Origin of the sequence: Rhodococcus sp. NPDC127593 (genome assembly GCF_042671975.1) — a bacterium.
Classification (GTDB): domain Bacteria; phylum Actinomycetota; class Actinomycetes; order Mycobacteriales; family Mycobacteriaceae; genus Rhodococcus_F.
Genome location: NZ_JBHXWI010000033.1, coordinates 1 through 57,671, shown reverse-complemented (window position 1 = coordinate 57,671; position 57,671 = coordinate 1). Strand labels below are relative to the sequence as shown.

Below are 57,671 nucleotides of genomic sequence, written 5' to 3'. Positions count from 1 at the left end.
TCTCGGCAAGCCCGAGGCGACGGCGGAGGCCATCAGCGCCGACGGGTGGTTGCGCAGCGGCGACATGGGACGCGCGGACGCCGACGGCTTCGTGTTCATCGAGGACCGGCTGAAGGACATGATCATCACCGGCGGTGAGAACGTCTACTCCCCCGAGATCGAACGGGTGCTCGTCGAGCATCCGGCGGTGGCGGAGGTGGCGGTGATCGGCGTGCCCGACGACCACTGGGGTGAGACGGTCAAAGCCGTCGTCGTGCCGGTGACCGGAACCAGGATCGAACCGGACGAGCTGATCCACTACACCCGCCAGCGTCTGGCGAAGTTCAAGTGCCCGACGACGGTCGACGTCGTCGACCTGCTGCCCCGCAACCCCACCGGCAAGATCCTCAAGCGGGAACTCCGCGCGCCGTACTGGAAGGACCGCACCCACAAGCTCGTGTGACCGCCGTCCATACTGGGACCGTGACCGTTCGATGCCCCTGCCTGCTCGGTGAACCGTACGACGAGTGCTGCGGGAGGTATCACCGCGGCGAGGCGAAGGCGCCCACGGCCGAGCGCCTCATGCGATCACGGTTCAGCGCGTTCGCCGTCCTGGATGCCGACTACCTCCTCGCGACGTGGCATCCGAGCACGCGGCCCGGGAGTCTGGATCTCGATCCGGAGCAGCGCTGGACCCGCCTCGACATCCTGGGCACGAGCGGCGGTGGATTGCTCGACTCCACCGGCACCGTCGAGTTCCGCGCGCACTACGTACTGGACGGCCACCGCGAATCGCTGCACGAGAACAGCCGATTCGTCCGCGAGGACGGCAATTGGCTGTACCTGGACGCGATCGCGACGCCACGCCCGGGGCTCCCCCGCGTCTGATCGGCTCCGGCTTACGATCGGATCATGATCAACCACCGGATCGGTCCCTTCGCCGCGTTCGCCGCCTGTGCTCTGGCCCTGACGCTCACCGGATGCTCGGAGTCGAACTCCGCCAGCAGTATGGCGGCGACGTCACCCGCCGCGGCGGCCACCACCAGCAGCGCCCTCGAACCCGAGTCGGCGCCGATCCCGACCGACGCGTCGCCGAAATCGTCAGCGGCGTCCGAGTCCGCGAAGCTCACGGTCACCGATGTCCGCGTCGGCGAGCACGAGGGCTTCGACCGCGTGGTGTACGAACTCGGCGGCAAGGGCACGCCGGGCTGGCGGGTCGGTTACGTGAACGAGGCGGTGCAGGACGGCAGCGGCAAGACGATCCCGGTGTCGGGCAACGGCATCCTGCAGGTGCAGATCGACGGCTCGGCGTACCCGTTCGACAGCGATGTGGAGGGATACTCGGGCCCCAACCCGGTGCCCGGTGTTCCCGGCGGCACGGTGACCGAGGTCAACGGTGCGCTCGTGTTCGAAGGCGTCACGCAGTCGTTCATCGGCGTGACACAACCGGACCGCCCCTTTACGGTCTCGACTCTGTCCGACCCGACGCGAGTGGTCGTGGACGTCGCGGAGTAACGCTTCCACGCTCACAGCTTGACCTCGAGTAAAGTTGAGGTTCTACCGTCATGTCATACCCCGGCTCTACCGTGGGGGGATAGCGACAGGAGGCCGCTGGCATGAGCATGGAAGTCACGGCGTGGAACGCGATGTACAACGCGATGCACGCCCAAGAGGATCGTCGACCCTTCTCCCGCACGACGTTGCGGCGGATAGCCCGATTCGCCCTGCCGCACCGCCGCAGCCTGGGGTGGTATCTGCTGCTCAGCGTCGTCACGGCCGCACTGGCGGTGGCCACCCCGGTGCTGGCGGGCCGTGTCGTCAACGCCATCGTCGGCGGCGACGCGGTGTCCGTCGTCGTGCGCCTCGCGGCACTCATCGCGGTCATCGCCGTACTCGAATCCGCACTCGCCCTGTGGACGCGGTGGCTGTCCGCGAGCATCGGCGAGAACCTGATCCTCGACCTGCGGACCGCCGTGTTCGACCACGTGCAGCGGATGCCGATCGCCTTCTTCACCCGCACTCGCACCGGCGCGCTGGTCAGCCGCCTCAACAACGACGTGATCGGTGCGCAGCGCGCGTTCAGCGACACGCTGTCGGGCGTGGTGTCGAACCTCGTCACGCTCGGCATCACGCTCATCGTGATGATCGGGATCTCCTGGCAGATCACGCTGTGCGCGCTGCTGCTGTTGCCGATCTTCGTCCTGCCCGCCCGCAGGATGGGTGCGCGGCTGGCGCAGCTCAATCGTGAGGCGGCCAACCACAATTCGGTGATGAGCACTCAGATGACGGAGCGGTTCTCGGCGCCGGGTGCCACACTCGTCAAGCTGTTCGGCCGTCCGTCCGAGGAGTCCGCGGAGTTCGCGGTCCGGGCCAGACGGGTGCGGAATATCGGCGTCCGCACGGCGATGCTGCAGTCGGTGTTCGTCACCGCGCTCACTCTCGTGTCGGCTCTCGCGCTGGCGCTCGTCTACGGACTGGGCGGGTTCTACGCACTGCGCGGACAACTCGACGCGGGTGCCGTCGTCGCGATGGCGATGCTGCTGACCCGGTTGTACTCACCCCTCACCGCACTGGCCAGCGCACGCATGGACGTGATGAGCGCGCTGGTGAGTTTCGAGCGCGTCTTCGAGGTCCTCGACCTGAAGCCGTTGATCGCGGAGAAGCCCGACGCGGTCGCGGTGCCCGAGGGCCCGGTGTCGGTGGAGTTCGACTCCGTAGAGTTCGCGTATCCCTCGGCCGACAAGGTGTCGCTGGCCTCGCTCGAGGAGGTCGCGACCCTCGACACCCGCGGCGGCGTCGAGGTGCTGCACCGGCTGTCGTTCCGCGCCGAACCCGGGCAGATGGTCGCGCTGGTGGGATCGTCCGGAGCCGGCAAGTCCACCATCGCCCAACTGGTTCCCCGGCTCTACGACGCGGACGCGGGCTCGGTGAAACTCGGCGGGGTGGACGTGCGCGACCTGACCGCCGACTCCGTGCGGGCCACCGTCGGCATGGTGACTCAGGACGGGCACCTCTTCCACGACACCGTGCGGGCCAACCTCCTGCTCGCCCGCCCGGGCGCCACGCCGGCCGAACTCGCGGAGGTGCTGGACCGGGCGCGGCTCACCGACCTCGTCGCCGCACTGCCCGACGGCCTCGACACGGTGGTCGGCGAACGCGGCTACCGGCTGTCGGGAGGCGAACGCCAGCGGCTGACCATCGCGCGCCTGCTGCTCGCGCATCCGCGGGTGGTCATCCTCGACGAGGCGACGGCACACCTCGACTCCACGTCCGAGGCCGCCGTCCAGGAGGCGCTGGGCGAGGCCCTCGCCGGCCGGACCGCGGTGGTGATCGCGCACCGGTTGTCGACCGTCCGCGCGGCCGATCTGATCCTCGTGGTCGAGGCCGGGCGCATCGTCGAACGCGGCACCCATTCCGAACTGCTCGCCGCGGGCGGCCGGTACGAAGAGCTGTACCGCACACAGTTCGACACGGGCACGGTCTCGTCCCCGGCCCTCACCGAGGTGCTGAGGTGAGTCTGCGAATGGCGGAGAGGGGCAGGCCGATCCAATTCGGGCGGTTCCTCGCCTCGTACACGGTCTCGTACACCGCCTTGTCGAGTTCGTAGGCCCGGAGCAGCGCCGCCGCCTTGCGTGGGTCGGTGCCCGACACGGAGGCATACCCCTCGCAGAACGCGTCGGCGTTGCGCTGAGCCCACTCCCTCGCGCGGAAGTCCCGCTGCGACGCCGCCCCCATCGCTCCCATCGGCACCGAATCGGCCAGCAGATGGTGAGCGGCGTAGTCGAAGGACCGCAGCATTCCCGCAACGTCCCGCAACGGACTGTCCCGTTCCCGGCGCTCGTCGAGGGTCTTGGCGGGTTCGCCCTCGAAGTCGATGAGCAGCCACCGCTCCGGTGTCCGCAGCACCTGACCGAGGTGGAGGTCGCCGTGAATCCGCTGGACGGTGGTGGCGCCCAGAGCTTCCGCCTCGGCGAACTTTCCCCGCACCGCAGCGGCCACCTCCCCCAGTTCGGGAACAATCGAGGTGGCGGCGTCCAGTCTGCGCGTCATCGCCTCCACGGTCGTCGACGCCACCTGACGTTCCTCCGCACCGAGCGCACGCGCCAGTGTCGCGTGCACCTCGGCGACCGCGGCGCCCATCCGGTAGGACTCACCGGCGAAGTCCGTCCCCAACTCCGCGGCGTGGAGATCCGCTTCGATCAGGAGGTCACGGACACTGCCGAGTGCCATACTCCACCCGTCCGCCGAGTTGGCCTCGAAATCCTGCACCATCGCGAGGGTGGTCAGAATCCCGGCCACGTCCGTCTCCATCCACGCCCGCAGCGTCGCCACGTATTCGCTGCCCGCTTCGGCGAGCGCGAGGTGGAGTTCGACGTCGGGGTTCACCCCCGGCGTGACCAGACGGAAGATCTTCATCAGGAGCTTCTCCCCCAGCACCACCGAGGTGTTCGACTGCTCCGCACCGAGTGTCCGCCCGCGGAGCCCCGGTTCGATCACCGTGCCCGGCACGGTCTTCAACTGCACCGGCCCGGACCCCTCGGCCTCCGACAGCAGGTTGGCGTACAGCGTGATGATCTCGGCATCGTGCAGGCCGTCGTACGCGATCATGATGTTCCCGTCGGCGTCCGGCAGCGCCCACGGCTCGAGGTCCTCGGGCAGATGACTGCGGAACCCCAGAGGTATCTGGTACACCTGCGACGGCCCTGCCTCGAACTCCACCGAGACCAGGAGATGCTCGGCGGAGAACCCGAAGGCCGACGTCAGCTCGTGGCGCAGCAGGATCCGCACCGCCGAGATGGTGGTGCCCTTGGCGGCGAACCACCGCCGGTCCGGCAACCACCGGACGAGTTGCCGCTCCAGGGTCTCGTCGGGAATGCGTTCACTGCTGGGTTCGTTCACTGCTGCACCGCCTGTTCCGCTTCGCTGCTGACCGGGTGTCCGCTCACCGCGCCGTCGGACTTCGGATCCGGTTGCAGCGCAAACCAGAAGAATCCGTGCCCGGGGAGCGTGATCATGTACCCGTCGTCCCCGATGGAGGGGAAGGGAACGGAACCGGTGAGCTCCACGGGGATTCGGCCGGCGAACTGGGTGAGGTCCAGGATCACCGCCTGCGGGAACCTGGACAGGTTGTTGACGCACAGAATGACGTCGCTGTACGGCCGGTCCTGGCTCGGCGGCGTCTCCCGAACATACGACAGGACGGCCGGGTTCGCACTGCCGAGTTCGGTGAACGACGCCGTTCCGAACGCCGGGTGCTGTTTGCGGACCTGGAGCAGGCGCCGAGTCCAGTGCAGCAGCGAGTTGGTCGAGTTCATCTGCGCCTCGACGTTCACCGACTGGTAGCCGTACGTGGGATCCATGATGACGGGCAAGTACATTCGGGCCGGGTCGGCACGGGAGAATCCGGCGTTGCGGTCGGGAGTCCACTGCATCGGCGTCCGCACCGAGTCCCGATCACCGAGCCAGATGTTGTCGCCCATGCCGATCTCGTCGCCGTAGTAGAGGACGGGCGAACCCGGCAGGCTCAGCAGCAGCGCGGTGAACAGCTCGAGCTGGTTGCGGTCGTTCTCGAGCAACGGCGCGAGCCGTCGCCGGATGCCGATGTTCGCCTTCATCCGCGGGTCCTGCGCGTACTCGGAATACATGTAGTCACGCTCCTCGTCAGACACCATTTCGAGCGTCAGCTCGTCGTGGTTCCGGAGAAAGATTCCCCATTGGCACGAGCTCGGAATCGGCGGGGTCTGCGCGAGAATCTCGGAGATCGGGAACCGGTTCTGCCGCCGCACCGCCATGAAGATGCGGGGCATCAGCGGGAAGTGGAACGCCATGTGGCACTCGTCGCCCACGTCCGGCTCCCCGAAGTACTCCACGACGTCCGACGGCCACTGGTTCGCTTCGGCGAGCAGCGCCCGCCCCGGGTACTCGGCGTCCATGACGGCCCTGCACTTCTTGAGAAATGCATGGGTCTCGGGCAGGTTCTCGCAGTTGGTGCCCTCCCGCTCGAAAAGATAGGGCACGGCGTCCAGCCGGAAGCCGTCGATTCCGAGGTCCAGCCAGAATCGCAGCACGTCGATCATCGCGTCCTGGACATCGGGATTGTCGTAGTTCAGGTCCGGCTGATGGGAGAAGAAGCGATGCCAGTAGTACTGCTTGCGCACCGGATCCCACGTCCAGTTGGACGTCTCGGTGTCGACGAAGATGATGCGGGCGTCCGGATACCCCGCGTCGCGGTCCGACCACACGTAGAAGTCGCCGTACGGGCCCTCGGGGTCGGTGCGCGACTCCTGGAACCATGCGTGCGTATCGGAGGTGTGGTTCATGACCAGGTCCGTGATGACTCTGATCCCGCGGCGGTGCGCCTGATCGAAGAGCTGGACGAAATCCTCGACCGTCCCGAACTCCGGCAGCACGGCGCGGAAGTCGCGGATGTCGTATCCGCCGTCGCGTAGCGGTGAATCGTAGAACGGCGGCAGCCACAGGCAGTCGACGCCGAGCCAGGACAGGTAGTCGAGTTTGGACGTCAGCCCCTGGAGATCGCCCGTTCCGTCTCCGGAGGAATCGAAGAACGCGCGGACCAGAACCTCGTAGAACACCGCGGTCTTGAACCACTCGTTGTCCACTTGCAGTTCTCGGGCGTGGAAAAAATCCTCGGACCGGGCCTCGATGATGTGGCCTTCGAGGTCGTGCTCCGGTGGGGTCGCGCCCTCCCGGGACTGGTCGGCGAAGGCCGACGACGAATCTTCCAGGGGCATAAGCACCTCGGTTCGCGACTCGATCACAGGACCAGGGGCGTTCCCCGGACACGTGCCTCGATCGTAGGTCGGTCCTGCCCGAACTGCTGGGAACGCGCGCAGCCGCCCCCGGTTTCGGTGAGCGGGGCCGAGCCCTGTTCGCGCGGTCCAATCCCCCGCGGTGCGCCGCAGCCTGCGACTATTCTGAATTTCGGCAGGCGCCGTCGGGCGTTCCGATGTGAACCAGCGGAATGAGTAGCCATGGTGGATCGTACGGGCGGGCGTCGCGGGGTTCTTCCGATTCCCGATCGGCAGCATCTCGGCCTGACAACCTACGACGCGAAAGATCCGGACACGTCGTTCCCGCCCATCGAGCCGTTGCTGCCACCCGAGGGCGCCCCGAATGTGCTCGTGGTGCTCCTGGACGACGTGGGATTCGGCGCCAGCAGCGCATTCGGCGGGCCCGCGCAGACGCCGACCGCGGAGCGCCTGCAGGCCGGTGGGCTCACGTACACCCGATTCCACACGACCGCGCTGTGCGCACCGACCCGTGCGGCTCTGCTCAGCGGTCGCAATCATCACTCGGTCGGAATGGGCATGATCACCGAGACCGCGACGTCGGCTCCCGGTTCGTCCGGGCTCCGTCCGAACACCAAGGCCGCGTTGCCGATGACGTTGAAACTCAACGGCTATTCGACGGCCCAGTTCGGCAAGTGCCATGAGGTGCCGCCGTGGCAGACCTCGCCGGTCGGACCGTTCGACGCCTGGCCGTCCGGCGGCGGCGGGTTCGAGCACTTCTACGGGTTCATCGGGGGCGAGAACAACCAGTACTACCCGGCGCTCTACGAGGGTTTCGCCCCCGTCGAGCCCGACAAGACACCCGAGGAGGGCTACCACCTCACCGAGGACCTCGCCGACCACGCCATCGACTGGGTGCGCACCCAGAAGGCGCTCGCCCCGGACAAGCCGTTCTTCGTCTACTTCGCCCCCGGCGCCACCCACGCACCGCACCACGTGCCGCCGGAGTGGGCGGATAAATACGCCGGCCGGTTCGCCGGCGGCTGGGACGCGCAGCGTGAGTCGATCCTCGAACAGCAGAAGCAGCGCGGGGTCGTGCCCGCCGACGCCGGGCTGACCGCGCGCCCGGATGCGATCCCGGCGTGGGACGAGATGGACGACGCGCTGAAGCCGGTGCTGGAACGTCAGATGGAGGTGTATGCGGGTTTCCTCGAGCACACCGATTTCCACGTCGGCCGCGTGATCGACGCGATCGATGCGATCGGCGCCCTCGAGAACACGCTGGTGTACTACATCATCGGCGACAACGGTGCCTCCGCCGAAGGAACGCTCAACGGTGCGTTCAACGAGATGGCGAACTTCAACGGCCTCGCCGCGATCGAGACGCCGGAGTTCATGGCGGAGGTGAAGGACAAGCTCGGGACCACGGAGGCCTACAACCACTATTCGGTGGGCTGGGCGTGGGCGATGTGCGCACCGTTCCAGTGGACGAAGCAGGTCGCCTCGCACTGGGGCGGCACCCGCAACGGGACGATCGTGCACTGGCCTGCCGGCATCAGCAGCCGAGGCGAGACCCGGTCCCAGTTCACCCATGTCATCGACGTCGCCGCGACGGTGCTCGAGGCCGCCGGACTGCCGGAGCCCACGTTCGTCAACGGGGTGCAGCAGGCACCGATCGAGGGCACGAGCATGGTGTACAGCTTCGACGAGGCGGACGCGCCGGAGCGCCACGACCTGCAGTACTTCGAGATGGCAGGCAACCGCGGCATCTACTACAAGGGCTGGAGCGCCGTCACCCGGCACAGCACCCCGTGGCTGCCGGACGAGGTGCTGCCCGCGCTCGACGACGACGTGTGGGAACTGTACGACGGAACCACCGACTGGACGCAAGCGCACGACCTGGCCGCGGAGATGCCCGAGAAACTCGCTGCGTTGCAGCGACTGTGGCTGATCGAGGCGGTGAAATACAACGTGCTGCCCATCGACGACCGCCGGTTCGAACGCCTGAACCCGACGATCGCCGGCCGGCCCCAACTGGTGTCCGGCAGTAGGCAGGTGCTGTTTCCAGGGATGAAACGGCTCACCGAGCACAGCGTCATCGACATCAAGAACCGCTCGTTCTCGGTGACAGCAGCCGTCGAGACGGCGAAGAACGCCGCCACCAACGGTGTCGTCATCGCCCAGGGCGGCCGCTTCGGCGGGTGGGCCCTCTATGTCAAGGAGGGGCGGGCTGCGTTCGTCTACAACCTCCTCGGCATGAAGGAGTTCACGACCGAGGCCACCGAAGACCTGCCCGCAGGCAGTCTGCAGATTCGAGCGGACTTCGCCTACGACGGCGGCGGTCTCGCGAAGGGCGGCGACGTCACTCTCTTTTACGACGGCCGCAGCGTCGGGTCCGGCCGAGTCGAACAGACGCAGCCGATGATCTTCTCCGCGGACGAGACGACAGACATCGGCGACGACTACGGGATGCCGGTCAGCGCCCACTACGGTGGAGAAACCAGGTTCAACGGGCGAATCGACGTCGTGCAGATCGACGTCGGCGACGACGACCACTCCCATTTGATCGACCCGGCGGAGGTGGCGAGGGTCGCGACGTCCCGCCAATGATCCCGAAAGTCGCTGATCGAGGACAGTAGGTGTCCGCTATCCGCGCCACACTGAACGCATGATCGAGACACCCAGCACCCAGCACATCATCTCCGACGAGCGCGGACTCCTTCTCCTCATGCTGGACAACCAGCGAACCGCCTTCCGCAACGCGGTGTCCGGGCTGACCGAGGAGCAGGCCCGCAGCGTGCCCAGCGCCAGCGAGATGAGCCTGGCTTCCCTCCTCAAACACGTGATCGACGGTGAAGAGGCGATGACCTCCCGCATCACCGGGGCTCCGCGCGGTGTCGGCGACGATCCGGTGGCAGCGTGGATGGCCGCATGGAACGTCACCGAGGACGAAACCGTCGACGTCCTCCTCGCCCGCTTCGACGATGCACAGCGCGCCACCGAGGCCGCAGTCTCCGCCGAAACCGACCTGGATCGCGACCTCGACCTGCCCGCCGACGTGGCGCAGTGGATGGCGTCGGGAGTCACCTTCACGGTCCGCTACATGCTGCTGCACCAGATCGAGGAACTCGCCCGGCACGCCGGTCACGCCGACATCATCCGGCAGTCCCTCGACGGCGCGCGCGCCGATACGCTGGCCGGCGGCGGCAGCTGGTCCTGACTGTTTCCACTCTCTCGGGTAAATTCTCCGCACGGGCGGCGCTGCAGAGCTGCCCGGACGAGACAACGAGGAGTTCAGGTGGACGGTATGAGCGTGATGCGACGCACGATCGCGGCGGCAACGGTCGGTATCGCGGCGACTTTCAGCCTCTCGGGCACGGCAGCGGCGGAACCGGCCACCCCGGACGTCCCCGGACTCGCCGAACTGCGCACCCAGGCCGACAAGCCCGAGGAGAAGGCCGCGGTCGAGGCGCTGGCCACGTCGACCGTGCTGCATGACGTCGCGGGCGCGTCCACGCCATTCCTCTACACCGCACCGACCGTGGGTTGCGGCACCGTCGCACCGGTCACGCTGACGCTGGCGTCGGGCACCACCGGGCCCACGGCGGAGGTCAAGGCGAACGAGATCAGCTTCCAGGCCCTCTCCGCGTACCCCGGTGTCGTGAAGTCGTCGGGACTCAACGTCGCGTGGATCAACACCAACACCGGCGCCAGCGGAATCCTGCCCCTCGACGGCGTCACCGAAGGCGGCTACCCGGCACTGAACAAGGTCGTGGCGACGGGGGCGGGCACCGTCGTGGCATCGATCTTCGGCACCGTCGGCTACACCGACGCGACCTGCTACGTGCTGCCGACAGTCGGTTCGTTCTTCGTTCCCGAGGAGGGCCCGCTGCCCGCCCAGGCGGCACAGCCGGCCCCGGCTCCCGCTCCCCCGGCGTAACCGCCGGGGATCCCTTTCGGGAGGGCCGCGCGAGGACTACTCGCGCGGCTGTTTCCCGCTGTCCCGGTCGCGCTGGAACTTTCCGCCGGCCCGATCGTCGCGACCCCCGCGCGGTCGGCCCGACGGCGGACCCGAATCGGGCTGCAGCTGAATCAGCACACCGGAGATCCTGGTACGGCGCAGGGCCTCGAGGGTCTCGGGAGCCAGGTCGGCGGGCAACTCCACCAGGCTGTGGTCCGGGCGGATGCTGATGTGCCCGAAATCGCTGCGCCGCAGCCCGCCCTCGTTCGCGATGGCACCGACGATCGCACCCGGCACCACGCGGTGCCGCTTGCCGACCGCAATGCGGTACGTCGCGAGCTCCTGGCCCTCCGGTCCACGCGACCGCGTGGGCGGGCCGTCGTCGAACCGGCGCGCCGGGCGTTCGCGGGGCTCACGCTCACGGCGGGGCGCCGGCGGCGGCTCGGGCGCCATGAGGAACGCCTCACCGTCGCGCGACTGCACCGCGAGCGCGGCGGCGATGTCGGCGAGCGGCACGTCGTGCTCCTGCTCGTAGTCCTCGATCATCTTGCGGAACAACGCCAGATTGTCGGACGTGAGGCTCTCGGTGATCGAGTCGCCGAACTTTGACACACGCTGCGCATTGACGTCGTCGACGCTGGGCAGCTGCATCTCGGCCAGCGGCTGACGGGTCGCCTTCTCGATGGCCTTGAGCAGGTGGCGTTCGCGCGGTGCCACGAACAGCAGCGCCTCGCCCGCGCGCCCGGCGCGGCCGGTACGGCCGATCCGGTGGACGTACGACTCCGTGTCGTGCGGGATGTCGTAGTTGACGACGTGGGAGATGCGCTCGACGTCGAGGCCACGCGCGGCCACGTCGGTGGCCACGAGAATGTCGAGGGCGCCGCTCTTGAGCTGGCCGATGGTCCGCTCACGCTGCGCCTGCACGATGTCGCCGTTGATGGCCGCGGCCGAGAATCCGCGCGAGCGCAGTCGTTCCGCGAGGTCTTCGGTGGCCTGCTTGGTGCGCACGAAGATGATCATGGCTTCGAAGGCCTCGACCTCGAGGACACGCGTCAGGGCGTCGAGCTTGCGCTGGTGCGCCACCTGGACGTACCGCTGCGAGATATTGGACGCGGTCGACGTCTTCGACTTCATCGTGATCTCGACGGGGTCGTGCATGTACTGCTTCGAGATCTTGCGGATGGCCCCTGGCATCGTGGCCGAGAACAGCGCCACCTGCTTGTACTCCGGAGTGTCGGCGAGGATGCGCTCGACGTCCTCCTGGAAACCCATCTTCAGCATCTCGTCGGCCTCGTCCAGGACGAGGTAGGAGAGCTTGGACAGGTCGAGCGTGCCCTTCTCCAGGTGGTCGATCACGCGACCGGGCGTGCCCACCACCACGTGTGCGCCGCGCCGCAGTCCCGACAACTGGACGCCGTAGCTCTGACCGCCGTAAATGGGCAGGACGTGCAGGCCCGGAATATGGGCGGAGTACTTGCCGAACGCCTCCGCGACCTGCAGGGCCAGCTCCCTCGTCGGCGCGAGGACCAATGCCTGCGGCGACTTCTGCGTCAGGTCGATCTTCGAGAGGATCGGTACCGCGAACGCAGCGGTCTTGCCGGTGCCGGTCTGCGCCAGGCCGACGACGTCGTTGCCGGCGAGGAGGGGCGGAATGGTGGCTGCCTGGATCGGCGAGGGCGACTCGTAGCCCACATCGGACAGTGCCTTCAAGACCCGATCATCGATGTCGAGGTCGGCAAAAGTGGGGGGTTCGGGGTCACGCTCGATATCACTCATTGACCAGCAGTTTAGTGCACGAGTCCACAGTGCATCGCCACGCCGCGGAAATACGCGGCGACCGGGACGGGAGGCACCTGCCGCGGGGTCGTCGCCTAGCGTGGACGGCATGGTCGATGTCGCTGTCATTCAGTTCGCTCCCGGTCAGGACAAGCAGGAGAACCTGCGCACCCTCCGCATGCTCGCCGCCGAGGCCGCGGGCCGTGGCGCGAAGGTGGTGGTGGCGCCCGAGTACGCGATGTTCACGGCGCCGAGAACGGACGAGCGGATCGTCGAGTCCGCCGAGGGCCTCGACGGCGAGTTCGTCGGTGGGCTGGCCGCGACCGCGAGGGAACTCGACGTCCACCTGGTGGCAGGGGTCAACGAGCAGCTGCCCGGGGACGATCACATCTCCAACACCCTCGTCGCGCTCGGACCGGGCGGCGACGTCGTCGCCACCTACCGCAAACTCCACCTGTACGACGCGTTCGGCTACAAGGAGTCCGACGTCATCCGCGCCGGGGACATCGGCGCCCCGGAGACCTTCGCCGTCGACGGCCTCACGTTCGGCATGCAGACCTGCTACGACCTCCGATTCCCCGAGGTCACCCGCCGCATCGTCGATGCGGGCGCCGACGTGCTGCTGCTGCCCGCGCAGTGGGTGCCCGGACCGTTGAAGGAGGACCACTGGTCCACTCTCGTCAGGGCACGCGCCATCGAGAACACCGTGTACGTGGCCGCCGCCGACCAGAGCGCGCGCACCGGTGCCGGGAACAGCATGATCGTCGATCCGATGGGCGTGACCCTCGCGTCGCTCGGTGAGCGGGTGGGCACCGCGGTCGCGGCGGTCAGCGCGGAGCGGATCGCCGAGGTGAGGGAGAAGAACCCCGCCCTCGCCCTGCGCCGATTCACCGTCAGCGAGATCTGAACGGCCCGATCGGGAGTAGCGTCGGAGACGAAGTTCTTCCCGATCACGGAGCGTTCGATGTTGTACACCAGTCGCGCCGACGCCGGTCGCAGACTGGCCGCCGCACTGGAACACCTGCGCGGCACCGATCTGGTGGTGCTCGGTCTGCCGCGCGGCGGCGTCCCCGTCGCGTTCGAGATCGCTGCCGCCCTGTCGGCCCCTCTCGACGTCGTGCTCGTCCGAAAGCTGGGTGTCCCATGGCAGCCGGAACTCGCCATGGGTGCCATCGGTGAGGGCGAATCCCGGGTGATCAACGACGACGTTCTCCGCATCGCCCGAATCAGCAAGACCGCGCTCGCCATGGTCGAGGCGAAGGAGCGCCGCGAGCTCGAACGGCGGGCACGGGTGCTGCGCGGCGGCAAGCCGCGAGCGTCACTGAAGGGCCGCACGGCCGTCCTCGTCGACGACGGCATGGCCACGGGCGCGACCGCGGCGGTGGCCTGCCAATCGGTGAAGAAACTGGGCGCGGCACGCGTGATCGTCGCGGTTCCGGTGGCCGCCCCCGAGGCTGTCGGCCGCCTGCGCGTGACCGCCGACGAGGTGGTCTGCCCGTACATCCCGGCCGATCTCGGCGGCGTCGGCAACGCGTACGACGATTTCCATCAACTCTCGGACACCGAGGTCACAGACCTGCTGGCCCACCGCTGACGGTGGTTCTCGAGGAATCTTCAGCTCCAGTGCAACGTTCCCGGAGGCCCTGTCGATACACCGGACAGAGCACAGAACAGACTGCCTTTGGAGGATCTCGTGACCGTCTCTGCCGATACCGTCGAAACCGTCGTCACCGCCTGCCGCGACCGATTGGGCGACCCGTCGGGCTGGGTCACCTCCGATGCCTATCGGCACAGCCTCGCCCTCTGCATCATCGAATCGGTGCAGTCGAGCGCCGGGCACAGCGAGGTCGCCGTCGTCGACCGCTATCTGGCGTACCGGCGGGCGCACCCCGATCAGCCCCTCACCGACGGCGCCCGCGACCTTCTGCGCACGTTCGAGGAGGCGGGCAGCTCGGATCAGTGGGCGGGCAAGGTCGGCTCGTACAAGCGGCGGTACACCGCGACCGGCGTGCCGATCGAGGCTCGTCACATCCAGCTGGCGGCGGAGCGACTACACCAGCTCCGCATCAACAGCATCGACGACCTTCTCGAGGCCGCCCGGGACGAAGCCGCCCTGGAACAGATCCACGATGCGTGGATCGAGGTGTGCGGGGAGAGCAGCGACGTCACGTGGGCGCATTTCCTGATGCTCGCCGGGATCCCCGGGGTTCGGCCGAATCGGGTGGCGGACGTGTTCATCAGCGGCGCGCTCGGCATTTCGGAAGCCACCGACGACGGCCTTGCCGAGGAGATCCTCGCGGCGACCGCGACCGAACTCGGTGTCGATCCGGACCAGTTGAACTACGCGATCCGGCGCTGGCTGTCGGCCAACTCGCGCCGTCTCGAAGAGGCCGCCTGAGTTATCAGTTTACGCCGAGTTACACTAATCTCCGCTGGTCAGAACAGAAATACACATAACGGACATCGACCCTGATGCGAAACTGGGACAAATGTGATCGAATGCACATCCGTCATGTCGTTTCAGTGGAGGGGTCATAGTGCGTGAATTCTCGGTACCGCAGTCGTTCTCAATTCCGGAGGACGCCTCCATGGCGGACACGGTCTTCCGTCACGCCGAGGAAGATCCGAAGTTCGTCCCGTTCCAGCGCCCGGGCAACGGTGGTTGGGTAGACGTCACCGCCGCCGAGTTCGCGGAGCAGGTCTCCGCCGTCGCGAAGGGCCTCATCGCTTCCGGCGTCGAGCTCGGTGACCGCGTCGCGATCCTCTCGGCGACCCGGTACGAGTGGGTCGTCATCGACTACGCGATCTGGACGGCCGGCGGGTGCACCGTCGCCATCTACGAAACGTCCGCACCCGATCAGGCGAAGTGGATCCTCGAAGACTCCGGCACGTCGCTGCTGGTCGTCGAGAACCCCAAGCAGGCCGAGGCGCTGAAGGTCGTCACCGACGCCGCGCCGGACCTGCGTGAGGTCCTGCAAATCGAGGGCGGGGCGAGCGAAGCGACGGGGAAGACATCCGGCGCGATCGACGAACTGTCGAAGCGCGGCGAGGGCGTCACCGACGAGCAGCTGCACGAGCGTCGTCACCAGGTGCGCGCGTCCTCCCCCGCCACCCTCATCTACACGTCGGGGACCACGGGCCGTCCCAAGGGCGTGCAGTTGACCCACTCGAACTTCTACGCGGAATCGGCGGCCGTGAAGTTGGCGCTCAGCGACGCGATGTACGCCGGCAGGCGCACCCTGATGTTCCTGCCCCTCGCGCACGTCTTCGCCCGCGCCATCTCCTTCGGTGCGTTCGACGCCAAGGTCACCGTCGCGCACACCGCCGACCTCACCACGCTGCTCGACCAGTTCGCCGCGTTCAAGCCGCACTTCATCCTGTCGGTGCCGCGCGTGTTCGAGAAGGTCTACAACTCCGCCAAGCAGAAGGCGTACGACGGCGGCAAGGGCAGCATCTTCGAGAAGGCGTCCGCCACGGCCATCGCGTACAGCGAGGCGCAGGACAACGGCGGCGCCGGGCTCGGCCTCAAGCTCAAGCACGCCCTGTTCGACAAGCTCGTCTACTCGAAGCTCCGCACCGCGCTCGGCGGCGAGTGCGACCGCGCCGTCTCCGGCGGCGCCGCGCTCGGTGCACGCCTCGGTCACTTCTTCCGCGGCATCGGCGTCCCGGTGTACGAGGGCTACGGCCTCACGGAGACGAGCGCCGCCATCTCCGTGAACACCACCCGCGCGCAGAAGGTCGGCACCGTCGGCAAGCCGATCGACGGCCACGCCGCGAAGATCGGCGAGGACGGCGAACTGCTCCTGAAGGGTCCCGTCGTGTTCGGCGGGTACTGGCACAACGAGCAGGCCACTGCGGATTCGATCCGGGACGGCTGGTTCCACACCGGCGACCTCGGCTCGATCGACGAAGAGGGCTACGTCTCGATCACCGGCCGCAAGAAGGAGATCATCGTCACCGCGGGCGGCAAGAACGTCGCGCCTGCGGTCCTCGAGGATGCACTCCGCGCGCACCCGCTGATCAGCCAGTGCCTCGTGGTCGGCGACGGTAAGCCGTTCATCGGCGCGCTCATCACCCTCGACTCCGAAACCCTCCCGGGCTGGAAGGAACGCCACGGGCTGGCCGCCGACACCCCGGTGTCCGAACTGGTCAAGAACCCCGACCTGGTCGCCGAGATCGACGAGGCCGTGGCGGAGGGCAACAAGAAGGTGTCCAACCCCGAGCGGATCAAGAAGTACCGCATCCTCGAGGTCGACTTCACGCAGGAGACCGGTGAGCTCACGCCCACGCTGAAGCTCAAGCGGAACGTTATCCACAAGGAGCACGGCGCGGCCATCGAGGCCATCTACGCGTAAGCGGCTCCGCCGCCCGTGAGTGCCCGAGGAGTGCAGAGACTCCTCGGGCACTCACGGGCGCGCAGCGTCCAGGATGAAGTCGCGGACCACCGCGGTCACCGTGACCTGGACCCTCTCGTGAAGCAGGTCGTGTCCGGCGTCGTCGAACTCCCGGAACTCGAGGCCTCTTATCCCCGCCGCCCAGTCCCGGACGGGGTCGATCGGTGCGATGCGGTCGTCGACACCGTGGACCGCGAGCAGCGGTATCCCGAGTGAGCCCAGCGCGTCCGCCGTCTGCTGCACGGCGGCGGTCTTCGGTGTCCCGCACAGAATCGCGCACCGGAAACCGGGGTCACCGGACGCGAGAAGTTCCATCGAGACCGCGGCACCGAGCGAATGCCCCATGAGCACGAGCGGAACATCCGGCGCGTGCCTGCCGGCGAGGCCGGTGAGAAGCGCGGCGTCCTCCGCCAGGTCCGCGACGGATCCCGGATGATCGCCTTCGGATAATCCGTGACCGGCCTGGTCGATTCCCCACACCCCGATTCCGGCGGGCGTCAGTCCGCGCGCGAACCGGTGGTAATGACCCGTGTGCTGCCCCATTCCGTGGAGAAACACCAGCTGGGCGACGGGTCCACCCACCGCGCTCCAGTGCCGGTAGTGGACTCGTCCGGAGTGGCCGTCGAAGAAGGGCATGGCTGCCATTCTGGGCCTGTCGCACCCCGATGGCACAATCGGCCGGGTGAACTCACCGGCAGAACTGGGGACATAGCTGTGTTCCTCCTCGACGACACCATCGTCTACAGCGCCAGCGACCTCTCCGCGGCCGCCACCTGCGAGTTCGCGTTGCTGCGCCGGTTGGACGCCACGCTCGGGCTCGCCGGGGCCGGTTCCGCCACGTCCGTCGACGACGATCCGATGCTGCGACGGACGTCGAGCCTGGGCGATGCTCACGAACATCGCCGGCTCGAGCAGTTCCGCGCCGAGTACGGCGACGGGGTGGTCACGATGGACCGTCCCGAATACACCGCGGTGGGTCTGTTCGAGGCGAACCTGGCCACCGTGGAAGCGATCCGCGGCGGCGCCGACGTCGTGTACCAGGGGACGTTCTTCGACGGCCGATTCCTGGGTTTCTGCGATTTCCTCGTCCGCGACGGCGACACGTATGCCGTCTACGACACCAAACTGTCACGGCACGCGAAGGTGTCGGCCCTGCTGCAGCTCGCCGCGTACGCGGAAGCGCTGGCCGGCAACGGGATCCCGACGTCTCCGGACGTCCACCTGCTGCTCGGCGACGACAGCGACTCGGCGCACTCGCTCGGCGACATCATTCCCGTGTACTCCGCGCGACGCTCCTCGCTCGAACGAATTCTGGACGAGCACCGCGACGAGCAGTTGCTCGCGGAATGGGGCGACCCCCGGTACACGGCGTGCGGCCGGTGCGACACGTGCACCCCGGAGGTGGAGCAACATCGCGACCTCCTGCTGGTGGCCGGAATGCGCTCGACGCAGCGGAGCCGGCTGATCGCGGCCGGGATCGGCACTCTCGACGCCCTCGCCGCGCATGCGGGCAGCGTCGAGGGCCTGCCCGAGCGCACCCTGGAATCGCTTCGTGCGCAGGCCGCCCTGCAGTTGCGGCAGGAGTCCTCGGGGACCCCCGAGTTCCAGGTGTACGCCCCGCAGGCTCTGGGCGGGCTGCCGGAACCGGACGACGGCGACATCTTCTTCGACTTCGAGGGAGACCCGCTCTGGGCCGAGAACGGTTCCACGGACTGGGGTCTCGAATACCTCTTCGGTGTGGTCGAGGGTCCCGCCGACGCCGCCGTCTTCCGGCCGTTCTGGGCACACGACCGCGCCGAGGAACGGCAGGCACTCGTCGACTTCCTCGACTACGTGACAGCGCGTCGTCAGCAGTACCCGAACATGCACATCTACCACTACGCCGCGTACGAGAAGTCGGCGCTGCTGCGGCTGGCGGGACGGCACGGCGTCGGCGAGGAGACCGTCGACACCCTGCTGCGCGACAACGTCCTCGTCGATCTGTATCCGGTGGTGCGCGGGTGCCTGCGCATCGGCGAACGGTCCTACAGCATCAAGAAACTCGAACCGCTGTACATGCCGGAGCAGCCGCGTGACGGCGACGTCACGAACGCCGCCGCGTCGGTGGTCGCCTACGCCGACTACTGCGATCACCGCGACAACGGCCGCGACGACGAGGCACGAGCGCTGCTGCAGGGCATCGCCGACTACAACGAGTACGACTGCGATTCCACGCTGCGGCTGCGCGACTGGCTGATCGGGCAGGCGGAGACGCACGGCATCGCCCTCCGGCCACCCGGCGACGGGCCCACCCCGGTGACCGAGGAGTGCACCCCCGCGGAGGCGACATTGCGCGAGTTCGCCGGGCACGGACCGAGCGAGCACCGGGGACACGACCAGCAGGCCGCCGCGCTCATGGCGGCGGCGGTCGGCTATCACCGCCGCGAGCGGAAACCGTTCTGGTGGGCGCACTTCGATCGGCTGGTCGTGCCGCACGACGAATTGTCGGACATCCGGGACGTGCTGGTGGTGTCGTCCGCGGTCGTCGAGGAGAACTGGCACAAGAGCAGCCCGCGGCAGCGCAAGCTGCGCCGGCGCCTCCAGCTCACCGGCCGTTTCGGCACCGGGAGCACGGTGGGGCCCAAGACCACGATGTACGCGCTCTACGACACTCCCGCACCCGAGGCGGTCGCGGGCGACAATCCGCAGCAGCGGGGAACGTGCACGGTCAACGTTCTCGACGTCGGGAAGGACGGCCGGCGCCGCGACGTGGTGATCGTCGAGGAACTCCTGAACGGCGAGGAGTACGTGCAACTTCCGACGGCGATCACTCCCGGTCCCCCGATCACCACCGACCGCATCGAATCGTCCATCGCGGTGGCCGCGGACGACATGTGCTCGCCGCTACCGGAGCTCCCGCTGTGCGCGCCGGTGGACATTCTACGGCGGTCCGACCCGCGCACGCGGAGCGGGAACCCGCTCCCACCCGTCGACGGCACGGACTACGCGGGCGCGATCACCGCGGCACTGCTCGACCTCGATGACTCGTACGTCGCGGTGCAGGGGCCTCCCGGCACCGGCAAGACGTACACCGGGGCCCGGGTGATCAAGGCGCTCGTCGAGCGGCACCACTGGCGGATCGGCGTGGTCGCGCAGTCGCATTCGGTGATCGAGAACATGCTCGGCGGTGTCGTGAAGGCCGGGCTCCCCGCCGAACTCGTCGCGAAGAAGGACGGGCGGCACCGCGCCGCGACGTGGACCGACATCAGCTCCAACGACTACCCCGGCTTCATCGCCGAGGCCGAGGGCACGGGCTGCGTGATCGGCGGGACCGCCTGGGATTTCGCAAACACCGACCGGGTGCCGCCCGGCAGCCTCGACCTGCTGGTCATCGACGAGGCCGGGCAGTTCGCTCTCGCCAACACCATCGCGGTGGGCGGAGCGGCCCGCAACCTCCTACTTCTCGGCGACCCTCAGCAGCTTCCGCAGGTCAGCCAGGGCACCCACCCGGAACCGGTGGACGCGTCTGCCCTCGGATGGCTCGCCGAGGGGCACGGGGCGCTGCCCGCGAGCCGGGGCTATTTCCTCGAACGCACGTGGCGCATGCACCCGGAACTGTGCGCACCCGTGTCCACACTGTCCTACGAGGGCAAGCTGCGTTCGCAGGAATCGGCCAGTGCCGCACGACGACTCGACGGCATGGAACCGGGTGTGCATACCGTCTTCGTCGACCACCAGGGCAACGCCACCCAATCCCCTGAGGAATCGCGGGAAGTGGTCAACCGGATCACCAAGCTGCTCGGTTCCGGCTGGACCGACCCCAGCGAGTTCGAGGGCACCCGCCCACTCGACGAGTCCGACATCCTGGTCGTCGCGCCGTACAACGCTCAGGTCGGGTCGATCGAACGCGATCTGGCCGCGGTCGGCCTCGACAAGGTCGAGGTGGGCACGGTCGACAAGTTCCAGGGGCGGGAGGCGGCCGTCGCCATCGTGTCGATGACAGCGTCGGCGATCGAGGACGTGCCGCGCGGCATGTCGTTCCTGCTGTCGCGGAACCGGATGAACGTGGCGGTATCCCGCGGCAAGTGGGCTGCGATCATTATCCGGTCGGAATCGTTGACGCAGTACATGCCGAGCACCCCGGAAGGTCTGACCGAGCTGGGCGCCTTCATGCGGCTCACCGGTCAGCCGAAGCACTGACCTTCGCCGCGGTAGGTGGGCACCACGGTGCGGGAGCCGTCCGACTCGACGAGGTGCACCTCGGTGAACCGCTCGCACAGTTCGCCGGCCTTCGCGTGCCGGAACCACACCCGGTCGCCGATGCCGAGATCCGCTGCCGCCTTTCCGGTCACCGGGGTCTGGACCTCACCGGCACCTTCGTTGCGTAATAGCTTCAGCCCGAGCGGCCACGCCGACTTGGGCACGCGACTGCCCCCGGCGGGACCGGAGGCGATGTAGCCGCCGCCGAACAGCGTCGCGATGCCGGGAGCCGGTCGCCGGACCGCCGACAGGGCGAAGTACAGCGACGGGTGCGGACGGAACGCGCGGTACCTGTCGAAGAGCGTCGGAACGTACAGGCCCGAACCCGCCGTCACCTCCGTGACGACCGGGTCCGCGGAGCTCACCTCGAGCGAGCCGGTGCCCCCGCTATTGACGATCTCGAGCACCCCGACCTCTGACTGGACGGCGTTCACCACGGCACCGCGCCGGGTCGCGAGCTCTTTCGCGGACGCCCGCTTCATCCAGCCGATCGGCGGGCTCGAGTCGGGTAGCCCCGCGATCTGCGCTTCGTAGAACATGACGCCCACGACGGCGAATCCCCGCCCCGCGGCGCGCGTCGCGAACGCGGCGACGGCGGACGGTTCGCGGAGCGGGGAACGCCGGACCCCGATGTGGACGGGTCCGAGTCGCAGCGAGGCGTCCACGTCGATGCACAGCCGGGCCCGGAGCGACGTGGTGCCGGCCGCGGCGAGAACGAAGTCGAGGTGGTCATCGCCGTCGACCATCAACGTGATCCGGTTCAGCAGTTCGGGGTCGGCCGCGAGTTCGGCGAGGGCCCCGCGGTCGGCCGTCGGGTAGCCCATGAGGACGTCGTTCGCGCCGTGCCGGGCGAGCCAGATCGCCTCGCGAAGCGAATACGCCATGATCCCGCGGAACCCGCCGGCCCCGGTGAGATTCTCCCCCAGGGCGACCTGGAGTACCGCGCGGCAGCGGACGGATTTGCTGGCGACGCGGACGGGGGTGCCGCCCGCGCGCAGCACCAGGTCGGCGGCGTTGGCGCGCAGCGTGGTGAGGTCGAGCGCGGCCAACGGCGGGTCGACCTCGGTCGTCGAGGCGATGAGACGGTCGAGCGTGGGCGTCACAGTTCGTCCAATCGTTTTGCATCGATCTGCGACGCCAGTCAACCATCGAGTTGGACGATTGTCCAGATCGAATCGGGCCCGCTCAGGCCTGCTCGACCGCCTTCGACGCGATCACTCGCACCATGTCGTCCAGCGCCGCGATCATCGCCTCGCTGTCGCGGTCCACCAGCCACCGCAGCACGAGCCCGTCGAGGATGGCCAGCCCGAACCGCGCGATCGCCTCAACCGGGGTGCCCCAGCCGACTCCGGCGATGCGGGCGCACTCGGCGAGGAACTCGATCGCTTCCTCGTCCATGGTCCGGTACTGCTGACCAGCGATGTCGCCTGCCCGCTCGCTCCCCGACGCCCGGTGCCGCAACGCCTGCGCGGTGATCTCGTACGTCAGTAACTGGCGGTCCGGGGTGGCCTCGATGATCGGCCACATTCCACTGATCCCGATGTGGAGAAGTTCGCGCAGACCGTCGATCCCGCGCAGATCCGGCGCGTGCCGCACCTGACCGAATGCCAGCCGCATCGACGCGCTGAGCTGCAGAACCAGGCTCTCACCCATCGCCGCGAGGAGCTCCTCCTTGCTCTCGAAGCAGTAGTGCACCACACCGAGCGAGACGCCCGCCTCCTCCGCCACGGCACGCACCGTGACCGACGCGACGCCGCGCTGCTCCGCGATGGCCAGCGCCGACTCGACGAGTTGGGCACGACGTTCATCCGCAGGAAGCCTGTTCAGCATCCTCTGATGGTAGAACCTGCGGGGGCCTCGCCCGTGACCAACACGGACGCCCGACCAACTCGCCATTTGCCTGGACGAGCGTCCAGGTTCATGATGGGCGAATGGCACAGGACACATGGCGCAACTGGGCGGGCACCGAGACGGCGAACCCGCTGCGCTTCGCGACTCCACGCTCGGTGGAGGAACTCAGCGCGCTCGTCTGCGGTGCCGCGGAGCAGGGGCAGCGGGTCAAGGCCGTGGGGTCGGGTCACTCCTTCACCGGGGTCGCCGTCACCGACGGGATCCTCGTCAGCCTCGACGCCCTCACCGGGATCGAATCCGTCACCCTCGACGAACCGGCGGGCGCCCTCGTCACGGTCCTCGCCGGCACGCGGCTGCACGATCTGAGTGAGCAACTCTGGCACCGTGGCCTGGCCATGATCAACCTGGGCGACATCGACGTGCAGTCCATCGCCGGTGCGCTGTCTACCGGAACCCACGGCACCGGAGCGCGTTTCGGAGGTCTCGCCACTCAGGTCCGCGCCCTGCAGGTGGTGCTGGCGGACGGCTCGGTGGCCGACTGCTCCCCTACCGAGAACCCCGAACTGTTCGAGGCGGCACGCCTGGGGCTCGGCGCCGTGGGCATCATCTCGAAGGTCACGATCCAGTGCGTGCCGAACTACGTGATGCACGCAATCGAGAAGCCCGAGTCACTGGACGCCACCCTCGACCTGCTCGATCACGACCGCACCACGATCGACCACTTCGAGTTCTACTGGTTCCCCCACACCCGCCGCGTCCTGACGAAACGCAACACCCGGCGACCCGGCGACACCGCGGTCTCTCCCCTCCACCCGATCCGCGCCTACGTCGACGACGAACTGCTCGCGAACGTCCTGTTCGAGGGCATCAACAGGGTCGCCGGCCTTGCGCCGTCGACGATTCCGAAGATCAACCGGCTGTCGTCCCGCATGCTGAGTGCGCGCGAGTTCACCGACCGCAGCTACCGCGTCTTCGCGTCGGAGCGCCGGGTCAAGTTCCGCGAGATGGAATACGCGGTTCCCACCGAGGCGCTTCCCGACACGCTCGCGGCGATCGACTCGTGGGTGGAGAAGTCCGGTTTCACGGTCGCGTTCCCCGTCGAGGTCCGCTTCGCCGCGGGCGACGACGTATGGCTGTCGACGGCGAACGGACGGGACACGGCGTACATCGCGGTGCACCAGTACCACCGCCGCGATCACGAGCCGTACTTCTCCGCGGTCGAGGCCATCGCCCGGGAAGTGGACGGGCGACCGCACTGGGGCAAGATGCACGGCCGCACCGCCGAGGACTTGCGGCCCGCGTATCCGAACTTCGACGAGTTCGTCGCCGTGCGTGACAAGTACGATCCCGAGCGAATGTTCGGCAACGCGTACCTCCAGCAGGTCCTCGGTCGCTAACGTGGGCTGGGTGGCCCCCAGTCGATCTTTCGACCGTCGCGACTTCCTTCGTGTCGCGGGCACCTCCGGCGCGGCGGCGCTCGGCGCCGTGACGCTCGGCGCGTGCGGGGAACGCCTGCACAATCCGGAGGTTCCGCCGCTTCCCGACGGCCTGTCCGCTCCAGGCGGTGCAGCGGTGTCCGAGTTCGTGCCCGTCGACAAGGCGACGTGGCGCGTGCAGGGGGATCCGCTGGTCGCGCCGACCGGTGACGGGCCCCTCGCCGGCATGCGACTCGCCGTCACCGACCTGTACGCCGTTGCGGGACAGCAGATCGGTGCGGGCAGCGGACGGCGGCTCGCCGAGGCACCCACCGAAACCGGTACCGCCGCAGTGGTGGCGCGCCTCGTCGGTCAGGGCGCCCGCGTCGTCGGCCTGGCGCAGACCGACGACCTCGGGTACGGGCACTCCGGCATCAACCAGCAGTTCGGGACGCCGCCCAACCCCCGCGCCGAGGACCGTCTGCCCGGCGGGGCGACCTCGGGCGCCGCGAGTGCGGTCGCGCAGGGCGCCGCCGACATCGGATTGGGTGTCGACACCACCGGTTCCGTCCGCATCCCCGCCTCGTATCAGGGCCTGTACGGCTTCGCACCGTCCCGGGGTGCCGTCTCCACCGACGGGCTGTTCCCGCTGTCCCCCACATTCGACACGCCGGCGTGGGTCTGCGGCGACCTCGACACCCTCGTCGCGGTCTCCGGCGCGCTCCTCCCGCTCACGGCGGAGACCCCGTTCCGCAGCGCGCTCACCTCGGACGGCATCAACGCCGTCGCCGAGGCGGGGGCGCTCGGTGCGGTGCGGCGCGCCCTCACCGCGTGGGAGAAGAGTTCCCTCCCCCGGCTGACGTGGACCGACACGGACATCGGCCGGCTTCCCGACTGGTACGACGCCGTCGTCTCCGTGCAGGGCTACGAGGCGTGGCGACTGCACGGCAACTGGGTGAGCGGGGCGATGACATCACTCGGCGACGAACCCGGCCGCAATTTCGCCGACGCGAGCCGCATCTGGGAATCCACGTACGGCCGGAAACTGATCATGCTCGCCGAGGCGTCGCAGACGATCACCGCGTATGTAGGCGACAGCCTGCTCCTGCTGCCGGCAACCTCCTCCACGGCCCCCGAGCGGACGAGCTACCCCAACGGGGACCGGTTCCGGAACACGATGCGCGCCACCGGCATGCTCACGTGCCTCGCGACCATCTCCGGACTGCCCAACGCGACCGTGCCGTTGCGCACCGACGACGGAGTTCCCGTCGGCCTCTGCCTGGTCGGCCCGTACGGCCGCGACCGCGACGTCCTGGCCGTCGTCGCGAGTCTCGGCGACACGGGGTTGATCGACTGACGGCCGGAACCGTCAGCCGCGGAGCAGTTGTGCCTTGCGCGCGTCGCTCGCGAACGACGCCGTGATCGAGTTGCGCGCCAATGTTTCCCGCTCGGCATCGGTGAGGCCGAGCTGATCCCGCAGCTGGGCGAAGTTGTCGTCGACGTACCCGCCGAAGTACGCGGGGTCGTCGGAGTTCACGGTGACGAGCAGACCCGCCTCCAGCATGGTCCGCAGCGGGTGCTCGGACAGCGAGTCGACGACGCACAATCGCACGTTCGACAGCGGGCACACGGTCAGCGGCACTTCCTCGTCCACCAGACGCGCCACGAGCGCCGGGTCCTCGAGCGCCCGCACCCCGTGGTCGATGCGCTCTGCGCCGAGGAGATCGAGCGCCTGCCAGATGTACTCCGGCGGGCCTTCCTCGCCTGCGTGGGCGACCACGTGCAGCCCCTCCGACCGGGCGCGGGCGAACACGTCCTCGAACAGCGACGGCGGGTTACCCACCTCGGCCGAGTCCAGCCCGAGCCCGACGATCGGCGTCTGCAACCGGATGATCTCCGAGAACACTTCCTCCGCCTCGTGCACGGGACGGTCCCGCAGGATCGCGGCGATCGCGGCGCTGCTGAGGCCGAACTCCCGCTCACTGGTTCCCACCGCGTCCATGATCCCGTCGAGCACCTCGTGCAGCGGGACACCACGATTGACATGGGCCTGCGGGTTGAAGAAGAACTCCACGTGCGCGACGCCGCCCGCCGACGCCCGCGCGAAGTAGGCGCGGGTGAGGTCCGCGAAGTCCTGCGCCGTCCGCAGCACCTGCATGTTTGCGAAGTACAGGTCGAGGAACGACTGCAGATCGGTGAACTCGTACCGCGAGCGGAGATCGTCGAGGTCCGCGTACGGCAGCTGCACGGAATTCCGTTCGGCCAGCGCGAAGATCAGCTCGGGTTCGAGGGACCCCTCGATGTGCATGTGCAGCTCGGCGACGGGAGAGCTCACGGGTGGATACCTGCCTTTCGCACCACCTAGGCAGCGGTGTCGCGGTCGACGATACGGACGAAGCCGTCGCCGTCGATATTCGCGGTGTCGCCGGTGTGAAACCAGCCACCCGTGAAGGTCTTCGCGGTGACCTCGGGACGGTTCCAGTAGCCGCGGCTGACTCCCGGACCGCGGCACAGCAATTCGCCGACACCGCGGCCGGCGTCGGGTCCGAGGAGGGCCACCTCCATCCCACCGAACGCGACGCCCACACTGCCCGCGTGTGTCAGAGCGCACTCGTCGGGCAGCGCCAGCCCGGCCCCGCACGTCTCGGTCATTCCCCACCCGAGAAAGTGCCGGGCCGCGGGGAACGTCCGGCGGAGGCGTTGCGACTGCTCCAGGGACAGACCGGAACCGCTGTAGTCGATCCAGCGCACCGCGCGCCGGCCGAAACTCGTCACCCGCGAGGTCTCCACGGCCCTCAGGAGGACGGCGGGCGCCGCGGTGAGCACGTCGGCGCCGGTGCCGCGCCACGACGCCGCGTCGGTGCTCCCGGTCAACAGGACCGTTCCGCCCACCACCAGCGTCGAGAGCAGTTCGACGAGCGAGCCCACGGTGTGCAGTTCGGGTTCGACGAGGAGATTCCGCAGCCCCTCGGAACTGAACCCGCGCGCGTGGAGCACGGATTCGATGGTCGAGAGGACGTTCTCGTTGCTCAGCTCCACCCCCTTCGGGGACTCCGAGGGGCCGGGCGTATAGGACAGCAGCACCAGCTCGTCGGGGCTCGCGCCGTCGTCGATGAACGAGATGCCCTCCGGCAGTTCGCCGTCGAGGATCAGCACCGACTCGCTGTCGGCGAGCACCTCACCGGTCTGCGCGTCGTCGAGTGCCGGGCTCACCCCGACCGGCACGCCGCCGGCGAGCAACACCCCGAGGAACGCCTCGACCCAGCGGACCCCCACGGGCTGCCGGACGGCGACGCGGTCGCCGATCTCGACGCCCTTCGACTTCAGACCGCCTGCCACCCGCGCCGCGGACGTCCACAGTTGCGAGAACGTGAGCGACCGGCCACCGTCCTCCTCGACTGCGACCCGGCCGGCGTAGCGGTGCACGGAAATGTCGAGCAGCTCGGTGAGCGACGGGTTGAGCCCGCCGTACCGGAGCAGGCCGTCGCGACCACGGACCACCCGGTCGTCGTGGAAGAAGGGACCACTACTCGGGTACTCGACGAGGGACGACGGCATCTGCACCTCCGCTGACGACACTGCTGCGCGACCGGGACGTTGCCACGACTATATGACGCCCGTCACAGTTGCGGGGAGCGGATCGCCGACGCCTACTGTCCGCGGTACGTCGCCTTGCCCGGTCCGACGTCGAGGAAGCTGCGTACCGCGCCCCGGAGGTCGTCGGTCTCGAACAGCGCACCCGACACGTCGGGCGTGATCGAGTCGGCATGCGCGACCCCGCCCGACCGCCATGCGGAGATGATCTGCTTCGTGGCGTCGTGTGCGCGCGTCGGCCCGTCCGCCAGGCGTGCGGCGAGTGCGCGGGCCTGCGCGTCGACGTCCTCGCGGACGGCGTTGACCACACCCCAGTCGTGCAGCGTCGCGGCGTCGTACAGGTCGCCGGTCATCACCAGTTCCCGGGCGCGGCCTGACCCCGCCCGCTCGGCCAGCCGCTGCGGACCGCCCATCGAGGGGGTCAGCCCCACGACGGTCTCGACCAGTCCGAACTTCGCCTTCGGTGCGGCGAGGATGATGTCGCAGGCGAGCGCGATCTCGAAGGCCGCGGTCAGCGTCAGTCCGTGCGCCGAGTACACGACCGGGCACGGCAGCGCCTCGAGCGGATGGCAGATCTCGGCGAACAACTCCTGCCACAAATCCGCGCCCTGCTCCGCCGTGAGCCCGTCGAACACGTGGACGTCCACCCCCGCGGAGACCACCTTGCCCTCGGCGCGCAGCAGCACCGCGCGCGGCGGATCCTCGGCGAGCGCCGCGACGTCGGCCTGCACGGCGTCGAACATCGCCTGATCGAAGAGGTTCAGTGCGCCGTGAGCGAACGTCAGGATCGCGATCTCGGCGCCGGCGTCGGTACGGACACGCTCGAGTCGGGTGGGATGCGCATCGGCGGCAGGCTCAGTCATGCCGCCAGACTGCCACACGTGTTCCGCCTACGATCGGGGTGTGGACTCGCTGCGCGCGGCGCTGGCCGACGTCGTCGGAGAACGGTTCGTGACCGTGGACGCAGACGTGCTCGCCGCCCGCGCGATCGACCACACCGGGCGCTACAGCGGGCGGGCGAGCGCACTCGTCCGGCCCGCGGACGCCGCGGAAGTCTCGGCTGTGCTGGGCATCTGCCGCCGAGCCGGCGTGAAGGTCACCGTGCAGGGTGGCCGCACCGGACTCGAAGCGGGCACGGTTCCCGAGCACGGCGACGTACTGCTGTCGACGGAACGGCTGACCTCGATCGGCGGCGTCGACCGGGAGAACCTGCGTGTCACCGTCGGCGCCGGGGTAACCCTCTCGACGCTCCGGCGCGCCGCGTCCGACGCCGGACTGCTGTTCGGCGTCGACATCGCGTCCCGCGATTCCGCGACGATCGGCGGCATGGTGTCGACCAATGCCGGTGGGCTGCACACCGTGCGGTACGGCCACATGTCCGCGCAGGTGCTGGGCCTGGAAGTGGTGCTCCCCGACGGGGCGATCGTGCGGCGCAGCATGAGGGTGGGCGCCGAGAACTGCGGATACGACCTGCCGGCGCTGTGGGTCGGCAGCGAGGGCACTCTCGGTGTGGTCACGACCGTCGATCTCGCGCTGCACCCCGTGCCGGAGTTCCGTGTGACCGCCCTCGCGGGCTTCGCGCAACTGCCCGGCCTGATCGATGCGGCTCGCGTCGTCCGGCGGCTCGACGGGGTGGACGCCGTGGAGATGCTCGACGGCCGCGGGCTCGAATTGGCCTCCTCGCGGCTGGGTTTCGCCGTTCCCACGGGTCTGCCGTGGTATCTCCTGGTGGAACTGGCCGGCCGGCGCGACCTCACCGACGAGCTGGCCGAGGCGCTGGAGCAGTGTGCTCCCGACGACGAACCCGCCGTCGGGATCGATCCTGCAGGCCGCGCCCGGGTGTGGGCGGCGCGGGATGCGTTCGCGGAGGTGGTCGGATTGTTCGGACCTCCGCTGAAGTTCGACGCCGCCCTCCCGCTGGACACCCTCGCCGCGTTCGTCGCCGACGCGGTCGCGATGGTGACGAGCCGGGCGCCCGACGCGATTCCGGTGCTGTTCGGGCACGTCGCCGACGGCAACGTCCACCTCAACGTGCTGCGCTGCCCCGACGAGTCCGTGCTGTACCGGCCGGTCACCGAACTGATCCGCGATCACGGCGGCAACATCGCCTCCGAACACGGCGTCGGCGCACACAAACGCAACTACCTGGACCTCGCCCTCAGCCGCGAGGACATCACCGCGATGTGGACGATCAAGCAGGCATTCGATCCCGCGGACTACCTCAACCCTGCAGTGATGTTTCCCGACTGGCTGCGTCGCCCGCACTGACTCCGGGCTTCTCACGCAACGGTCGCGCAAAACACACCGAGGCGATGAAACCGATCAGCAGGACGGCGGCGGGCAGCCAGATCGACTGCGACATCGCCGTCGCGAACGGTTCCTTCACGAACTCCGGCATCTCCCCGACGCCGGCCTCCTGGCTGTCGGCGTTCAGACCCTGGGCGGACAGGCGGGCCGTGATGAGTGCGCCGATCGCGGCGCTGCCGAGGACGGCGCCGACCTGTCGGGTGGTGTTGTAGACGCCGGCTCCGGCGCCCGCCTGATGGGGCGGAAGGTTGTGGGTTGCCGTGGCCGCGAGCGGCGACCAGATACACGCGTTGGCGAGGCCGATCAGTCCGATCGGCAGAAGCAGTTCCCAGATCGCCACGTCGGGCGACATGACCATGGACAGCCAGCCGAGTGCGATCGAGAACAGCAGGAACCCGGCGCCCGCGATGTACCTCGGGTGGGTGCGGTCCACGAGCTTGCCGATGAACGGTGCGAACACGCCGGTAAGGACGGCCATGGGCACGAGTAGCAGGGCCGATCGCGTGGGCGACAGACCACGCACCGCCTGCGTGTAGAACATGAGCGGCAGGACCATCGCGGTGATCGCGAACCCCATCGAGGTGATCGCCACGTTGGCGAGCGAGAAGTTGCGGTCCTTGAACAGGCCCAGCGGCAGGAGCGGCTCGTTCTTGTTCCAGGACTGGTACCAGACGAAGACGCCGAGGAGAACGAGGCCGGCGCCGATCGACGCCAGGACGGTCGCCGACCAGTCGTAGGAGCTGCCCTCCTGTATTCCGAACACGAGGAAGAACATGCCGAGCGCGCTGAGCACGACACCGGGGATGTCGAACTTGTGCTCGTGGGTCTCGAGCGCGGGCACAAGCCGCCAGGCCAGCACGAACGCGATCACGCCGACGGGCACGTTGACGATGAAGATCCACTGCCAGCCGAGGTTGTCCACGAGCACGCCGCCCGCGAGCGGTCCCACCAGGGTGGCGACACCGGCGACGGCGCCCCACAGACCCATCGCGGTGCCGCGGCGGTCCGGCGGGAACGTGCGGGTGATGACGGCCATCGTCTGGGGCGTCATCAGTGCGGCGCCGAGTCCCTGGAACACCCGGGCGACGATGAGCATGGTGATGGTGCCGGACAGGCCGCACCACAGCGACGCCCCGGTGAACAGGACGAGCCCGATCAGGTAGATGTTCTTGGGACCGAACCGATCCCCGAGGCGGCCGGTGACCAGCAGCGGCACCGCGTAGGCCAGCAGGTAGGCGCTGGTGACCCAGACGACCTTGTTGATGTCGGTGTGCAGGTCGTTCATGATCGCCGGGTTGGCCACCGCGACGATGGTGCTGTCGACGAGGATCATGAAGAAGCCGATGACGAGGGCCCACAGGGCCGGCCAGGGATTTCGGTGCTCGGGTGGCGACGTGGGTGGTGCGGTGCGCTCGGTGTCCATCATCAATCCTTTACTGAACCGGATGGGATCCGGCGTGAGTGTGTCAGTCGTTCGAGTAGTTCCGGCGAAAGCCACGGGAGGGCTCCGGAGTCGATGTCGGCCACCAGGGCGCTGAGCCATTCGTGCTCCGCGCGGGCGACAGTGACGAGAAATTCGTTGCCGAGGAGGAAGATCCTGGGGATCTCGGTGGAACAGGCGAGCGCGGCGGCGGTCTCGAGTTCGTCGATCTCGCGGGTGAGGTGATCGAGCCGTTCCCGGAGCAGTTCTGCCACGGTGGGTGCGTCGACGTTGTGCGCCTCCGCCAGCGCGAGGGGAAACTGCGGGTACTCGTGCACCGGGCTGGCCAGCATGTCACTCACCCGTTGGACGAGCGCTTCCCGGCCCGCCTCCGTGACCTCGTACATAGTGCGTTCGGGCCGGTTCCCCGCCCGGTCGGTCCCGGTGGTGCGCACCAGTCCTTCACCTTCGAGCCTGCTCACCGTGTGATACAGCGACCCCGGCCGGATCTTCACGACGCGTCCACGCCGGGCGGCGGCGAGTTGGTACATCTCGTATGGATGCATGGTGCGCTCACACAGCAGACCGAGGATGGTGACACCGAGCGGCGTGAGTGCCACGGTCACCACCTCCCACTACTCCACGTCGAATACTCCACGTGGAATATACCGTCCGGGCCGACGGGGAACAAGCGGTTACCGTGGGTCCCGTGGACTCCCATCACCTCGACATCATTCGACTCGCCTGGTCACGCGAACTGGGATTGCCCGACGACGCACTGTCCACCCGGCCCGGCGCCGACGACCGCGCCGTCCGGGTGGACGACGACACGGACACGATCCGATTCCTGCGCCTGGGCGAGACGTCCGCGCTCGTCGGACCGCGGTGGGCGATCGAGCGTGCCGACGGGCACACGTCGGAGGAACTGACCGAATCCGCGACCCTGCTCGCCCTCACCCAGGATCGGTCCGGACGGTGCGCCGGTCCCGTGGTGCTCGCGTTCGGCACCGACTACCAGGATCCGGCGACCGGGCGGCCACCGCTCGTCTCCCACGAACACGACCACGTCCGGCAGGTCGAAGAGGCGTGTCCCCCGGACGACGTGACGGAGGCCCATCTGGGTGACCGCGACCGATGGTTCACGATTCTCGACGACGCGCAGCAACCGGTCAGTTCCGCCGGGTACGCCGAGTTCCAGGGCTTCCTCGCCGATGTCGGCGTGCTGACGGCGCCGGCGTTCCGGCGCCGCGGACTGGGCGCCACGGTCGCCGGAATCGCCACCGACGACGCGCTCGACAGCGGCCTGATCGCCCAATGCCGGTCACCCCGCGACAATCTGGCCGCTCGCGCGCTCGCCGCCCGCGCCGGGTACCGGGAACTGGGCAGCTATGCCGCGGTCACGATCTCCCGAAGTACGCTCTGAGACGACATCGAAAGACGGGGACGAGTCGACCATGACAGACCGAACGGCAGAACCGCACAGCACGGAAAGCGCCTACGTCGAATCCGGCGCCGAGTTCACACGCGACACCCACTACATCCCCACCCGTATCACGGCCGACGGCCGCGACGGCTATCCCGTCGAACCCGGCCGGTACCGCCTCGTCGCCGCCCGGGCGTGCCCGTGGGCCAACCGCGCGATCATCGTCCGGCGACTGCTCGGGCTCGAGGACGTGTTGTCGATGGGACTGTGCGGCCCCACCCACGACAAGCGCAGCTGGACTTTCGATCTCGATCCGGGCGGCGTCGATCCCGCGCTGAAGATCCCGCGCCTGCAGGACGCGTACTTCGCACGCTTCCCCGACTACTCCCGGGGCATCACCGTGCCCGCGATCGTCGACGTCCCCACCGGGCAGGTGGTCACCAACGACTACCCGCAGATCACCCTGGATCTGTCCTCGGAATGGACGCAGCACCACCGCGACGGCGCTCCCGACCTCTACCCCGAGCCGCTCCGGGACGAGATCGACGAGGTCGCCGATCTCGTGTTCCGCGATGTCAACAACGGCGTGTACCGGTGCGGTTTCGCCGGATCCCAGGAGGCGTACGAATCTGCGTACGACCGCCTGTTCACCCGCCTCGACTGGCTCGAGGACCGTCTCACCGACCGCAGGTTCCTCGTCGGAGACACGATCACCGAGGCGGACGTGCGTCTGTTCACCACCCTGGCCCGGTTCGACGCCGTCTACCACGGACACTTCAAGTGCAATCGCAACAAACTCGACGAGATGCCCGTGCTGTGGAGCTACGCCCGCGATCTCTTCCAGACACCCGGGTTCGGCGACACCATCGACTTCACCCAGATCAAGCAGCACTACTACATCGTGCACACCGACATCAATCCCACCCGGATCGTGCCGAAGGGTCCCGACCTGTCCGGCTGGCTCGAGCCACACGGGCGTGAACAGCTGGGCGGCAGGCCGTTCGGGGACGGCACGCCGCCGCCTCCGCCGAAGCCCGGCGAGCAGGTCCCGGCCGGGCACGGAGCGTGATCGGGCGGGCCTACGCGCCGGTGTAGGTGCCAAAACTCCAGAACACGCCCTCGGGGTCGCGGCAGGTGAAGCCGCGCGATCCGTAGTCCTCGTCGCGCAGTCCGCGGACGATCGTGGCGCCGGCGGCCACGGCGCGCTCGTGGAGCGCGTCGGGGTCGTCGACGACGAGGTACACCGAGCCCGTCCCGGGCGGCAGGTCGCTGATGACCGAGTCCTCACTGGGCGAGCCGAGCATGATCCCGCCGCCCTTCGGCCAGCCGAGTTCGGCGTGATCGACCCGGTCGCCCTCGCCGTACACCGCGTTCTCGGCGAACCCGAAGGCGTCGACGAGGAAGCGGATCGCGGCCCGCGCGTCGCGGTAGACGAGGGTGGGCCACACATATGTGGTGTGCGTCGAAGTAGTCATGTCATCACTCTGCGCCGTCGTCGTGGTAGGGGTCTTGGACGAATGAGAACGGGTCGATCTCACGCCACCGCGACGGTGGGACGCCCGCGAGGTCGCGCCAGTCCCGCGCCATGTGGGCCTGGTCGTAATACCCGCACACCGCGGACACGTCGGCGAGCGTCACCCCGGTGGCACCCCCGAGCATCCGGTGCGAGCGGTGGAAACGGGACAACCGCACCACGTCCTTGGGCGTCACGCCGTACTCCGCGACGAACTTGTTCACCAGATGCCTTCGGCTCCAGCCGACGTCGTGCGCGACATCACCGACCCGGGGGCCCTCGCCGGCGACGAGCAGATGCCAGGCGCGGGTGAGGTGCGGGTCGATCTCCGCCGGCGCCGCGCGGCGCGTCAGGACCTCGTCGAGGATCGCGAACCGTTCGTCCCAGCCGGGTTCGAGCGACAGCCGCTCGGCCAGTTCCCCCGCGTCCGGACCGAGCAGTTCCTCGAGGCCGACGACCCAGGCGCCGAGGGCGGCGGTGGGCACCCCCAGCAGCGCCCGGGCGCCGAGCGGACTGAGGGCCAACTGGACGCCGTGCTGATTGCCGTCGTGCCGGATCGTCACCGGTGCCGTGGCGATGCCGCTGGCGAGAGTGTCGTAACGACCGGGCGCCTGCTCGGGCGTCGCCTGGGCGGCGATGTCGAGCGGCTCGTCGATCGTCACGATCACTGTCAGGCACGGCGACGGCAGACCGAGGTGGATGCCGGGCTCGAAACCGGCCAGCCGATAGCCGTCGTATCCCGTGACCAGACCGCGCAACGATGCCGCCGGGCGCCGGAAGGCCCCGGACGACACCGCGGTATCGCTGTCGGCGACGCTCACGAAACTAGCCTAGGCAACGGTGCCGTCACCGGCCACAGCGTTCACTCACCTACAGTCGGTGCCAGCACACTCGAAGCACACGGCGAGACGGGAGCCCCGATGGCTGGCAATGGTGGACCGGTGGAGAAGGTACTGGTCTCGGTCCTCGACAACGGAAGCCGTCTCCAGGCTCCCGCGGTGGCCAAGTACGTCGAATGGGTCCGGCGCTCGCACCCCGGTGAGTCGCCCGCGCAGATCGTCGAGCGCATGGAGAAGATGTTCCTGCTGGCCGTGACGGGCAGCGGCAGCGCAGTCGGCGCCACCGCCGCCATTCCCGGGGTCGGCACCGTCGCGTCCATCGCGGCGGTGGGCGCCGAATCGGCGTTCTTCCTGGAAGCGGCGGCGCTGCTCACTCTCGCTGTCGCGTCGGTGCACGGCATCTCCGCCGCCGACCACCAGCAACGGCGCGCACTCGTCCTCTCGGTGGCGCTGGGCGAATCGGGCATGGAAATCGTCCAGAAGGCGACGGGCGTCACGGCGAAGAACTGGGCGAGCGCCATCACGAGCCGCATACCCGGCCCCACCATGAAGGGTATGAACAGCACCCTGGTGCGCAAGTTCATCACCAAGTACGCCGCCCGCCGCAGCGCGCTGGTCCTCGGCAAACTCGTGCCCGCCGGCATCGGCGCGGCCATCGGCGGCGCGGGTAACCGGGCTATCGGCAAGGGCGTCGTCAAGAACGCACGCGAAGCGTTCGGGCCCGCCCCGGCCCGCTGGCCGGACGAGATCCGCGCGATCGAAGCCTGAGCCGGTAGACGAAGCAGCTAGTGGGCGAAGTGCTGTTCCGTCGAACGCCCGCCACCCTTTTCGCGGAGTTCGGCACACACTTCCTCGATCGCCTCGGCGACGAGGGATCCGAGATCGGCGCTGAAGCCCTCGCGCACGACGATGCGCAGGACCGCCACGTCCTCCGCGTCGGCGGGCATCGTGTAGGCGGGCACCTGCCACCCCCGCGCCCGCAACTCGTGTGACACGTCGAAGACCGTGAACCCTGGGTCGCCGACGAGTTCGAACGCCACCACCGGAATGTCGGTGCCGTCCGTGATCAGGGTGAAGTGTTCGATCTCGGCGATGCGTCTGCCCACGCGAACTGCGGTGTCGCGCAGCGTCTCCATGATCGACCGGTAGCCGGCCCGGCCGAGTCGCAGGAAGTTGTAGTACTGCCCCACCACCTGATTGCCGGGCCGCGAGAAGTTCAGGGTGAACGTCGGCATGTCGCCGCCCAGGTAGTTGACCCGGAACACCAGCCCCTCGGGAAGATGCTCACGGTCGCGCCACACCACGAACCCGATCCCCGGATACGTCAATCCGTACTTGTGACCACTCACGTTGATCGAGGCCACGCGCGGAACCCGGAAGTCCCACAACAACTCCGGTTGCAGGAAGGGAACGACGAACCCACCGCTCGCCGCGTCCACGTGGATCGGGACGTCCGGGCCGCCGGACGCGGCGAGTTCGTCGAGAGCCGCCGCGATCGCGGCCACCGGCTCGAGTTCCCCCGTGTAGGTGGTGCCCACGATCACGACCGCTCCGATGGTGTTCTCGTCGACCGCGTCCCGCACCTGCTCCGGCGTGATGACGTAGCGGCCCTTCTCCATCGGCAGGTACTTCGGCTCGACGTCGAAGTACCGGCAGAACTTCTCCCACACCACCTGGACGTTGCTGCCGAGCACCAGATTCGGTCGGGCAGTGTCCTTCCCGGCCGCCTCCCGCTTCGCCCGCCACAGCCACTTGAGCGCGAGACCACCGAGCATGACCGCCTCGCTCGAACCGATCGTCGAGACGCCGGTCGCGCTGGCCGGGTCGGTGTTCGACAGATCGGGAGCGTGGAACAGATCGGCCACCATCGACACGCACCGGGACTCGATCGCCGCGGTCGCGGGGTACTCGTCCTTGTCGATCATGTTCTTGTCGAACGTCTCGGCCATCAGCTTGTCGGCCTCGGGATCCATCCACGTGGTGACGAACGTGGCCAGGTTCAGCCGCGAACTGCCGTCGAGCATCAACTCGTCGTGGATGAACCGGTAGGCGGCCTCGGGATCGGTTTCGTCGTCCGGCAGCCGCAGCGCCGGAAACGGGTCGATCGAGAGGCGCCCCGTGTACGCGGGGGAAATGACGTCGCGATGGTGATGGTGGTGCTTGCTCATGTGCGTCCCCAATCGATTGGTTTCAGCATGCGCCGTCGCAGACGCCCTGTACGTCAGTTGGTGAATCTCGGCACGGCAGCCCAGTAGGGTCGAAACAGTTCCATTCGATTGTGGCAGGGGAGGACGGGTTGACCACAGCAATCCCGGGAAGTTTCACGGCGCCGATCGAGGTGCGGGGGCTGTCGAAACGCTTCAAGAACGTCGACGCGGTCACGGACCTCAGCTTCACCGTGCCGCAGGGTTCGATCACCGGATTCCTCGGTCCCAACGGGTCGGGCAAGACCACGACCCTGCGGATGATCCTCGGTCTCGTGAAGCCGACGTCCGGCACCTCGACGGTCGCCGGTGTCCCGATTCGCCTCCTCGTCGACCCCGCGCGCACGGTCGGCGCCGTCCTGGACTCGCAGAGCCTGCACCCCAACCGGACTGCACTCGACCATCTGAAGGTGTACGCGTCCGCGATCCGCGTACCGGACGCACGCGCACTGCAGGTGCTCGCACTCGTCGGGCTCGAGGACGTCGCCGGACGCAAGGCGGGCGGCTTCTCTCTCGGCATGCGTCAGCGACTGTCGCTGGCGACGGCGCTGCTGGGTGATCCGCGGATCCTGATCCTCGACGAACCGGCCAACGGACTCGACCCCGAGGGCATCGCCTGGCTGCGTGAATTCCTCAAAGGCTTCGCCGCATCCGGCCGAACCGTGCTGATCTCGAGCCACATCCTCCGCGAAGTGGAGCAGACCGTCGACAATCTCGTGATCGTCAGCCGCGGCTCCCTCGTCTATCAGGGACGCATGGAGGAGCTGCGCAAGTCGCAGCAGAGCCGGCTGCTGGTCGCGTCCTCGAGCCCGCCCGCGCTGGCGACCGCTCTGGCCGCCAAGGGCGTCGTCGATGCCCGGTCGCTCGCGGACGGTCGCCTCGCCGTCGTCGGCGCGTCCCTCGAACTCGTCGAGGCCGTCGCCGCCGAAGCCGGGGTCACGATTTTCGGAGCCGTCGGCGATCACATCGACCTCGAGCAACTCTTCCTGTCGATGACCGCAGGCCAGTACGTGGCCGGAGCGAGCGCCGCGGCGCCCTCGGGATACGGCCCACCGCCGACATACGCGCCCCAGCCCGGGTACGCACCTCCCGGGTACGCCCCACAGCCGGGTTACGGTCCGCCTCCCGGGTACGCCCCACCACCGGGCTACGGTCCACCACCCGCACACCCCCAGCACGGTCCGATGTCCGGAGGTCCGCGATGACAGCGCTGCTCACCGCGGAATTCCGCAAGGTCACCACACTGCGGTTCTGGTGGATGCTCGGACTTGCACCACTGATCGTCGGGATGTTCTCGAGCGCGATCACCCTGCCGGTGATGCGTGCGTTCACCGACGCGTTCGAGGCCGATCCGAGCGAGGCCAACCTCGCCGCGACCCTGTTCGGGCTGGCGGTCGCGGTCGCCCTCGTCGTCCTGTTCGCCGCGGTCTTCGGGGCGGTGAACGTGGGCACGGAATTCCGGTACAAGACCCTCACCACCACGTTCCTCACCGCCCGCGGCCGGGACGGGGTGATCGGCACCAAACTCGCCGTCACCGCGGCCTTCGGCTTCTTCTACTGCCTCGTGGTGGAGCTGGTCAGCGTCGCCCTGCTGCTGACGTTCGGCGGTGACACCTTCGAACTGCGCGGATCCCTGTTCGCCATGCTCGGGGCGGCCCTGATCTGTGGGGCGCTGTGGGCGCTCATCGGCGGCGGCGTGTCGATGCTCACCGGCTCGTCCGTCGGAAGCTGCATCGCCCTGGTGGTCTGGTACACCCTCGGCGAGATGATCCTCCGCTCGATCCTCAGCGGGATCGGCATCGGCTCCGTCGGCAGTGTCCTCCCCGTGTCGGCCACCCTCGGGACGGTCGCGAACGCGGCCGCGGGCAACGAGATCGACTGGCTCACGCTCTGGCCAACCGCGCCCCTCGCCCTGCTCGTGTGGACCGCGGTCTTCGTCGGCGGCGGCTGGGCGCTCACGCGGCAGCGCGACATCACCTGACGCCGCGCCGGGTGCTGACCCTGTCGGTACCCGGCGCTAACGTGGATCCAGTGGTAAGTGAGAGTGCGTCCGGTTCGGTGATCGAACGGGAGCAGACGCTGGAGCAGGATCAGGCACGGCCGGGCTGGATTCGACGGCTGAGCGGTGAGTGCTGGGCGCACCGCCGGGTCGCACTCGGTGCCCTGTCCGTGACGATCGTCGCCGCGGGTATCGACATCTCGTTCCCTCTCCTCACCAAGTACGCGGTCGACGCCGCGGGATCGGGTCGCGCCACCCAGGTGATCGGCATCGCCGCCCTGCTCATCGCGTTGCTCGCGTGCGTCCGCTTCGGCTGCCAGTACGGCCGCCGGATGCTCGCCGGCAAGCTGTCGCTCGACGTCCAGCACGATCTGCGGCTGGGCCTGCTGGGCGCGCTGCAACGACTCGACGGGCGGGGGCAGGATCAGATCCGCACCGGTCAGGTGGTCTCCCGGTCCATCACCGACCTCCAGCTGGTTCAGGGTCTGCTCGCGATGGTCCCGTTGTCGGCGGGCGCATTGCTCCAATTCGTCCTCGCGCTCGGCATCATGGCCTGGCTGTCACCGCTGCTGACCGTCGTCGCGCTGGTGATCGTTCCCGCCGTGTGCCTCGTCGTCTACGCGATGAGGCCGAAACTGTTCGCGGCCACCTGGTCGGCGCAGCAGCGGGCGGCCGACCTCGCGCAGCACGTCGAGGAGACCGTGACCGGCGTCCGCGTCGTCAAGGGCTTCGGCCAGGAGCGCCGGGCCGTCGACCAGCTCGAGGACCACAGCCGGACGCTGTACGCGGAACGCCTGCGAGCCGCCCGGATCAACGCGCGCTTCGCGCCGACCATGGCAGCGCTGCCCCAGCTCGGTCTCGTCGGCGTCATCGCCGTCGGCGGCTACCTGGCCCTGCACGGCTCCATCACGATCGGCACGTTCCTCGCCTTCGCCACGTACGTCGCCACGATGACCGGCGTCACCCGGACGCTGTCGTCGGTCGTGATCATGGCCCAGCTGTCCAGGGCCGCCGTCGAGCGCGTGTACGAGGTGATCGACGCCGAACCGGAGGTCGCGGACCCGCCGCACCCCACCGCACTGCCCGGCGGACCGCTGGGTGTGGACCTGCGCTCGGTCACGTTCGGATTCGAGTCGGACCGGCACATCCTCCGCGGACTCGACCTGCGCATCGCGCCCGGCGAGACGGTCGCGGTGGTCGGGATGGCGGGCTCCGGCAAGACCGCCCTGTCGCTGCTGCTCCCCCGCTTCTACGCCCCGTCCTCGGGTTCCGTAGCCCTCACGTCGGCGGGCGAGTCGTTCGACGTCGCGCACCTGAGCGCCGAGCAGTTGCGCGAAGCCGTCGGCCTCGTGTTCGACGAACCGTTCCTCTTCTCCGACACCATCGCGGCCAACATCGCCCTCGGCAGGCCCGACGCCAGCGCCGAGGAGATCCGCGCCGCCGCCGACATGGCCGCCGCCGACGAGTTCGTCTCCGCATTGCCGGACGGCTACGACACCGTGGTCGGCGAACGCGGTCTCACGCTCTCCGGCGGGCAGCGTCAGCGGATCGCACTGGCACGCGCGCTCCTCACCGACCCGAGGGTGCTGATCCTCGACGACGCCACTTCCGCCGTCGACGCCACCACCGAGGCGTCGATCTTCGCGGCGCTGCGCGCGAATCGCGGACGGACGGCGCTGATCCTGGCGCATCGCCGGTCGACCCTGTCGCTCGCCGACCGCGTCGCCGTGCTCGACGGCGGACGGATCATCGATTCCGGCACGGTGGCCGAACTCGACGAACGGTGCCCGCTCTTCCGCGCACTGTTCGCCTCCCCCGACAACGCGGGCCCCATCGACGTCAGCGTCCCCGCACCGAGCGAGCCGATGCCGTATCAGCGCATGCCGTCCGAGTCCGAGTTGTGGCCGCAGGACGTCGAGGAGTGGGACGTGCCCGCCTCGTCCGGCCGCACCCCGGCTCCCGGCGCGGGCCCCGGCGGCGGCCGTGCCGCCGGCGGACCGATGGCGGGAGCGCTGGGCAACGTGGCCGCGACCCCGGAACTTCGGCAGGCCGTGAACGCGCTGCCGCCCGCCGTCGAGAGCCCGGGTATCGATACCCGGAACCTGCGCCTGCCCGAGCCCGACTTCCGGCTGTCGCGGATCCTGCGACCGGTCCGCGCCCTCCTGGTCGCCGTCGTCGTCTGCCTCGCGCTCGACTCGCTCGCGGGGATCGCGTTCCCGTCGATCGTCCGGTTCGCGATCGACCGCGGTGTCGTCCCGCAGGACTCCGCGACGCTGTGGACCGCGGCCGGGGTGGGCGTCGCTCTCGTGGTCGCCGGCTGGCTCGTCGTCGCCCTGATGACGGTCCTCACCGCCCGAGCGGGAGAACGTGTGCTGTTCGGGTTGCGGGTGCGCAGCTACGCACACCTGCAGCGGCTCGGACTCGACTACTACGAGCGCGAGCTGTCCGGCCGCATCATGACCCGGATGACCACCGACGTCGACGCGTTGTCGTCGTTCATCCAGACGGGGATGTCCACCGCCGTGGTGAGTGTCCTGACCGTCTTCGGTATCTCCGTCGCCCTCGTCGCCACCGACGTCACGCTCGCGTTGGTGGCGCTCGCCGTCATCCCGCCGCTCGTCGTCGCGACGCTGATCTTCCGCAGGATCTCCTCGGTGGCGTACACGGTCTCGCGTGAGCGGATCTCACTCGTCAACGCCGACTTCCAGGAGAACATCGCCGGGCTCCGCGCCGCCCAGGCGTACCGTCGCGAAGGGTTCGCCGCCCGCCGGTTCGCCGAGCGTGCCGACAGTTACCGGCGCAGCCGGATGCGGTCACAGCGGGCGATCTCGCTGTATTTCCCGTTCATCGCGTTCCTCTCGGACCTCGCCCTGGCCGCCGTGGTGTTCGTCGGTTCGCGCCAGGTGGCGGGCGGCGACACGACGACCGGGACGCTCGTCGCCTTCGTGTTGTACCTCGGGCTCCTGTTCGGGCCCATCCAGCAGCTGTCGCAGGTGTTCGACGGGTACCAGCAGGCCAGTGTGGGTCTGCTCCGGATCGGGGATCTGCTCCGCACACCCAGTTCCATCGAGCGGGCAACCTCGCGCGAGAACCTCCAGCCGATCGACGGGCACCTGCGCGGCGAGCTGTGCCTACGCGACGTCGGGTTCCGCTATCAGGGCGCCGACAGCGACGCCCTGACCGACATCGACCTGCACATCCCCGCCGGCACCACCGTCGCCTTGGTCGGCCGGACCGGCGCCGGCAAGTCGACCATCGTGAAACTGCTCGCCCGCTTCTACGACCCGACGTCCGGCGCGGTGCTCGTCGACGACGTCGATCTCCGCCGGTACCCGCTCGGCGCATACCGCGGACGCCTCGGCGTCGTCCCCCAGGAGGCCCACCTGTTCACCGGGACCGTCGCCACCAACATCGCGTACGGCCGCCCGGATGCGAGCCGCGCTGAGATCGCGGACGCTGCCCGCGCGGTCGGAGCGCTGGGCACGATCGCCGGATTGCGGGGTGGGATGCATCACCCCATCGGCGAGCGCGGGCAGGGGCTGTCGGCGGGCCAGCGTCAGCTGATCGCGCTCGCCCGTGCCGAGCTGGTCGACCCCGACCTGCTGCTGCTCGACGAGGCGACCGCGACGCTCGATCCGGCCACCGAGCAGGTAGTTCTCGAGGCGAGCAGCCGTGTGACCCGCACCCGGACGTCAGTGGTGGTGGCCCACCGACTGGCCACCGCGGCCCGGGCAGATGTGATCCTCGTCATCGACAAGGGGCGGGTGGTCGAGACCGGATCGCACGCCACCCTGCGCTATGCCGGTGGCCACTATTCGGGACTGTGGGATGCGGCGGAGGCCGGGTCGGGGAATAATCGCGGGGCGAGAACCGTCATCGATGGTGACCCCATCGGTTGGCCGTGAGACAGCTCACACGTGCAGGCCTGGCGATCTACACGTCACACGCGAGGGCTAGTCTCATGTATATAGGCGCTCTGATCGGGTACCGAAATAGAAACGAGGCGAACACCTGCCGTGAGCAGCAGCTCTACATCCCAGTTCGGACAGAACCAGTGGTTGGTTGACGAGATGTACCAGCGTTTCCAGGACGATCCGTCGTCCGTGGACGCGAGTTGGCACGAATTCCTGACGGATTACTCTCCCGACGCCGCCGCCAAGGCAGGCGCAGCCAACGGACACGGCACGAACGGCACCACCACCGCCGCACCTGCTGCCGCTCCCTCCGCCAAGGCGTCGACTCCCCCGGCTCCCGAGTCCGAGACCGCACCCAAGCCTCAGACCAAGACGGCCAACGGCGCCGCACCGAAGACTGCACCCAACGGTGCAGCTCCGAAGGCTGCTGCCGCGAAGACCGAGGCCCCCAAGAAGGCCGCACCCGCGAAGGAGACCGCAGCGAAGGACGCGAAGGCATCCGCTCCCGCTCCTGCAGTAGAAGAGTCGAAGGTTCTCCGCGGCGCAGCTGCTGCCGTCGCCAAGAACATGTCGGCCTCGCTGGCCATTCCGACCGCCACCAGCGTTCGCGCCATCCCTGCGAAACTGATGTTCGACAACCGGATCGTCATCAACAACCACCTCGCCCGTACCCGCGGCGGCAAGATCTCGTTCACCCACCTGCTGGGTTACGCAATCGTGCAGGCGGTCAAGGCGTTCCCGAACATGAACCGGCACTTCGCCGAGATCGACGGCAAGCCCAACGCGGTCACCCCCGCACACACCAACCTCGGTCTGGCCATCGACCTGCCGGGCAAGGACGGCAGCCGGTCCCTCGTCGTCGCCGCGATCAAGAACACCGACACCCACAACTTCACGCAGTTCTACAGCGCCTACGAGGACATCGTCCGGCGCGCGCGTGACGGCAAGCTCACCGCCGAAGACTTCTCGGGTGTCACGATCTCGCTCACCAACCCCGGCGGCATCGGCACCGTGCACTCCGTGCCGCGGCTGATGAACGGCCAGGGCGCCATCATCGGTGCCGGCGCGATGGAGTACCCCGCCGAGTTCCAGGGCGCGAGCGACGAGCGCCTCGCCGAGATCGGCGTCGGCAAGCTCATGACGCTCACCTCGACGTACGACCACCGCATCATCCAGGGTGCCGAGTCCGGCGACTTCCTCCGGACCATCCACAACCTGCTGATCAGCGACGAGTTCTACGACGAGATCTTCCACGCGCTGCACATCCCCTACGAGCCGGTCCGCTGGCGCAAGGACGTGCCCGAAGGCGCCGTCGACAAGAACACCCGTGTTCTCGAGCTGATCGCCGCGTACCGCAACCGCGGTCACCTGATGGCCGACACGGATCCGCTGCAGTTCGTCAAGGACAAGTTCCGCAGCCACCCGGACCTGGACGTCCGCACGCACGACCTGACCCTGTGGGACCTCGACCGCGAATTCAAGGTCGGCGGCTTCCACGGCCAGGAGAAGATGAAGCTGCGCGACGTGCTCAGCGTGCTGCGCGACGCGTACTGCCGCCACGTCGGTGTCGAGTACACACACATCCTGGAGCCGGAGCAGCAGCAGTGGCTGCAGGACCGGGTCGAGGCGCACCACGTCAAGCCCACGGTCGCCCAGCAGAAGTACATCCTGAGCAAGCTCAACGCCGCCGAGGCGTTCGAGACGTTCCTGCAGACCAAGTACGTCGGCCAGAAGCGCTTCTCCCTCGAGGGCGCCGAGTCCGTCATCCCGATGATGGACGCCGTCATCGACCAGGCCGCCGAGCACCAGCTCGACGAGGTCGTCATCGGCATGCCGCACCGCGGTCGCCTCAACGTTCTCGCGAACATCGTCGGCAAGCCGTACTCGAAGATCTTCACCGAGTTCGAGGGCAACATGAACCCGGCGGCCGCTCACGGCTCCGGCGACGTGAAGTACCACCTCGGCGCCGAGGGCACGTACATCCAGATGTTCGGCGACAACGACATCACCGTGTCGCTGACGGCGAACCCGTCGCACCTCGAGGCGGTCGACCCGGTCCTCGAAGGCCTGGTCCGCGCGAAGCAGGACATCCTCGACAAGGGCGAGGACGGCTTCACCGTCCTGCCGCTCATGCTGCACGGCGACGCCGCGTTCGCCGGTCAGGGTGTTGTGGCCGAGACGTTGAACCTTGCGCTGCTGCGCGGGTACCGCACCGGCGGCACCGTGCACATCGTGGTCAACAACCAGGTCGGTTTCACCACCGCCCCGGAGCACTCGCGTTCGTCCGAGTACTGCACGGATGTCGCGAAGATGATCGGCGCGCCGATCTTCCACGTGAACGGCGACGACCCCGAGGCCTGCGTCTGGGTCGCCCAGCTCGCTGTCGACTTCCGGGAGAAGTTCCAGAAGGACGTCGTCATCGACATGATCTGCTACCGCCGTCGCGGTCACAACGAGGGCGACGACCCGTCGATGACGCAGCCGGCGATGTACGACGTGATCGACACCAAGCGCAGCGTGCGTAAGAGCTACACCGAATCCCTGATCGGCCGCGGCGACATCTCGCTGAAGGAAGCCGAAGACGCACTGCGCGACTACCAGGGCCAGCTGGAACGGGTGTTCAACGAGGTTCGTGAACTCGAGAAGTACACGCCGGAGCCCAGTGAGTCGGTCGAGCTCGACCAGGTGCTGCCCACCAAGTTGAAGACGTCCGTCGACGACTCGGTGCTCGAGCGGATCGGCGACGCGTTCGTCAACGTGCCCGAGGGCTTCACCGTGCACCCGCGCGTCAAGCCGGTCATCGAGAAGCGCCGTGAAATGTCCCGCGAGGGCAAGATCGACTGGGCCTTCGCCGAGCTGCTCGCGTTCGGTTCGCTGGTCGACCAGGGCAAGATGGTTCGCCTGTCCGGCCAGGATTCCAAGCGCGGCACGTTCACGCAGCGTCACTCGGTCCTCATCGACCGCAAGACCGGCGCCGAGTACACCCCGCTGCAGAACCTCGGCAGCGAGAACCCCGGCAAGTTCCTGGTCTACGACTCCGCACTCAGCGAGTTCGCCGCCGTCGGCTTCGAGTACGGCTACTCCGTGGGCAACCCGGACGCGCTCGTGCTGTGGGAGGCGCAGTTCGGTGACTTCGTCAACGGCGCGCAGCCGATCATCGACGAGTTCATCTCGTCCGGTGAGGCCAAGTGGGGCCAGCTGTCCGACGTCGTGCTCCTGCTGCCGCACGGCCACGAGGGTCAGGGCCCCGACCACACGTCCGGTCGTATCGAGCGCTTCCTGCAGTTGTGCGCCGAAGGTTCGATGACCGTGGCCGTGCCGTCCACCCCGGCCAGCTACTTCCACCTGCTGCGTCGCCACTCGCTCGACGGAATCCGCCGCCCGCTGGTCGTCTTCACGCCGAAGTCGATGCTGCGGAACAAGGCTGCGGTCTCCGACGTCGAGGACTTCACCACCGGTAAGTTCCGCTCGGTGTTCGAGGAGCCCACGTACGAGACGGGCAACGCCGAACGCGACAAGGTTCGTCGTGTCCTCCTCGTCAGCGGCAAGCTGTATTGGGAGCTGCTGGCGAAGAAGCAGAAGGACAACCGCGAGGACATCGCGATCGTCCGCATCGAGCAGCTGTACCCGGTTCCGAGCCGTCGTCTCCGCGAGACGCTGGACCGCTACCCGAACGCCACCGAGTTCCGGTGGGTTCAGGAGGAGCCGGCCAACCAGGGTGCGTGGCCGTTCTTCGGTCTCGCTCTGCCTGAGTTGCTGCCCGACAAGCTGTCCGGAATCAAGCGCATCTCGCGTCGTTCGATGTCGGCCCCGTCCTCGGGTTCGAGCAAGGTGCACGCTGTGGAACAGCAGGAGATCATCGATGAAGCCTTCGGCTGAAGAGCGTGTAACGGCTGAAGCATTCAGCTGAGCGTTTGATTGACTGATCTGCCACTGAGCCGGGTCGAGTTCACTCCACGGAGCGGATTCGACCCGGCTTCGTTATATGGAACTCCCCGCGGTCGCGGAACTGTGCGACAACGGGCTGGCATTCGAGCGGCCGGTCACGGTGATCGTGGGTGAGAACGGCGACGACGGCATCGACTACCCCGAGTGGAATCAGCTCGATCTCGTCCGCAATTGGCGATCGTTCCTCGACGGACCCGACCGCTTCCTGCGGCATCTCTAGGCCGGCCCTGCCTGCGGCCCAGCGTCCGCCCGCGACCTCACGGTCCGGACGGCGACTGCGGTGGCGGCGAGAAGTCCGCCGAGGACGACGAGGGTGAGCGCGTCGGGATGGATCAGCGGCTGACCACGGAACGCCTGCCACGTGAGCAGGGCGAGTCCCCCGGCGTAGGCGACCGCCAGCACGGCCGTCAGGGACGCTCGGGTTCCCTCGCTGCGAAGCCACGGAATCCGCGACGCGAGGACGCTCAGGACGAGGGCGCCGATCAGCATCACCTGCAGTCCGTGCAGTCCGACGAAGTGCGCGATGCGGAGGTCGCCACCGGACGTGCTCCAGTTGGTGACCGGCAGTCCCGGATTCTCGTCGGTGACGCCGACGCTGTGCCGTGCGGCGAGTTCGACGACGCGACCGTTCGCGTCGGTCGTGGTCTGCCGGCCCTGGAATCCCATGAGGTACCCGAGTGCCATGCCGGCCACCGCCAGGAACATGCCCGCATGGATGGCTCGGGTGAGGGGACGATCCCCCACGCGCTGGAACAGCAGAATCAGGGCGATCACGAGGTTCGCGACGAACAGTCCGGGGACACCGGTCATGAACACGTACTGACCGATCGTGTTGACGGCGTCGTCGGACGTGTTGAAGTGGCTGAACGTTCCGCGGGCGGCCTGTACCGCGATGAATCCGACATCGATGATGCCGGTCACGGCGAACACCGTCGCCATGACCCGGGTCCATCTGCTGCCTCGGTGCGGGAGGGTCAGCATCCACGCCAGGGTGGCCCCGTAGAGCGCGAAGGAGACCGCGAACTTCAGCGGTTTGAGCCACACGGACACCCCGAGCACGGTCCGGTCGTCCACGAGGAGTCCGACGGCGCACACGAGTGCGAGTGCGGACATCGCAGCGACCATCACCGCCAGCGGCACCTGGCGGGACGCGACGATGCGGGAGCGAAGATCGAGGGTGGTCATGACGAGAACGCTAGGAACATCGCATGCGTCGCCACGTCACGCCGGGGAATGAAACCGGTGCCACCCGCGGGTACTACGGGTGTACCCCGAGTACTAGGGGTGTCAGGTCGTGGTGGCCGACACCAGCGCGGCGGCGATCTCGGGTGCGGCGGCGACGGCGAGCGCGGGAAGGGCCTGGACGTTGAGTTCGATCAGTTCGTCGCGGGTCAGGTGCGGGTCGCGCAGCCAGGTGATCGTGACTTCCTCGACGTAGGCGATCCAGCCCCGGACGGCGAGTTCGACCGCCCGGGTGGGCTCGATCCCGATCGCAGGCAGTTGTTCGAGGGTCCGTTCGGACATCACGGCACGGGTCTCCTCGAAGACGGCGCGCATGTCCGGGTCGCCACTCGCCGTTCCCCGCAGGAGCGACACGTACGTGCCACGGTTCTCGCTGACGTAGTCGACGTACGACGCGAGCACCGAGCGCAGGATCTGCATCGGATCCCGCGCTTCCCCGACGTACGGGTCGGGGGCGGTGCGGGCGAGCATCTCACTGCTGGTGTGCCGCACGATCTCGAGGTGGAAGTCGTGCTTGGACGCGAAGTAGTGGAACAGGAGACCGCGGGAGACACCGGCCTGATCGGCGATGTCCTCGACGGAGATCTGCTCCAACGGGCGCTGCGCCAGCATCTTCGCGCCGAGGTCGATCAGTTGCGCGCGCCGTTGTTCTGGGCTGAGACGGGTCCGCTTCACGACGTCCATGAGACAAGACTACTGAACGAAGGTCAATAGGCTATTGACTGCCCCTCAATAGCGCCCTATTGTTTCTTACATGAGTCTCCCCGTCACAGATACTTCCGCCCCTACCGCAGGTGTCCGGCATATCGACACGCTGATCATCGGCAGCGGGTTCGCCGGCCTCGGCGCGGCGATCAAGCTGACCCAGGCAGGCAAGACCGACTTCCTCGTGCTCGAACGCGGCACCGACGTCGGCGGCACCTGGCGAGACAACACGTACCCGGGCGCGGCATGCGATGTTCCCTCACATCTGTACTCCTACTCGTTCGCGCTGAACCCGGAGTGGACTCGGTCGTTCTCGACGCAGCCCGAGATCCAGAAGTACATCCGGTCGGTGGCCGACAAGTACAAGGTGCGCGACAAGCACCACTTCGGCTGTGACGTGCAGTCCGCCCATTGGAACGAGTCGACCACCCGCTGGGAGGTCAGCACCACCAAGGGCAACTTCGTCGCGAAGGTCGTCGTCTCCGCGGTCGGTGCACTGTGCGAGCCGTCCCTCCCCGACATCAAGGGCATCGAAGGCTTCGAGGGCGAGATCTTCCACTCCGCCCGCTGGAACCACGACGCCGACCTGACGGGGAAGCGCGTCGCCGTCATCGGCACCGGCGCCTCGGCCATCCAGATCGTGCCCGCCATCGGCAAGAAGGTGTCGCACCTCGACGTGTACCAGCGCACGGCGCCGTGGATCCTGCCCCGGGCGGACCGCGAGTACACGAAGCTCGAGCACACCGCGTTCAAGTACCTCCCCGGCTTCCAGAAGCTGTGCCGCACCGGGATCTACTGGATGCGCGAGAGCCAGGTCGTCGGACTCGCGAAGGCCCCCGTGTTCATGAAGCCACTGCAGATCGCGGCCGAACGCCACCTGCGCCGCCAGATCAAGGACAAGGATCTGCGCAAGAAGGTCACGCCGAACTTCCAGATCGGCTGCAAGCGCATGCTGATCTCGAACAACTACTACCCCACCCTCGCACAGGGCAACGTCGACCTGGTGACCGACGGCATCGCCGAGGTCACGGCCAACTCGGTGATCTCGAAGGACGGCACCGTCCGCGAGGTCGACGCCATCGTCGTCGCCACCGGCTTCCACGTCACCGACTCCCCCACGTTCGAGGGCATCTTCGGCAAGGACGGCCGCTCGCTCGCCGACGTCTTCGACCAGGGCGGACAGCAGGGCTACAAGGGCGCCGCGATCGCGAACTTCCCCAACATGTTCTTCCTGGTGGGCCCGAACACCGGTCTGGGCCACACCTCGATGGTCTTCATGATCGAGTCGCAGCTCAACTACCTCGTCGACGCCCTGCAGACGCTCGACAAGTACGGCATCGGCAAGATCGAGGTCCGTCAGGCCGCCCAGGACCGGTACAACGCCGAACTCCAGGAGAAGCTGTCGCACAGCGTCTGGAACAACGGTGGGTGCGCGAGCTGGTACCTCGACAAGCACGGCAACAACACCACGCTGTGGCCGGGCTTCACATTCCAGTTCCGGAACGAGACGAAGCGCTTCGACCTCACCGCGTACGACAGCGTGGCCGCCGCCGATCTGCCTGCACCCGTGCACGTGAACGGCAAGATCCCCGGCCCAGCCGCCATCCCGGCACAGATCGACCTCGACGACGACAAGGTGACAGCACAGTGAGCGAGTTCGCAGGCAAGGTAGTCGTGATCACCGGAGCCGGATCCGGTATCGGCAGGGCGCTCGCCCTCAACCTGGCGGGCCGGGGTGCCCGGCTGGCGATCTCGGACATGGACACGGTCGGGCTCGCCGAGACCGCACGCCAGGCCGAGGCGCTGGGCGCCGAGGTCAAGGCCGATCACCTGGACGTCACCCAGCGCGAGGCGGTGCTCGCGTACGCCGACGAGGTGCGGGCCCACTTCGGCAAGATCAACCAGGTGTACAACAACGCCGGCATCGCCTACCACGGTGAGTTCGAGAAGTCCGAGTTCAAGGACATCGAGAAGATCATGGACGTGGACTTCTGGGGAGTCGTCAACGGCACCAAGGCCTTCCTGCCGCATCTCATCGCGTCGGGCGACGGCCACGTCGTGAACGTCTCGAGCCTCTTCGGCCTGCTGTCCATGCCGGGTCAGAGCGCGTACAACTCGGCGAAGTTCGCGGTGCGCGGTTTCACCGAGTCGTTGCGCCAGGAGATGCTGATCGCCAGGCACCCCGTCAAGGTGACGTGTGTGCACCCCGGTGGCATCAAGACGGCCATCGCCCGCAACGCCACCGCGGGACCGGGCGAGGACCTCGACACGTTCGCGAAGTTCTTCGACCAGAAGCTCGCACGCACCACTCCGGAGGCGGCTGCCGAGACCATCGTGAACGGTGTCCGCAAGAGCAAGCCGCGCGTCCTGATCGGCGCCGACGCCAAGTTCCTCGACGCCTGGGTGCGGCTCGCCGGACCGAGCTACCAGCGTGTGGTTGCCATCGTCGCCGGACGAGTCCTCCCCAAGTCGAACTGAGGTACCGATGAGCTTCCACCTGCCGCTGCCGGTCGTCGCGACGGCCCTCCGGCCGTTCTACCGCCTCAGCCTCAATGCCCGACTCCCGTACGCCGTCCAGAGGGCGATCCTCGACCTCGGCGCTCGGTTGCAGCAGGTGCCTGCGGGTGCCGTCGTCCGCCCGACCTCGCTGGCCGGGCGGCCGGCGGAGCGAATCACGGTGGGAGCCACCGAACGCCGGACCGCTGTGCTCTACCTGCACGGTGGGGCGTACACGATCGGCTCGCTCGCCACGCACCGTTCGCTGGCCGCTCACATCGCCAGGGAATCCGGCAGCGTCGTCTACACCCTCGACTACCGGCTGGCTCCGGAGCATCCGTTCCCGGCCGGGCTCGAGGACGCGGTCGCGGCGTACCTGGAGCTGAACACGGAACACGGTTACGAGACAGAGCAACTCGCCATCGCCGGCGATTCGGCGGGCGGTGGCCTCACGGTCGCCACCGCGCGCCGCCTGATCGACCGGCACGGTGTGACTCCGGCCGCGTTGGCGCTGATCTCTCCGTGGGTCGATCCCGGCCGGCGTGACACGTCGCGGGACCGGGATCTCGTGGTCAACACGGCGTGGTCGTTCGATGCCGCCGAGAAGTACCTGGGCAACGGGGACGTGCACGATCCGGGTTACGCACCGCTGCACGGAAATCTGGCGGGACTGCCGCCGACACTGATCCATGTCGGGGTGGACGAGGTGCTCTACCCGCAGATCATGGAGTTCGTCGACAAGCTGAACGAGTCGGACGTGGACGTCACGCTCACCGAGTACGCCCGGCTGTGGCACGTCGCCCACCTCCAGGCGTCCCTGGTCCGCGAGGCCGCGGACGCGGTGGCGGAACTCGGGGCGTTCCTGGGTTCACAGATGGGCGTCGAGCCACACCCGCGCCACGTCGGCTGAATCGGCACCACCGCGGACCTGGCCGATCATGTCGGCCAGGTCCGCGGTCGTCAGCTCACCCGCCACGACGTTCAACGCCTTCAGCTGGGCTTCGCCGAGGGTCCCGATCCGGAACAGCGGCACCACGTTCTGTGCGGTGAACACGTGATCGTCGTCCGCCAGCAGCACCAGATCCGCGCCCGCGACGGCGGGTGACGCGGTGGTCACCCCGGCCACCCGCACGGCTCCGTCCGCCGGTGCGGGGGCGGCGAGTTCGCCGACGGCGGCGTCGTCGTCGGCCACCGTCCGGGTCTGCGCGAACGTGCAACCGGTCAGGTCGGGAAGAGCGTCGGCCTCGAACGCCGGGGCGAGCACGGCCGTGCTCCTGCCGCACGAGGGAACAAGTTCGTCGAGGGTGGTGAGATCCAGCTGTCCGGACGTCTGCGGGGTCACCGCCAGCGCCGACCTGTCCTCGGCGGCCGCGAAGTCGGAGATCGAAAGTCCCTGCGGCAGAGCCTTGCTCAATGCCTCGAACACATCGTCCTGCTCCGTTTGCGTCGATTCGGGGTCGTAGTAGCGCAACAACCGGCCCGTGAACTCCGGCACCAGCGTGACGCTTCCGGCATCGAGCTGTCCGAGGTACGCGGTCCGGTCACCGAGGCCCCCGTCGGTGGTGACCGGCGCCCCGGTCGAACGCAGGGCACCCGCATAGATTTCGGCCAGGATCCGGCTCTCTGCTCCGTCACCCGCACCCACCACGATCTCGCCCGCCCCCTGCCCCGCGGAACCGTCGAGGGTCGTGTCACCGCCTGCGCATCCCGACGCCACCCCCGCGAGCAGTAGCAGCGCGGACGCGGCGATCAGTGCCCGGGACCATGGCCCCGGGCGCTCGGCCGATTCGTCTGTCCGTGTGTGTGCCACGTCGCGCCTTTCGTTTACCTCGAGCTGGTCGAAAACCGTGCCCTGTCCGCCCCTATCGTTACACTGGCCAACCGATGGCGCGGAAACGCGTCCACCGGTTTCCGTCGGCAGGTCCGGCGCCGGTGACAACGGGAAGGACGCTCATGCGCACCTCACGAATTCTGTCGGGCTTCACCCGCCGCTCCGTTGGCAGTATCGCTCTCGCGACGGTGGCCGTCGTGTCGCTCGCGGCGTGCGGCGGCGGATCCGACCCCCTGTCCTCCGGCGGCGAGGGATCGGGTGACGACCCCAACACGATCATCGTGGGATCGGCGAACTTCCCCGAATCGGAGACGGTCGCGAACATCTACACCGAGGTGCTCCGCGCCAACGGGTTCGACGTGACGACGAAGTTCAACATCGGCAGCCGTGAGGCCTACATTCCCGCGCTGAAGGACGGGTCGATCGACGTCATCCCCGATTACACGGGCAACCTGCTGCAGTATCTCGACCCGGATTCGACGGCCACGAGCGCCGCCGACGTGGATGCCGCGCTGCCTGCCGCTCTCGGTTCGGAACTGACGATCACCACCCCGGCCCCGGCTGAGGACAAGGATGCCGTCGTCGTCACGAAGGAGACGGCGCAGCGCTGGAACCTCACCTCCATCGCGGATCTCGCGGCGCACTCGAACGAGGTGAAGTTCGGTGCACCCGCCGAGTTCCAGGAACGTCCCGGTGGTCTGCCCGGCCTGAAGGCCAAGTACGGCCTCGACATCACGGCCGACAATTTCGTCCCGATCGCCGACGGCGGCGGTCCGGCCACGGTGGACGCCCTCGCGTCGGGGCAGATCACGGCCGCCGACATCTTCACGACGTCCCCGGCGATCGCGCAGAACGGTTTCGTGGTGCTCACGGATCCGCAGAACAACTTCGCGGCGCAGAATGTCGTCCCGGTGGTGCGCGCCACCAAGTCCTCCGACAAGCTGACCCGGGCGCTCGACGCGCTGTCGGCGAAGCTGACCACCGAAGAGCTTGTCGCGCTCAATGATTCCGTCTCGGGTGACGCGAAAACCGAGCCGGCCGCGGCCGCGAAGCAGTGGGTGACGGACCAGGGGCTCGACAAGCCGGTCTCGTAGAGGAGCCTGCCGTGATCACATTCTCGGGAGTCACGAAGCAGTACCCGGACGGCACGACGGCGGTCGACAACCTCGACCTGGAGATCGACGCCGAATCGTTCACGGTCTTCGTCGGGCCGTCCGGCTGCGGCAAGACCACGTCGATGCGGATGATCAACCGGATGATCACCCCGACCGCGGGAACGATCACGGTCGACGGCCGCGACATCGCCCAGACCGACGCGGTGAAGCTTCGACTCGGCATCGGCTACGTCATCCAGAGCGCAGGACTGCTCCCGCACCGCACGGTGGTCGACAACGTCGCGACCGTGCCGGTGCTGCGCGGCGACTCACGACGCAACGCCCGCAAGGCCGCGTTGGCTGTGCTCGAACGCGTCGGACTCGACCCGGCGCTGGCCTCCCGCTATCCCGGGCAGCTGTCCGGCGGGCAGCAACAACGCGTCGGAGTCGCGCGGGCGCTGGCCGCCGACCCACCGATCCTGCTGATGGACGAGCCGTTCAGCGCCGTCGATCCCGTTGTCCGCGAAGACCTGCAGGCCGAGATGCAGCGCCTGCAGGCCGAAATGCGCAAGACCATCGTGTTCGTCACCCACGACATCGACGAGGCCGTCAAACTCGGTGACCGTGTGGCGGTCTTCGGACCGGGCGGCCGGTTGCAGCAGTACGACGCACCCGACACGGTGCTGTCCGCGCCGGCCACCGATTTCGTCGCCTCGTTCGTGGGACGCGACCGCGGGTACCGCGGACTGTCGTTCCGGACGGCAGATCAGGTTCCGCTGCACACCATCCGGACGGCGACCGAGAAGGAGTTGCCCGGGCTCCGGCTCGAACAGGGCGAATGGGTGCTGGTCGTCACGGACGCGGGCGTACCGCGGGGATGGATCGACGTCACCGGTGTCGAGGGGGCGCGGGCCGGACGCCCCGTCTCCGAATGCACTGCGGCGGGCGGATCCCTCTTCGCCCCCGGCGCCGACCTGCGGCAGGCCCTGGACGCGGCCATCTCCTCTCCGTCGGGCATCGGGGTGGCCGTCGACGCCGACGGCGCGGTCACCGGCGGCATCCTCGGCTCCGAGGTGATCGCGAAGCTGGCCGAGCAGCGGGCGGCCGAGGATCGTGCGAGGGGTGAGCACTACTTCACTACCCAACCGGCAACCCCGGACGGGCCGTGATCCCATGCGATGGCTCATCGACAACTTCTCGGTCGTCGTCGACCTGACGAAGACCCATCTCTACCTCGCGCTGGTTCCGCTCCTGATCGGGTTGCTCATCGCGGTCCCGGTGGGGACCGCGATCCGGGGTGCGTCCTGGCTGCGGAAGATCACGCTGATCGTCGCGGGCATCGCGTTCACGATCCCGTCGCTGGCACTGTTCGTGACGATCCCGTCCGTCGTCGGACTGCAGATCCTGGACCCGCTCAATGTGGTGATCGCGCTGACGATCTACTCCACCGCCCTGCTGATCCGCGCTGTGCCCGAGGCCCTCGACTCCGTTCCCGCCGACGTCGTCGACTCCGCCACCGCGATGGGTTTCACCCTGCTCCGCCGGGCTCTGACCGTCGAATTGCCCCTCGCGCTACCCGTTCTCGTCGCGAACGTGAGAGTGGTGGCCGTGACCAACATCTCGCTGGTGTCGGTGGGTTCGCTGATCGGGATCGGCGGTCTCGGCACCCTGTTCACCCAGGGCTACCAGCGTGACTATCCGGACCAGATCCTCGCCGGGATCATCGCGATCGTCGTTCTGGCCCTCGCGTTCGATCTGCTGCTGTTCCTGGTCGGCTGGGCACTGACACCGTGGACCCGGCAGCAGAAGGTCCGGCGCACGCCGCTGGTCGCGGGACAGTCGGCGGCCCCGGCCGCAGAGGAGGCTTCGTGAACATCTTCGGCGGCGCGTGGGAGTACATCGTCGATCCGGGTAACTGGTCGGGTAGCACCGGTATCGGCGCCCGCATCCTCGAACACCTCTGGTACAGCTTCCTGGCGGTCGCATTGTCTGCGGTGGTCGCGGTGCCGATCGGTCTGATCATCGGACATCTGCGCAAGGGTGACGTGGTCGTGGTCGGTCTCGTCAACGCGCTCCGCTCGCTGCCGACACTGGGTCTGCTGACGTTCCTGGTGCTGGTGCTCGGGCTGGGCCTCATCCCGCCGATCCTGGCCCTGGTGATCCTCGGAATCCCGCCGGTGCTCGCGGGCACGTACGCGGGTGTCGCGAACGTCGACCGGACGGTCGTGGACGCGGCCCGCGCGATGGGAATGACCGAATGGCAGGTCCTCACACGTGTCGAGGCCCCGAATGCGCTGCCGCTCATGCTCGGCGGGCTGCGCAACGCGACCCTGCAGATCATCGCGACCGCAACGGTCGCCGCGTACGTCAACCTCGGCGGCCTGGGCCGCTACATTTTCGACGGGCTGGCCCTGCGCCAGTATGACCGGGTGCTCGTCGGTGCGCTGCTCGTGACGATCCTCGCTCTCGTCGTGGACGGACTGCTCGCGCTGGCGGTGTGGGCGTCCGTTCCGGGGACCGGCCGCCTGCGCCGCAACCCGAGATCCGAACGGATCGCCGAGCCCGCGTCGTAGCGAACAATTCACCCAACGGCAAACACCCCGACACCGGAACCGTGGGTGCGGGTTCCGGATCGGGGTGTTCGACGGATTCTCGCTAGTCGGTGACGCCTTCTGCGTGAGCAGCGGCGGCGACTGCCTCCGCGACAGCGGGGGCGACGCGAGGATCGAGCGGGCTGGGAACGATCTTGTCTACAGCCAGCTCGTCACCGACGACCGA

Annotated in this window: 47 protein-coding genes and 1 pseudogene (1 of these 48 running past the window's edge); 30 read left to right on the top strand and 18 right to left on the bottom strand. The window is 68.3% G+C overall.

Annotated features, from left to right (window positions below; genetic code table 11):
* The 4 genes from ACFVJ3_RS28420 to ACFVJ3_RS28405 form a co-directional block, all read left to right on the top strand.
* Window positions 1-442, top strand: the final stretch of a protein-coding gene (locus ACFVJ3_RS28420) for a long-chain-fatty-acid--CoA ligase (RefSeq protein WP_378455234.1). The gene continues 1,121 nt to the left of window position 1, outside the view; the window shows 442 of its 1,563 coding nt (coding positions 1,122-1,563); its start codon lies off the left edge, out of view; its stop codon occupies window positions 440-442.
* Window positions 439-867: a YchJ family protein gene (locus tag ACFVJ3_RS28415; protein WP_378455233.1), complete on the top strand. Its 429-nt coding sequence runs from the start codon at window positions 439-441 to the stop codon at window positions 865-867. The genes ACFVJ3_RS28420 and ACFVJ3_RS28415 overlap by 4 nt, the downstream gene beginning before the upstream one ends.
* A 24-nt stretch (window positions 868-891) precedes the next feature.
* A complete protein-coding gene (locus ACFVJ3_RS28410; RefSeq protein ID WP_378455232.1) occupies window positions 892-1,494 on the top strand; it encodes a hypothetical protein in 603 nt (200 codons plus the stop codon).
* A gap of 101 nt (window positions 1,495-1,595) precedes the next feature.
* Window positions 1,596-3,494 (top strand): ABC transporter ATP-binding protein, encoded by a 1,899-nt coding sequence (locus ACFVJ3_RS28405; protein ID WP_378455231.1) that lies wholly within the window; start codon window positions 1,596-1,598, stop codon window positions 3,492-3,494.
* Here ACFVJ3_RS28405 and ACFVJ3_RS28400 read toward each other — a convergent pair.
* The gene (locus tag ACFVJ3_RS28400) at window positions 3,475-4,878 is read right to left on the bottom strand and encodes a hypothetical protein (protein WP_378455230.1); all 1,404 of its coding nucleotides are present in this window, start codon (window positions 4,876-4,878) and stop codon (window positions 3,475-3,477) included. The genes ACFVJ3_RS28405 and ACFVJ3_RS28400 overlap by 20 nt on opposite strands.
* Window positions 4,875-6,731, bottom strand: a complete 1,857-nt coding sequence (gene treS / locus ACFVJ3_RS28395; protein WP_378455229.1) for a maltose alpha-D-glucosyltransferase — start codon at window positions 6,729-6,731, stop codon at window positions 4,875-4,877. The genes ACFVJ3_RS28400 and treS overlap by 4 nt, the downstream gene beginning before the upstream one ends.
* A gap of 240 nt (window positions 6,732-6,971) precedes the next feature.
* Here treS and ACFVJ3_RS28390 point away from each other — a divergent pair, with 240 nt between their 5' ends.
* From ACFVJ3_RS28390 to ACFVJ3_RS28380, 3 genes are all read left to right on the top strand, one after another.
* On the top strand, window positions 6,972-9,338 hold the full coding sequence (locus ACFVJ3_RS28390; RefSeq protein WP_378455228.1) for an arylsulfatase: 2,367 nt from the start codon (window positions 6,972-6,974) through the stop codon (window positions 9,336-9,338).
* Window positions 9,339-9,396: 58 nt separating this feature from the next.
* Window positions 9,397-9,948, top strand: coding sequence for a DinB family protein (locus ACFVJ3_RS28385; protein ID WP_378455227.1), 552 nt, complete (start codon window positions 9,397-9,399; stop codon window positions 9,946-9,948).
* Window positions 9,949-10,035: 87 nt separating this feature from the next.
* Window positions 10,036-10,668, top strand: coding sequence for a hypothetical protein (locus ACFVJ3_RS28380; RefSeq protein WP_378455226.1), 633 nt, complete (start codon window positions 10,036-10,038; stop codon window positions 10,666-10,668).
* Between the two features lie 36 nt (window positions 10,669-10,704).
* Here ACFVJ3_RS28380 and ACFVJ3_RS28375 read toward each other — a convergent pair whose 3' ends face one another.
* On the bottom strand, window positions 10,705-12,465 hold the full coding sequence (locus ACFVJ3_RS28375) for a DEAD/DEAH box helicase (protein WP_378455225.1): 1,761 nt from the start codon (window positions 12,463-12,465) through the stop codon (window positions 10,705-10,707).
* A gap of 109 nt (window positions 12,466-12,574) precedes the next feature.
* On the opposite strand from ACFVJ3_RS28375, the gene ACFVJ3_RS28370 reads away from it, so the two are divergent.
* From ACFVJ3_RS28370 to ACFVJ3_RS28355, 4 genes are all read left to right on the top strand, one after another.
* Entirely contained in the window at window positions 12,575-13,372 is a 798-nt protein-coding gene (locus ACFVJ3_RS28370) for a carbon-nitrogen hydrolase family protein (protein WP_378455224.1), read from the top strand.
* A 57-nt stretch (window positions 13,373-13,429) separates the two neighbouring features.
* Window positions 13,430-14,059, top strand: a complete 630-nt coding sequence (locus ACFVJ3_RS28365; protein ID WP_378455223.1) for a phosphoribosyltransferase — start codon at window positions 13,430-13,432, stop codon at window positions 14,057-14,059.
* A 99-nt stretch (window positions 14,060-14,158) separates the two neighbouring features.
* Entirely contained in the window at window positions 14,159-14,863 is a 705-nt protein-coding gene (locus ACFVJ3_RS28360) for a heme peroxidase (protein ID WP_087558999.1), read from the top strand.
* A gap of 139 nt (window positions 14,864-15,002) precedes the next feature.
* A complete protein-coding gene (locus tag ACFVJ3_RS28355; RefSeq protein WP_378455222.1) occupies window positions 15,003-16,820 on the top strand; it encodes an AMP-dependent synthetase/ligase in 1,818 nt (605 codons plus the stop codon).
* Window positions 16,821-16,871: 51 nt separating this feature from the next.
* Here the strand turns inward: ACFVJ3_RS28355 and ACFVJ3_RS28350 are convergent, their stop codons facing one another.
* Complete coding sequence (locus ACFVJ3_RS28350; protein ID WP_378455221.1) at window positions 16,872-17,495, bottom strand: alpha/beta hydrolase; 624 nt, start codon at window positions 17,493-17,495, stop codon at window positions 16,872-16,874.
* Between the two features lie 78 nt (window positions 17,496-17,573).
* Between ACFVJ3_RS28350 and ACFVJ3_RS28345 the strand changes: the two genes are divergently transcribed.
* The gene (locus tag ACFVJ3_RS28345) at window positions 17,574-21,038 is read left to right on the top strand and encodes a TM0106 family RecB-like putative nuclease (protein ID WP_378455220.1); all 3,465 of its coding nucleotides are present in this window, start codon (window positions 17,574-17,576) and stop codon (window positions 21,036-21,038) included.
* Here the strand turns inward: ACFVJ3_RS28345 and ACFVJ3_RS28340 are convergent.
* Both ACFVJ3_RS28340 and ACFVJ3_RS28335 read right to left on the bottom strand, forming a co-directional pair.
* Window positions 21,023-22,201: an amino acid deaminase/aldolase gene (locus tag ACFVJ3_RS28340; protein WP_378455219.1), complete on the bottom strand. Its 1,179-nt coding sequence runs from the start codon at window positions 22,199-22,201 to the stop codon at window positions 21,023-21,025. The genes ACFVJ3_RS28345 and ACFVJ3_RS28340 overlap by 16 nt on opposite strands.
* A gap of 82 nt (window positions 22,202-22,283) precedes the next feature.
* Window positions 22,284-22,928 (bottom strand): TetR/AcrR family transcriptional regulator, encoded by a 645-nt coding sequence (locus tag ACFVJ3_RS28335; protein WP_378455218.1) that lies wholly within the window; start codon window positions 22,926-22,928, stop codon window positions 22,284-22,286.
* 101 nt (window positions 22,929-23,029) lie between these two features.
* Between ACFVJ3_RS28335 and ACFVJ3_RS28330 the strand changes: the two genes are divergently transcribed.
* Both ACFVJ3_RS28330 and ACFVJ3_RS28325 read left to right on the top strand, forming a co-directional pair.
* Window positions 23,030-24,346, top strand: a complete 1,317-nt coding sequence (locus ACFVJ3_RS28330) for a D-arabinono-1,4-lactone oxidase (RefSeq protein WP_378455217.1) — start codon at window positions 23,030-23,032, stop codon at window positions 24,344-24,346.
* Between the two features lie 10 nt (window positions 24,347-24,356).
* Window positions 24,357-25,721, top strand: coding sequence for an amidase family protein (locus ACFVJ3_RS28325; RefSeq protein ID WP_378455216.1), 1,365 nt, complete (start codon window positions 24,357-24,359; stop codon window positions 25,719-25,721).
* A 12-nt stretch (window positions 25,722-25,733) separates the two neighbouring features.
* Here ACFVJ3_RS28325 and ACFVJ3_RS28320 read toward each other — a convergent pair whose 3' ends face one another.
* The 3 genes from ACFVJ3_RS28320 to ACFVJ3_RS28310 all read right to left on the bottom strand — a co-directional run bounded on the left by ACFVJ3_RS28320 (window position 25,734) and on the right by ACFVJ3_RS28310 (window position 28,821).
* The gene (locus tag ACFVJ3_RS28320; protein WP_378455215.1) at window positions 25,734-26,699 is read right to left on the bottom strand and encodes an adenosine deaminase; all 966 of its coding nucleotides are present in this window, start codon (window positions 26,697-26,699) and stop codon (window positions 25,734-25,736) included.
* A gap of 26 nt (window positions 26,700-26,725) precedes the next feature.
* Window positions 26,726-27,922: a class I adenylate-forming enzyme family protein gene (locus ACFVJ3_RS28315; protein WP_378455214.1), complete on the bottom strand. Its 1,197-nt coding sequence runs from the start codon at window positions 27,920-27,922 to the stop codon at window positions 26,726-26,728.
* 92 nt (window positions 27,923-28,014) lie between these two features.
* On the bottom strand, window positions 28,015-28,821 hold the full coding sequence (locus ACFVJ3_RS28310) for an enoyl-CoA hydratase/isomerase family protein (protein WP_378455213.1): 807 nt from the start codon (window positions 28,819-28,821) through the stop codon (window positions 28,015-28,017).
* Window positions 28,822-28,861: 40 nt separating this feature from the next.
* Between ACFVJ3_RS28310 and ACFVJ3_RS28305 the strand changes: the two genes are divergently transcribed.
* A complete protein-coding gene (locus ACFVJ3_RS28305; protein WP_378455212.1) occupies window positions 28,862-30,226 on the top strand; it encodes an FAD-binding oxidoreductase in 1,365 nt (454 codons plus the stop codon).
* On the opposite strand, the gene ACFVJ3_RS28300 is transcribed toward ACFVJ3_RS28305, so the two are convergent.
* Both ACFVJ3_RS28300 and ACFVJ3_RS28295 read right to left on the bottom strand, forming a co-directional pair.
* Window positions 30,180-31,688, bottom strand: a complete 1,509-nt coding sequence (locus ACFVJ3_RS28300) for an MFS transporter (protein ID WP_378455282.1) — start codon at window positions 31,686-31,688, stop codon at window positions 30,180-30,182. The genes ACFVJ3_RS28305 and ACFVJ3_RS28300 overlap by 47 nt on opposite strands.
* 2 nt (window positions 31,689-31,690) lie before the next feature.
* The gene (locus tag ACFVJ3_RS28295; RefSeq protein WP_378455211.1) at window positions 31,691-32,314 is read right to left on the bottom strand and encodes a PadR family transcriptional regulator; all 624 of its coding nucleotides are present in this window, start codon (window positions 32,312-32,314) and stop codon (window positions 31,691-31,693) included.
* A gap of 71 nt (window positions 32,315-32,385) precedes the next feature.
* Here ACFVJ3_RS28295 and ACFVJ3_RS28290 point away from each other — a divergent pair, with 71 nt between their 5' ends.
* Both ACFVJ3_RS28290 and ACFVJ3_RS28285 read left to right on the top strand, forming a co-directional pair.
* Window positions 32,386-33,108: a GNAT family N-acetyltransferase gene (locus tag ACFVJ3_RS28290; RefSeq protein ID WP_378455281.1), complete on the top strand. Its 723-nt coding sequence runs from the start codon at window positions 32,386-32,388 to the stop codon at window positions 33,106-33,108.
* Window positions 33,109-33,139: 31 nt separating this feature from the next.
* Window positions 33,140-34,177 (top strand): glutathione S-transferase family protein, encoded by a 1,038-nt coding sequence (locus ACFVJ3_RS28285; RefSeq protein ID WP_378455210.1) that lies wholly within the window; start codon window positions 33,140-33,142, stop codon window positions 34,175-34,177.
* 10 nt (window positions 34,178-34,187) lie between these two features.
* Here the strand turns inward: ACFVJ3_RS28285 and ACFVJ3_RS28280 are convergent, their stop codons facing one another.
* The gene (locus ACFVJ3_RS28280; protein ID WP_378455209.1) at window positions 34,188-34,583 is read right to left on the bottom strand and encodes a VOC family protein; all 396 of its coding nucleotides are present in this window, start codon (window positions 34,581-34,583) and stop codon (window positions 34,188-34,190) included.
* Between the two features lie 4 nt (window positions 34,584-34,587).
* On the bottom strand, window positions 34,588-35,442 hold the full coding sequence (locus tag ACFVJ3_RS28275; RefSeq protein ID WP_378455208.1) for a helix-turn-helix domain-containing protein: 855 nt from the start codon (window positions 35,440-35,442) through the stop codon (window positions 34,588-34,590).
* Between the two features lie 99 nt (window positions 35,443-35,541).
* Here ACFVJ3_RS28275 and ACFVJ3_RS28270 point away from each other — a divergent pair, with 99 nt between their 5' ends.
* On the top strand, window positions 35,542-36,228 hold the full coding sequence (locus ACFVJ3_RS28270; RefSeq protein ID WP_378455207.1) for a hypothetical protein: 687 nt from the start codon (window positions 35,542-35,544) through the stop codon (window positions 36,226-36,228).
* A 17-nt stretch (window positions 36,229-36,245) separates the two neighbouring features.
* Here the strand turns inward: ACFVJ3_RS28270 and ACFVJ3_RS28265 are convergent, their stop codons facing one another.
* Complete coding sequence (locus ACFVJ3_RS28265; protein WP_378455206.1) at window positions 36,246-37,628, bottom strand: glutamate decarboxylase; 1,383 nt, start codon at window positions 37,626-37,628, stop codon at window positions 36,246-36,248.
* 128 nt (window positions 37,629-37,756) lie between these two features.
* Here ACFVJ3_RS28265 and ACFVJ3_RS28260 point away from each other — a divergent pair, with 128 nt between their 5' ends.
* The 5 genes from ACFVJ3_RS28260 to ACFVJ3_RS28240 all read left to right on the top strand — a co-directional run bounded on the left by ACFVJ3_RS28260 (window position 37,757) and on the right by ACFVJ3_RS28240 (window position 47,745).
* The gene (locus tag ACFVJ3_RS28260; RefSeq protein WP_378455205.1) at window positions 37,757-38,869 is read left to right on the top strand and encodes an ABC transporter ATP-binding protein; all 1,113 of its coding nucleotides are present in this window, start codon (window positions 37,757-37,759) and stop codon (window positions 38,867-38,869) included.
* Entirely contained in the window at window positions 38,866-39,645 is a 780-nt protein-coding gene (locus tag ACFVJ3_RS28255; protein ID WP_378455204.1) for an ABC transporter permease, read from the top strand. The genes ACFVJ3_RS28260 and ACFVJ3_RS28255 overlap by 4 nt, the downstream gene beginning before the upstream one ends.
* 50 nt (window positions 39,646-39,695) lie before the next feature.
* On the top strand, window positions 39,696-43,568 hold the full coding sequence (locus ACFVJ3_RS28250) for an ABC transporter ATP-binding protein (protein WP_378455203.1): 3,873 nt from the start codon (window positions 39,696-39,698) through the stop codon (window positions 43,566-43,568).
* Window positions 43,569-43,679: 111 nt separating this feature from the next.
* Window positions 43,680-47,456 (top strand): multifunctional oxoglutarate decarboxylase/oxoglutarate dehydrogenase thiamine pyrophosphate-binding subunit/dihydrolipoyllysine-residue succinyltransferase subunit, encoded by a 3,777-nt coding sequence (locus tag ACFVJ3_RS28245; protein WP_378455202.1) that lies wholly within the window; start codon window positions 43,680-43,682, stop codon window positions 47,454-47,456.
* Window positions 47,457-47,562: 106 nt separating this feature from the next.
* Entirely contained in the window at window positions 47,563-47,745 is a 183-nt protein-coding gene (locus tag ACFVJ3_RS28240; protein ID WP_378455201.1) for a hypothetical protein, read from the top strand.
* On the opposite strand, the gene ACFVJ3_RS28235 is transcribed toward ACFVJ3_RS28240, so the two are convergent.
* Complete coding sequence (locus tag ACFVJ3_RS28235) at window positions 47,742-48,710, bottom strand: hypothetical protein (RefSeq protein ID WP_378455200.1); 969 nt, start codon at window positions 48,708-48,710, stop codon at window positions 47,742-47,744. The two genes, ACFVJ3_RS28240 and ACFVJ3_RS28235, sit on opposite strands and share 4 nt — an antisense overlap.
* A gap of 102 nt (window positions 48,711-48,812) precedes the next feature.
* Entirely contained in the window at window positions 48,813-49,451 is a 639-nt protein-coding gene (locus ACFVJ3_RS28230; protein ID WP_378455199.1) for a TetR/AcrR family transcriptional regulator, read from the bottom strand.
* A gap of 70 nt (window positions 49,452-49,521) precedes the next feature.
* Between ACFVJ3_RS28230 and ACFVJ3_RS28225 the strand changes: the two genes are divergently transcribed.
* Genes ACFVJ3_RS28225 through ACFVJ3_RS28215 form a run of 3 tightly spaced genes read left to right on the top strand, consistent with a single transcriptional unit; the run spans window position 49,522 to window position 52,878 of the window.
* Window positions 49,522-51,123: a flavin-containing monooxygenase gene (locus ACFVJ3_RS28225; RefSeq protein WP_378455198.1), complete on the top strand. Its 1,602-nt coding sequence runs from the start codon at window positions 49,522-49,524 to the stop codon at window positions 51,121-51,123.
* Window positions 51,120-51,950, top strand: coding sequence for an SDR family NAD(P)-dependent oxidoreductase (locus ACFVJ3_RS28220; protein ID WP_378455197.1), 831 nt, complete (start codon window positions 51,120-51,122; stop codon window positions 51,948-51,950). The genes ACFVJ3_RS28225 and ACFVJ3_RS28220 overlap by 4 nt, the downstream gene beginning before the upstream one ends.
* 7 nt (window positions 51,951-51,957) lie before the next feature.
* A complete protein-coding gene (locus ACFVJ3_RS28215) occupies window positions 51,958-52,878 on the top strand; it encodes an alpha/beta hydrolase (RefSeq protein WP_378455196.1) in 921 nt (306 codons plus the stop codon).
* Here the strand turns inward: ACFVJ3_RS28215 and ACFVJ3_RS28210 are convergent.
* A complete protein-coding gene (locus ACFVJ3_RS28210; protein WP_378455195.1) occupies window positions 52,837-53,778 on the bottom strand; it encodes an ABC transporter substrate-binding protein in 942 nt (313 codons plus the stop codon). The two genes, ACFVJ3_RS28215 and ACFVJ3_RS28210, sit on opposite strands and share 42 nt — an antisense overlap.
* Window positions 53,779-53,921: 143 nt before the next feature.
* Here ACFVJ3_RS28210 and ACFVJ3_RS28205 point away from each other — a divergent pair, with 143 nt between their 5' ends.
* From ACFVJ3_RS28205 to ACFVJ3_RS28190, 4 genes are read left to right on the top strand one after another with little or no spacing between them, the layout of a single operon-like run.
* Window positions 53,922-54,893, top strand: coding sequence for an ABC transporter substrate-binding protein (locus ACFVJ3_RS28205; RefSeq protein WP_378455194.1), 972 nt, complete (start codon window positions 53,922-53,924; stop codon window positions 54,891-54,893).
* Window positions 54,894-54,904: 11 nt separating this feature from the next.
* A complete protein-coding gene (locus ACFVJ3_RS28200) occupies window positions 54,905-56,062 on the top strand; it encodes an ABC transporter ATP-binding protein (protein WP_378455193.1) in 1,158 nt (385 codons plus the stop codon).
* A gap of 4 nt (window positions 56,063-56,066) precedes the next feature.
* Window positions 56,067-56,765: an ABC transporter permease gene (locus tag ACFVJ3_RS28195; RefSeq protein ID WP_378455192.1), complete on the top strand. Its 699-nt coding sequence runs from the start codon at window positions 56,067-56,069 to the stop codon at window positions 56,763-56,765.
* Window positions 56,762-57,466, top strand: coding sequence for an ABC transporter permease (locus ACFVJ3_RS28190; protein ID WP_378455191.1), 705 nt, complete (start codon window positions 56,762-56,764; stop codon window positions 57,464-57,466). Before ACFVJ3_RS28195 ends, ACFVJ3_RS28190 begins: the two co-directional genes overlap by 4 nt.
* Before the next feature lie 82 nt (window positions 57,467-57,548).
* On the opposite strand, the pseudogene ACFVJ3_RS28185 reads toward ACFVJ3_RS28190, so the two are convergent.
* Window positions 57,549-57,671: pseudogene (locus ACFVJ3_RS28185) on the bottom strand (NAD-dependent malic enzyme); the annotation flags it as partial.

Coding starts and splice junctions, on each gene's coding strand:
- ACFVJ3_RS28310 (WP_378455213.1), bottom strand. CDS start 28,821: ATGACTGAGCCTGCCGCCGATGCGCATCCCACCCGACTCGAGCGTGTC.
- ACFVJ3_RS28350 (WP_378455221.1), bottom strand. CDS start 17,495: ATGCCCTTCTTCGACGGCCACTCCGGACGAGTCCACTACCGGCACTGG.
- ACFVJ3_RS28230 (WP_378455199.1), bottom strand. CDS start 49,451: ATGGACGTCGTGAAGCGGACCCGTCTCAGCCCAGAACAACGGCGCGCG.
- ACFVJ3_RS28235 (WP_378455200.1), bottom strand. CDS start 48,710: ATGACCACCCTCGATCTTCGCTCCCGCATCGTCGCGTCCCGCCAGGTG.
- ACFVJ3_RS28405 (WP_378455231.1), top strand. CDS start 1,596: ATGAGCATGGAAGTCACGGCGTGGAACGCGATGTACAACGCGATGCAC.
- ACFVJ3_RS28330 (WP_378455217.1), top strand. CDS start 23,030: ATGGCACAGGACACATGGCGCAACTGGGCGGGCACCGAGACGGCGAAC.
- ACFVJ3_RS28375 (WP_378455225.1), bottom strand. CDS start 12,465: ATGAGTGATATCGAGCGTGACCCCGAACCCCCCACTTTTGCCGACCTC.
- ACFVJ3_RS28205 (WP_378455194.1), top strand. CDS start 53,922: ATGCGCACCTCACGAATTCTGTCGGGCTTCACCCGCCGCTCCGTTGGC.
- ACFVJ3_RS28280 (WP_378455209.1), bottom strand. CDS start 34,583: ATGACTACTTCGACGCACACCACATATGTGTGGCCCACCCTCGTCTAC.
- ACFVJ3_RS28385 (WP_378455227.1), top strand. CDS start 9,397: ATGATCGAGACACCCAGCACCCAGCACATCATCTCCGACGAGCGCGGA.
- ACFVJ3_RS28195 (WP_378455192.1), top strand. CDS start 56,067: ATGCGATGGCTCATCGACAACTTCTCGGTCGTCGTCGACCTGACGAAG.
- ACFVJ3_RS28390 (WP_378455228.1), top strand. CDS start 6,972: ATGGTGGATCGTACGGGCGGGCGTCGCGGGGTTCTTCCGATTCCCGAT.
- ACFVJ3_RS28215 (WP_378455196.1), top strand. CDS start 51,958: ATGAGCTTCCACCTGCCGCTGCCGGTCGTCGCGACGGCCCTCCGGCCG.
- ACFVJ3_RS28365 (WP_378455223.1), top strand. CDS start 13,430: ATGTTGTACACCAGTCGCGCCGACGCCGGTCGCAGACTGGCCGCCGCA.
- ACFVJ3_RS28270 (WP_378455207.1), top strand. CDS start 35,542: ATGGCTGGCAATGGTGGACCGGTGGAGAAGGTACTGGTCTCGGTCCTC.
- ACFVJ3_RS28300 (WP_378455282.1), bottom strand. CDS start 31,688: ATGGACACCGAGCGCACCGCACCACCCACGTCGCCACCCGAGCACCGA.
- ACFVJ3_RS28240 (WP_378455201.1), top strand. CDS start 47,563: ATGGAACTCCCCGCGGTCGCGGAACTGTGCGACAACGGGCTGGCATTC.
- ACFVJ3_RS28380 (WP_378455226.1), top strand. CDS start 10,036: ATGAGCGTGATGCGACGCACGATCGCGGCGGCAACGGTCGGTATCGCG.
- ACFVJ3_RS28335 (WP_378455218.1), bottom strand. CDS start 22,928: ATGCTGAACAGGCTTCCTGCGGATGAACGTCGTGCCCAACTCGTCGAG.
- ACFVJ3_RS28255 (WP_378455204.1), top strand. CDS start 38,866: ATGACAGCGCTGCTCACCGCGGAATTCCGCAAGGTCACCACACTGCGG.
- ACFVJ3_RS28265 (WP_378455206.1), bottom strand. CDS start 37,628: ATGAGCAAGCACCACCATCACCATCGCGACGTCATTTCCCCCGCGTAC.
- ACFVJ3_RS28315 (WP_378455214.1), bottom strand. CDS start 27,922: ATGCCGTCGTCCCTCGTCGAGTACCCGAGTAGTGGTCCCTTCTTCCAC.
- treS (WP_378455229.1), bottom strand. CDS start 6,731: ATGCCCCTGGAAGATTCGTCGTCGGCCTTCGCCGACCAGTCCCGGGAG.
- ACFVJ3_RS28225 (WP_378455198.1), top strand. CDS start 49,522: ATGAGTCTCCCCGTCACAGATACTTCCGCCCCTACCGCAGGTGTCCGG.
- ACFVJ3_RS28370 (WP_378455224.1), top strand. CDS start 12,575: ATGGTCGATGTCGCTGTCATTCAGTTCGCTCCCGGTCAGGACAAGCAG.
- ACFVJ3_RS28410 (WP_378455232.1), top strand. CDS start 892: ATGATCAACCACCGGATCGGTCCCTTCGCCGCGTTCGCCGCCTGTGCT.
- ACFVJ3_RS28285 (WP_378455210.1), top strand. CDS start 33,140: ATGACAGACCGAACGGCAGAACCGCACAGCACGGAAAGCGCCTACGTC.